This window comes from Bacillus sp. AK031 (assembly GCF_053903065.1).
Genome location: NZ_CP096424.1, coordinates 1719959 through 1777629 on the forward strand (window position 1 = coordinate 1719959; position 57671 = coordinate 1777629).

Annotated in this window: 57 protein-coding genes and 2 other annotated features (2 of these 59 running past the window's edge); of the genes, 39 read left to right on the top strand and 18 right to left on the bottom strand. The window is 41.4% G+C overall.

Annotated features, from left to right (window positions below; all coding sequences use genetic code 11):
* The 3 genes from M1E09_RS08680 to M1E09_RS08690 all read right to left on the bottom strand — a co-directional run.
* Position 1, bottom strand: a 1-nt sliver of a protein-coding gene (locus M1E09_RS08680; protein ID WP_456274438.1) for a 5-oxoprolinase subunit C family protein. 956 nt of this gene lie to the left of the window's left edge; only 1 of the gene's 957 nt is visible here; its start codon straddles the left edge of the window (only 1 of its three bases is visible, at position 1); its stop codon lies off the left edge, out of view.
* A gap of 1 nt (position 2) precedes the next feature.
* Entirely contained in the window at positions 3-698 is a 696-nt protein-coding gene (gene pxpB, locus M1E09_RS08685) for a 5-oxoprolinase subunit PxpB (protein ID WP_456274439.1), read from the bottom strand.
* A gap of 178 nt (positions 699-876) precedes the next feature.
* Positions 877-1941: a hypothetical protein gene (locus M1E09_RS08690; protein WP_456274440.1), complete on the bottom strand. Its 1065-nt coding sequence runs from the start codon at positions 1939-1941 to the stop codon at positions 877-879.
* Between the two features lie 183 nt (positions 1942-2124).
* Between M1E09_RS08690 and M1E09_RS08695 the strand changes: the two genes are divergently transcribed.
* From M1E09_RS08695 to trpA, 9 genes are all read left to right on the top strand, one after another.
* Positions 2125-2955: a hypothetical protein gene (locus tag M1E09_RS08695; protein WP_456274441.1), complete on the top strand. Its 831-nt coding sequence runs from the start codon at positions 2125-2127 to the stop codon at positions 2953-2955.
* Positions 2956-2972: 17 nt separating this feature from the next.
* A complete protein-coding gene (locus M1E09_RS08700) occupies positions 2973-4010 on the top strand; it encodes a prenyltransferase/squalene oxidase repeat-containing protein (RefSeq protein WP_456274442.1) in 1038 nt (345 codons plus the stop codon).
* A 56-nt stretch (positions 4011-4066) separates the two neighbouring features.
* Positions 4067-4322 (top strand) — a binding site (T-box leader).
* Positions 4323-4564: 242 nt separating this feature from the next.
* Positions 4565-4813 (top strand) — a binding site (T-box leader).
* A gap of 98 nt (positions 4814-4911) precedes the next feature.
* Complete coding sequence (trpE, locus tag M1E09_RS08705) at positions 4912-6309, top strand: anthranilate synthase component I (protein ID WP_456274443.1); 1398 nt, start codon at positions 4912-4914, stop codon at positions 6307-6309.
* Positions 6306-6914, top strand: a complete 609-nt coding sequence (locus tag M1E09_RS08710) for an anthranilate synthase component II (protein WP_456274444.1) — start codon at positions 6306-6308, stop codon at positions 6912-6914. Before trpE ends, M1E09_RS08710 begins: the two co-directional genes overlap by 4 nt.
* Positions 6886-7911, top strand: coding sequence for an anthranilate phosphoribosyltransferase (gene trpD / locus M1E09_RS08715; protein WP_456274445.1), 1026 nt, complete (start codon positions 6886-6888; stop codon positions 7909-7911). The genes M1E09_RS08710 and trpD overlap by 29 nt, the downstream gene beginning before the upstream one ends.
* A gap of 2 nt (positions 7912-7913) precedes the next feature.
* Positions 7914-8708 carry an indole-3-glycerol phosphate synthase TrpC gene (gene trpC / locus M1E09_RS08720; protein WP_456274446.1) on the top strand — a complete coding sequence of 265 codons (795 nt, stop codon included), beginning with the start codon at positions 7914-7916 and terminating at the stop codon, positions 8706-8708.
* The gene (locus tag M1E09_RS08725; RefSeq protein WP_456274447.1) at positions 8701-9330 is read left to right on the top strand and encodes a phosphoribosylanthranilate isomerase; all 630 of its coding nucleotides are present in this window, start codon (positions 8701-8703) and stop codon (positions 9328-9330) included. The genes trpC and M1E09_RS08725 overlap by 8 nt, the downstream gene beginning before the upstream one ends.
* Entirely contained in the window at positions 9327-10529 is a 1203-nt protein-coding gene (gene trpB / locus M1E09_RS08730) for a tryptophan synthase subunit beta (protein WP_456274448.1), read from the top strand. Before M1E09_RS08725 ends, trpB begins: the two co-directional genes overlap by 4 nt.
* Positions 10522-11313, top strand: coding sequence for a tryptophan synthase subunit alpha (gene trpA / locus M1E09_RS08735; protein WP_456274449.1), 792 nt, complete (start codon positions 10522-10524; stop codon positions 11311-11313). The genes trpB and trpA overlap by 8 nt, the downstream gene beginning before the upstream one ends.
* Positions 11314-11922: 609 nt before the next feature.
* Here the strand turns inward: trpA and M1E09_RS08740 are convergent.
* The 3 genes from M1E09_RS08740 to M1E09_RS08750 form a co-directional block, all read right to left on the bottom strand.
* On the bottom strand, positions 11923-13146 hold the full coding sequence (locus tag M1E09_RS08740) for an MFS transporter (RefSeq protein ID WP_456274450.1): 1224 nt from the start codon (positions 13144-13146) through the stop codon (positions 11923-11925).
* A 223-nt stretch (positions 13147-13369) separates the two neighbouring features.
* Positions 13370-13888 carry a GNAT family N-acetyltransferase gene (locus M1E09_RS08745; RefSeq protein WP_456274451.1) on the bottom strand — a complete coding sequence of 173 codons (519 nt, stop codon included), beginning with the start codon at positions 13886-13888 and terminating at the stop codon, positions 13370-13372.
* A gap of 70 nt (positions 13889-13958) precedes the next feature.
* Positions 13959-14468 carry an Hsp20/alpha crystallin family protein gene (locus M1E09_RS08750; protein ID WP_456274452.1) on the bottom strand — a complete coding sequence of 170 codons (510 nt, stop codon included), beginning with the start codon at positions 14466-14468 and terminating at the stop codon, positions 13959-13961.
* 687 nt (positions 14469-15155) lie between these two features.
* On the opposite strand from M1E09_RS08750, the gene M1E09_RS08755 reads away from it, so the two are divergent.
* The gene (locus tag M1E09_RS08755) at positions 15156-17921 is read left to right on the top strand and encodes a 2-oxoglutarate dehydrogenase E1 component (protein WP_456274946.1); all 2766 of its coding nucleotides are present in this window, start codon (positions 15156-15158) and stop codon (positions 17919-17921) included.
* Positions 17922-17940: 19 nt separating this feature from the next.
* On the top strand, positions 17941-19176 hold the full coding sequence (gene odhB / locus M1E09_RS08760) for a 2-oxoglutarate dehydrogenase complex dihydrolipoyllysine-residue succinyltransferase (RefSeq protein WP_456274453.1): 1236 nt from the start codon (positions 17941-17943) through the stop codon (positions 19174-19176).
* A gap of 340 nt (positions 19177-19516) precedes the next feature.
* On the opposite strand, the gene sda is transcribed toward odhB, so the two are convergent.
* Positions 19517-19651: a sporulation histidine kinase inhibitor Sda gene (gene sda, locus M1E09_RS08765; protein ID WP_456274454.1), complete on the bottom strand. Its 135-nt coding sequence runs from the start codon at positions 19649-19651 to the stop codon at positions 19517-19519.
* Positions 19652-20023: 372 nt separating this feature from the next.
* Between sda and M1E09_RS08770 the strand changes: the two genes are divergently transcribed.
* The 4 genes from M1E09_RS08770 (at position 20024) to M1E09_RS08785 (ending at position 24350) form a co-directional block, all read left to right on the top strand.
* Positions 20024-21655: an AMP-binding protein gene (locus M1E09_RS08770; RefSeq protein ID WP_456274947.1), complete on the top strand. Its 1632-nt coding sequence runs from the start codon at positions 20024-20026 to the stop codon at positions 21653-21655.
* Between the two features lie 334 nt (positions 21656-21989).
* Entirely contained in the window at positions 21990-22862 is an 873-nt protein-coding gene (locus M1E09_RS08775) for a gamma-glutamylcyclotransferase (protein WP_456274455.1), read from the top strand.
* Between the two features lie 46 nt (positions 22863-22908).
* A complete protein-coding gene (locus M1E09_RS08780; protein ID WP_456274456.1) occupies positions 22909-23703 on the top strand; it encodes a GNAT family N-acetyltransferase in 795 nt (264 codons plus the stop codon).
* Positions 23704-23738: 35 nt separating this feature from the next.
* On the top strand, positions 23739-24350 hold the full coding sequence (locus M1E09_RS08785) for a DedA family protein (RefSeq protein ID WP_456274457.1): 612 nt from the start codon (positions 23739-23741) through the stop codon (positions 24348-24350).
* A gap of 1 nt (position 24351) precedes the next feature.
* Here M1E09_RS08785 and M1E09_RS08790 read toward each other — a convergent pair whose 3' ends face one another.
* A complete protein-coding gene (locus M1E09_RS08790; RefSeq protein ID WP_456274458.1) occupies positions 24352-24696 on the bottom strand; it encodes a hypothetical protein in 345 nt (114 codons plus the stop codon).
* A 292-nt stretch (positions 24697-24988) separates the two neighbouring features.
* Between M1E09_RS08790 and M1E09_RS08795 the strand changes: the two genes are divergently transcribed.
* The 5 genes from M1E09_RS08795 (at position 24989) to M1E09_RS08815 (ending at position 30574) form a co-directional block, all read left to right on the top strand.
* Complete coding sequence (locus M1E09_RS08795; RefSeq protein WP_456274459.1) at positions 24989-25195, top strand: DUF6501 family protein; 207 nt, start codon at positions 24989-24991, stop codon at positions 25193-25195.
* A 206-nt stretch (positions 25196-25401) separates the two neighbouring features.
* On the top strand, positions 25402-26283 hold the full coding sequence (locus M1E09_RS08800) for an AAA family ATPase (protein ID WP_456274460.1): 882 nt from the start codon (positions 25402-25404) through the stop codon (positions 26281-26283).
* Positions 26284-26294: 11 nt separating this feature from the next.
* Positions 26295-28214: a vWA domain-containing protein gene (locus tag M1E09_RS08805; RefSeq protein ID WP_456274461.1), complete on the top strand. Its 1920-nt coding sequence runs from the start codon at positions 26295-26297 to the stop codon at positions 28212-28214.
* A gap of 561 nt (positions 28215-28775) precedes the next feature.
* The gene (locus tag M1E09_RS08810) at positions 28776-30353 is read left to right on the top strand and encodes a cation:proton antiporter (RefSeq protein ID WP_456274462.1); all 1578 of its coding nucleotides are present in this window, start codon (positions 28776-28778) and stop codon (positions 30351-30353) included.
* A 41-nt stretch (positions 30354-30394) separates the two neighbouring features.
* Positions 30395-30574 carry a hypothetical protein gene (locus M1E09_RS08815; RefSeq protein ID WP_456274463.1) on the top strand — a complete coding sequence of 60 codons (180 nt, stop codon included), beginning with the start codon at positions 30395-30397 and terminating at the stop codon, positions 30572-30574.
* A gap of 36 nt (positions 30575-30610) precedes the next feature.
* Here M1E09_RS08815 and M1E09_RS08820 read toward each other — a convergent pair whose 3' ends face one another.
* The 3 genes from M1E09_RS08820 to M1E09_RS08830 form a co-directional block, all read right to left on the bottom strand.
* Entirely contained in the window at positions 30611-31762 is a 1152-nt protein-coding gene (locus tag M1E09_RS08820; RefSeq protein ID WP_456274464.1) for a toxic anion resistance protein, read from the bottom strand.
* Between the two features lie 15 nt (positions 31763-31777).
* The gene (locus M1E09_RS08825; protein WP_456274465.1) at positions 31778-32389 is read right to left on the bottom strand and encodes a 5-bromo-4-chloroindolyl phosphate hydrolysis family protein; all 612 of its coding nucleotides are present in this window, start codon (positions 32387-32389) and stop codon (positions 31778-31780) included.
* Positions 32390-32572: 183 nt separating this feature from the next.
* Positions 32573-32851: an acylphosphatase gene (locus M1E09_RS08830; protein WP_456274466.1), complete on the bottom strand. Its 279-nt coding sequence runs from the start codon at positions 32849-32851 to the stop codon at positions 32573-32575.
* A 230-nt stretch (positions 32852-33081) separates the two neighbouring features.
* Between M1E09_RS08830 and M1E09_RS08835 the strand changes: the two genes are divergently transcribed.
* The 7 genes from M1E09_RS08835 (at position 33082) to crcB (M1E09_RS08865) (ending at position 38825) form a co-directional block, all read left to right on the top strand.
* The gene (locus M1E09_RS08835; RefSeq protein ID WP_456274948.1) at positions 33082-34230 is read left to right on the top strand and encodes a D-alanyl-D-alanine carboxypeptidase family protein; all 1149 of its coding nucleotides are present in this window, start codon (positions 33082-33084) and stop codon (positions 34228-34230) included.
* Positions 34231-34872: 642 nt separating this feature from the next.
* A complete protein-coding gene (locus M1E09_RS08840; RefSeq protein ID WP_456274467.1) occupies positions 34873-34998 on the top strand; it encodes a hypothetical protein in 126 nt (41 codons plus the stop codon).
* Between the two features lie 300 nt (positions 34999-35298).
* Positions 35299-36039: a metal ABC transporter ATP-binding protein gene (locus M1E09_RS08845; protein ID WP_456274468.1), complete on the top strand. Its 741-nt coding sequence runs from the start codon at positions 35299-35301 to the stop codon at positions 36037-36039.
* A 5-nt stretch (positions 36040-36044) separates the two neighbouring features.
* Positions 36045-36902 carry a metal ABC transporter permease gene (locus tag M1E09_RS08850; protein WP_456274469.1) on the top strand — a complete coding sequence of 286 codons (858 nt, stop codon included), beginning with the start codon at positions 36045-36047 and terminating at the stop codon, positions 36900-36902.
* A 55-nt stretch (positions 36903-36957) separates the two neighbouring features.
* Positions 36958-37896, top strand: a complete 939-nt coding sequence (locus tag M1E09_RS08855) for a metal ABC transporter substrate-binding protein (protein WP_456274470.1) — start codon at positions 36958-36960, stop codon at positions 37894-37896.
* Between the two features lie 201 nt (positions 37897-38097).
* Positions 38098-38478 carry a fluoride efflux transporter CrcB gene (crcB, locus tag M1E09_RS08860; protein WP_456274471.1) on the top strand — a complete coding sequence of 127 codons (381 nt, stop codon included), beginning with the start codon at positions 38098-38100 and terminating at the stop codon, positions 38476-38478.
* Positions 38475-38825 (top strand): fluoride efflux transporter CrcB, encoded by a 351-nt coding sequence (gene crcB, locus M1E09_RS08865; RefSeq protein WP_456274473.1) that lies wholly within the window; start codon positions 38475-38477, stop codon positions 38823-38825. Before crcB (M1E09_RS08860) ends, crcB (M1E09_RS08865) begins: the two co-directional genes overlap by 4 nt.
* A gap of 391 nt (positions 38826-39216) precedes the next feature.
* On the opposite strand, the gene M1E09_RS08870 is transcribed toward crcB (M1E09_RS08865), so the two are convergent.
* Entirely contained in the window at positions 39217-39672 is a 456-nt protein-coding gene (locus M1E09_RS08870) for a cupredoxin domain-containing protein (protein ID WP_456274474.1), read from the bottom strand.
* 163 nt (positions 39673-39835) lie between these two features.
* Here M1E09_RS08870 and M1E09_RS08875 point away from each other — a divergent pair, with 163 nt between their 5' ends.
* The gene (locus M1E09_RS08875) at positions 39836-40174 is read left to right on the top strand and encodes a DUF1033 family protein (RefSeq protein WP_456274475.1); all 339 of its coding nucleotides are present in this window, start codon (positions 39836-39838) and stop codon (positions 40172-40174) included.
* A gap of 99 nt (positions 40175-40273) precedes the next feature.
* On the opposite strand, the gene M1E09_RS08880 is transcribed toward M1E09_RS08875, so the two are convergent.
* The 5 genes from M1E09_RS08880 to M1E09_RS08900 form a co-directional block, all read right to left on the bottom strand.
* A complete protein-coding gene (locus tag M1E09_RS08880; RefSeq protein WP_456274476.1) occupies positions 40274-41353 on the bottom strand; it encodes an AI-2E family transporter in 1080 nt (359 codons plus the stop codon).
* Positions 41354-41484: 131 nt separating this feature from the next.
* Complete coding sequence (locus tag M1E09_RS08885; RefSeq protein ID WP_456274477.1) at positions 41485-43002, bottom strand: HD-GYP domain-containing protein; 1518 nt, start codon at positions 43000-43002, stop codon at positions 41485-41487.
* 98 nt (positions 43003-43100) lie between these two features.
* On the bottom strand, positions 43101-44249 hold the full coding sequence (locus tag M1E09_RS08890; RefSeq protein ID WP_456274478.1) for a Ger(x)C family spore germination protein: 1149 nt from the start codon (positions 44247-44249) through the stop codon (positions 43101-43103).
* Entirely contained in the window at positions 44246-45358 is a 1113-nt protein-coding gene (locus M1E09_RS08895) for a GerAB/ArcD/ProY family transporter (RefSeq protein WP_456274479.1), read from the bottom strand. The genes M1E09_RS08890 and M1E09_RS08895 overlap by 4 nt, the downstream gene beginning before the upstream one ends.
* A 15-nt stretch (positions 45359-45373) precedes the next feature.
* Positions 45374-46894 (bottom strand): spore germination protein, encoded by a 1521-nt coding sequence (locus M1E09_RS08900; RefSeq protein ID WP_456274480.1) that lies wholly within the window; start codon positions 46892-46894, stop codon positions 45374-45376.
* Between the two features lie 102 nt (positions 46895-46996).
* On the opposite strand from M1E09_RS08900, the gene M1E09_RS08905 reads away from it, so the two are divergent.
* The 9 genes from M1E09_RS08905 (at position 46997) to M1E09_RS08945 (ending at position 54126) form a co-directional block, all read left to right on the top strand.
* Positions 46997-47764, top strand: coding sequence for a nucleotidyltransferase domain-containing protein (locus M1E09_RS08905; protein ID WP_456274481.1), 768 nt, complete (start codon positions 46997-46999; stop codon positions 47762-47764).
* A gap of 49 nt (positions 47765-47813) precedes the next feature.
* Positions 47814-47945 (top strand): YuzL family protein, encoded by a 132-nt coding sequence (locus M1E09_RS08910; protein ID WP_456274482.1) that lies wholly within the window; start codon positions 47814-47816, stop codon positions 47943-47945.
* A 259-nt stretch (positions 47946-48204) separates the two neighbouring features.
* Positions 48205-48405: a cold-shock protein gene (locus M1E09_RS08915; RefSeq protein WP_006834898.1), complete on the top strand. Its 201-nt coding sequence runs from the start codon at positions 48205-48207 to the stop codon at positions 48403-48405.
* A gap of 150 nt (positions 48406-48555) precedes the next feature.
* Complete coding sequence (locus tag M1E09_RS08920; RefSeq protein WP_456274483.1) at positions 48556-48759, top strand: cold-inducible protein YdjO-related protein; 204 nt, start codon at positions 48556-48558, stop codon at positions 48757-48759.
* A gap of 402 nt (positions 48760-49161) precedes the next feature.
* Positions 49162-50106, top strand: a complete 945-nt coding sequence (locus M1E09_RS08925) for a nucleoside hydrolase (protein ID WP_456274484.1) — start codon at positions 49162-49164, stop codon at positions 50104-50106.
* A 102-nt stretch (positions 50107-50208) separates the two neighbouring features.
* Complete coding sequence (locus tag M1E09_RS08930; protein ID WP_456274485.1) at positions 50209-50379, top strand: hypothetical protein; 171 nt, start codon at positions 50209-50211, stop codon at positions 50377-50379.
* A gap of 338 nt (positions 50380-50717) precedes the next feature.
* Positions 50718-51092, top strand: coding sequence for a hypothetical protein (locus tag M1E09_RS08935; RefSeq protein ID WP_456274486.1), 375 nt, complete (start codon positions 50718-50720; stop codon positions 51090-51092).
* Positions 51093-51105: 13 nt separating this feature from the next.
* Positions 51106-53217 carry a DNA helicase RecQ gene (recQ, locus tag M1E09_RS08940; protein WP_456274487.1) on the top strand — a complete coding sequence of 704 codons (2112 nt, stop codon included), beginning with the start codon at positions 51106-51108 and terminating at the stop codon, positions 53215-53217.
* Positions 53218-53430: 213 nt separating this feature from the next.
* Positions 53431-54126, top strand: coding sequence for a hypothetical protein (locus M1E09_RS08945; RefSeq protein WP_456274488.1), 696 nt, complete (start codon positions 53431-53433; stop codon positions 54124-54126).
* Here the strand turns inward: M1E09_RS08945 and M1E09_RS08950 are convergent.
* On the bottom strand, positions 54116-55714 hold the full coding sequence (locus tag M1E09_RS08950; protein ID WP_456274489.1) for an ABC-F family ATP-binding cassette domain-containing protein: 1599 nt from the start codon (positions 55712-55714) through the stop codon (positions 54116-54118). The genes M1E09_RS08945 and M1E09_RS08950 overlap by 11 nt on opposite strands.
* 650 nt (positions 55715-56364) lie before the next feature.
* On the opposite strand from M1E09_RS08950, the gene M1E09_RS08955 reads away from it, so the two are divergent.
* Positions 56365-56643, top strand: coding sequence for a YkvA family protein (locus M1E09_RS08955; protein ID WP_456274490.1), 279 nt, complete (start codon positions 56365-56367; stop codon positions 56641-56643).
* A 462-nt stretch (positions 56644-57105) separates the two neighbouring features.
* Positions 57106-57671, top strand: partial view of an endonuclease MutS2 gene (locus tag M1E09_RS08960; protein WP_456274491.1) — the beginning only. It continues 1372 nt past the right edge of the window; only the first 566 of its 1938 coding nucleotides appear in the window; it begins with the start codon at positions 57106-57108; the stop codon falls past the right edge of the window.

Genomic DNA, 57671 nt, shown 5'->3' on the forward strand with positions numbered 1-57671 from the left:
TCTCAGCAACCCTCCATTTGATTGAACTCATTTCTTGAAATTGGTTTGAACTGGATTCGATCTCCTTGTTTTAACAATGCAGGTTCAGAATTGTCTGGATCAAATAAGGCTAAGGGTGTCTTTCCTATGATTTGCCAGCCGCCAGGGGAAGAAATCGGATAGACCCCTGTTTGGCTGCCCGCAATTCCGACAGACCCTGCTTCAATTCTTACTCTTGGACTGCTTCGCCTTGGAACTGCGATTGAAGGATCCATCCCTCTTAAAAATGGGAATCCGGGGGAGAAGCCAAGGAATGCCACTGTATATATAGGTCTGCTATGAATCTCAATCACTTTGTTCTCCGTCATTCTTTGAGAGTCTGCAACAAAATTCAGGTCAGGACCGAATTTCCCCCCGTAACAGACTGGGATAGTGATAATCTCATTTTCATTGGAACTTTTGCTTATCTGGATGTTATCAATTTCATTGACTAATATCTGTTCGATTTCGCTGTATGGAAAAAGTGAATGAAGTTTAAGCGGATTATAATGTATGGTGACCGTTTTATAAGCAGGCACAGCTTCAATGAATGCTTCATGGGGCATTTCACTCAGATTTCTGCTGAAGGAGGAAATGGTATTTACAAGCATCTCTTCCTCCTCGATCTGAAAATCGACTATAACGGCACTGTCGCCTAGAGGGGCTATAGTATAGCGCATCTTTTTTCACTTCCATTCTTGATTATTCTGAATTGTCATCCAGAGTTCATTTTAACATATTACAACAACACAATGAAAAAGCTGCTCTTCCTGAAGAAACCGAATGGAAAAGCAGCTTTTATGAGTGTGGTCAATATTTTCCCTGTACAGCATCAGATCCAAAAAACGTGAGTATTCCCTAAAAATCACCCTTCTCATCAGCCAATTCTTCAAGGATAAACTTTTTAAATCCTGCCGGGTCATCCATTCTTAGATGCACTTGTGAAACTTCCTTGGTGATCCCGTATAGGTAATGAGCTTTCTGTGGGGTTACCAGTTTTATTTCGAGATGCGGGGGCTCAGGAACAAAATCAGGTGCTATCGCCTGGAAGGTGATTTTTTCGATATTCCGTGGGAGCTTTTCAGGCCCAACGTACTCAGTGACAGAAGCAATATTTTTCAATGGGATGATGATTCTGCTTGCAAACCCCATTCTTATAGTCAATTCCTCAGCGGTCACTTTAAGAGGGTTCAACCGAAATCCTTGTATTTGAGCTATAAAGAACAAAACGGAATAGACATTCAAGAAAAGCAGTATCCAGGCCACCCATGCATTCCATTGGTGAAGAAAGTAATGCAGCCCAAGAGATTCAATGATGATGGCATGGATCAACATGATATATAAAGCAATCGTGCTCGTTTTCTGGTGCAAGGTGAAAGTCCCTTTTCCGGTACGGCTTTTTTTCTTCCAGGAAAAGAGGCTGTAATAAAACAATGAAAGCTCAGTTAAATAGATTTGAATGGCGAGAGGGGCCTTCATATTTTGTTGAATGGCAGCTTCAAGTCTGTGGGGAAAGAAATCTTGAGTTTCATATTTTAGGTTTTTTGTGTAGGCAAAAACTTTTGGGACCATTTTGACTAACTTAAAGGCGATATACAATTCAAAAAGCAGAAACGCTCCCTCTGCTGTAATGATCAGGTATTTAAAGAATGGCAGAGAAGAGAGGTGTTCGTTCGGTATGATGAGCCACGCAGCTCCATAGCCTGCAGCGATGACAATGGAAAGCATTTTGACGGAGTAATGCCTGCGGATGATGAAAAAGTATGCCATTAAGGGGATGATGATCATGAGATCGATGATCGATCCGTATGCCATATTCATTGGAACATCTTCCAGGCGGTAAACGGAGAAATTTGTGATCAGCACGAGTGCTGTCAACACACAGAAAAGCAGCGATCTTTTTCTTGGTTTTGCATCAACCATATTTCATTCCTCCTCATTAAGTGATCCTTACTTTTATTATACAAAAAAAGGAATTGGTTGAAGTAAGGCAATATGGCTAATTTAGGAACATTTACATGTTCTTTGCGGAGTCCATTTCGACATGAGATGAAAACTCTGGAATATATTTAGTATGACAGTCTTCCAAGGAAGGTGGTGCTTTAAATGCAAAAGTTGATTTCAGGGGAAATGGAGCGTATGAAAAAAATCCTGCTGGGAAAACAGGATTCTGACGGGGCATGGAGATTTTGCTTTGAAAACAGCTTGATGACGGATGCTTATATGATCATTCTAATTAAATCATTGGGGATAAAAAAGGGTAAGCTTCTTAAACAGCTGGCAGAAAGGCTTTTATACCAGCAAGATGAACAGGGGTATTGGAAGCTGTTTCATGACGAAAAGAATGGAAATCTATCGGCGACAGTGGAAGCCTATTTTGCGTTGATCTGGAGTGGTGAGGTGCGGACTGAGGATGTTAATATGGCCAAAGCTAGGGAGTATATTCTATCTGAAGGCGGGCTGGATAAAACTCATTCAATGACAAAATTCATGCTCGCAATCCACGGAGAATATCCCTGGGAAAGATTCTTTCCCATACCGATTGAAATCTTGCTGCTCCCTTCCTATTTTCCAGTCAGTTTTAGGGACTTTAGTGCCTATGCACGAGTTCACCTTGCGCCGCTGCTTCTATTGAAAAATTCAGGGTTTGTACAAAATGCAAAGAATGTTCCTGACCTTTCATCACTTTTACTAGAAAAAGAGTTTTCCCTGCTTCCCCGTGACAATGAAAGGGCCTTTCTTGCTTCCGTTGCCAAAGGGATTAACACGATAGCCGCTTTTCCTAATAATCTTAATCAACTAGCCAGAAAATCTGCACTGAATTATATGCTTGGAAGGATCGAAACGGATGGAAGTCTATACAGTTATGTCAGCTCAAGTTTTTATATGGTATTTGCTCTGCTGGCAGAAGGCTATTCCAAGGGGGATCCATTGTAGTTAAGGCTGTGAAAGCGATGATTTCTTATCAATGCAAAGGAGGGGGGTTCCCTCATATCCAGAATTCAACCTCTACTGTTTGGGATACAGCATTGATCAGTCACGCTCTGCAATCCGCAGGTGCTGATGTCGAATCTCCAAAACTTGCGGAATCAACCCGATACCTTCTTTCCCGGCAGCATATAAGGTTTGGCGATTGGGCTTCGGAATGTCCACAAACGATTCCTGGCGGATGGGGCTTTTCGGACATCAACACGATGAACCCGGATGTGGATGATACGACCGCTGCCTTGCGTGCCATCAAGGCAGCGGCATTGAAAAATCCGTATACCAGGCAATCGTGGGACAGGGGAATGAATTGGATTCTGGCGATGCAAAACCCGGATGGAGGATGGCCGGCATTTGAAAAAAATAAAGGTAAGGAGATTCTTTCCTGGGTGCCGATGGATGGGGCCGAAGATGCGGCATTGGATAAATCCTGTGCCGACCTGACTGGGAGGACACTGGAATTCCTGGGCAATGATGCAGGGCTCAGAAAAGAAAACCCCAAAATTAATAAAGGAATACATTGGCTGGAGTCCAATCAGGAGAAAAACGGTTCATGGTATGGGAAATGGGGTATTTGCTATATTTATGGTACTTGGGCAGCTGTAACCGGATTGACAGCAGTAAGGGTTCATCCAGAACGCCCCGCACTTGTCAAAGCCCAAAAATGGCTGTTAAGCATTCAAAATAGTGACGGCGGCTGGGGAGAGTCTTGTCTAAGTGACAAAGAGAAAAGATATATTCCATTAGGAGAAAGTACTCCTTCGCAAACTGCCTGGGCCCTGGATGCATTAATCAGTCTCAGTGACCGTCCTTCGAAAGAAATTGACAAGGGGGTAGAGGCTTTGGTGAAGCTTGTAAACAGTTCAGGCTGGTGGATGGAATATCCAACAGGCTCAGGCCTTCCCGGCAGATTTTATATCAACTACCATAGCTATAAATATATTTGGCCGCTGATCACTCTCAGCAACTATTATCATAAATTTATAGAAAAAAGAAATAATTCTTGAAATGCCTATTGACTTCCAGGTTTGGTTCATATTAAGATAATAACCAATTAAAGAACGGATTGGCATTGACGAAGAGGAGTAGCTCCCGATAATCACTGAAGAGAGCTGGTGGGTGGTGTGAACCAGTGTGATTATGGGTGTGAATGGACTTCAGAGCCTTCAAACTGAAATCGGCAATCGCCGAAACTAGGATTTGACGAACGTCTCATCGATACAAGAGACACGTATTCGAGCAAACCGCTCCAATACGGCAGAGAGGATTGCAGTTCCTGCAATCAACGAAGGTGGCACCACGGGTCTCCCGTCCTTTACCAGGACAGGGGACCCTTTTTTATTTGTCAAGGCTCTTTTCGTAAACTTTGTTGCTTTTTAATATAAAATTCAAAAATATCACCATGATTGTCCTGAAATATCTCTTTAAGGATGGAAGAAAAGAGCTGCACTCCCGATTCAGAAAGAAAATCCCTTGTATCCAGGGGGAACAATCCGGTTCCTGGGATTTTTCCGAAAGCAACAATTTATGCGAAAACAGCCTTTGTCAAAAAACCACATATATTAAATCATTGAACAAGAGTAGTAAGCATGTTCAGAATCGTAACAGAAAGCCGGTGTTGATGAGAATCCGGCACGAGGGATAATGCCGAATGGACTTGTGAGAGGCAGCCTGAACCTTAGTAGGGCTGCCCGGGTTTCCGCCGTTAAAAGGATAGGGTATCGGATGAAAAATCCTGTACCTGAATAAGAGGAAGTTCATTGAAAGAACTTCAATGTGAGGTGGCACCGCGGCTATAATCGCCCTCCGTGAAAACAGAAAATTCTGTTTTCTCGGAGGGCTTTTTTGTTTCGACAAATACCGGGGTGTGCCTGTCACGACCATCCAAACAAGCAGGAGGAAAAAAACATGGAGTTGACCAAAAAAATTCGTTATTACACCAGAGAGATGAATGCAGATGAACTGACACCAATCAGTATTTATAAAAAGCTTGAAGGCAGTCGCAAGTATTTACTGGAGAGTTCGTTGAAGCATGAAAAGTCCGGCAGATATTCTTTTCTTGGAAGCAATCCATTTTGTGAATTCAAAGCTGAAGGAAACAGAGTCAGCGAATATCATTTTGATACCAAAAGGATCACAAGGTATACAGGAAACCCTTTTGACAAGTTGAAAGAGATTTTTTCAGCCAGGACCACTGAAGATGGAGGCTTCCCGTTTTCCGGTGGAGCTGTCGGATATATCGGATATGATAATATCCGCCAATTCGAATCTATAGGGGAGCTGCCTGTGAATGAATTGGAAATGCCGGACATTCATTTAATGTTTTATGAAAAGACCTTCATCTTCGATCATATTGAAAACAAAGTGACACTTCTAGTGTTAGATGGATTTCATGAAAGAACGGAAACTGATCCTCAACAATTGTTGAATGAGATGGAGCAAATCATCAAAAAATCTGATGTCTCACAGGATGGTGATGTGATCGGGAATCTATCCTTTGAAACAGAGACAACTAAAGAGGAGTTCCTTCATATGGTGGACTCTGCGAAAAAACAAATTCTTGCAGGGGAGATCTTTCAAGTCGTTTTATCCCAACGGTTTAAATCGCCCTTCGAGGGAGATCCATTTTCTTACTATCGGAAACTCCGGAAAACGAACCCTTCTCCCTATATGTTCTATATCGACTTTGAAGACTATGTTGTGCTGGGGACGTCACCAGAAAGTTTCATTAAAGTGAATGGCCAGAAAGTCACTGCTAATCCAATAGCGGGAACCAGGCCAAGAGGCCGATATGAAGGCGAAGATACCGGGCTGGAGAAAGAGCTGAGGGAGGATGAGAAAGAAGTTGCCGAACACCGGATGCTTGTAGATCTTGCAAGGAACGATTTAGGAAGAGTAAGCGAAGTGGGAAGTATAAAGCTGACAAAATATATGCTCATAGAAAGATACAAATATGTCATGCACCTCGTATCCGAAGTAGAAGGAAAGCTTGCCCATTCCAAGAACAGCATTGATGTCATAACAGCTTGTCTGCCTGCGGGAACTGTCAGCGGTGCGCCGAAGATTGCAGCAATGAAGATTATCAATGACCTCGAGAGGACCAAGCGGGGTGTCTATTCAGGAACTGTCGGTTATATCTCTGTTAACGGAGATACCGACCTTGCCCTTGCCATCAGGACGATGATCATTAAAGATGATCATGCCTATGTGCAGGCTGGTGCAGGCATTGTGTATGATTCACTGCCGGAGATGGAATATGAAGAAACCATCAATAAAGCCAGAGCATTGATCGAGGTGGTGAAATGATCTTATTAATCGATAATTATGATTCTTTTACATTTAATTTATATCAGTATTTGAGTGAATTGGGAGAGAAAACACTTGTCAAAAGAAACGATGAAGTGACGGTAAAGGAGGTCATCGATCTACAGCCATCAGCCATCGTCCTTTCCCCGGGGCCAGGAAGACCTGAGAAAGCCGGCATACTCATCGAACTGATTCAGAAACTCCATGACAAGGTTCCGATTCTTGGGATTTGCCTTGGACACCAGGCAATCGCTTCCGCTTTTGGAGGTGAGGTGATCAGGGCCGCTTCCATTAAACATGGGAAGACATCATTAATTAAGCATGATAAGTCAGGGCTATTCGAGTTTATTCCTCAGCCGATAGAGGTGATGAGGTACCATTCACTGGTCGTAAGGAAGGATACACTGCCGCCTGTCCTGAAAACCTGCGCCCTATCAATGGATGATAATGAGATTATGGCTTTGAGGCACTTGGACTTTCCGGTTTATGGGATGCAATTCCATCCTGAGTCAATTGGTACAAAGCTTGGGAAAAGACTGCTGCAAAATTTCATTGAGTTAAAGGAGGAAGTGGGGAATGAAAGAATTTCTTCAGAAATTGTTTGAAGGTGAATCATTTGAAAAAGGGGAGATGAAAGCTGCAGTGGACCTTCTGCTTGAAGAAGATACAAGTGAAAGTGAAGTGGCATCTTTTCTGACAGCATTAAAAATGAAAGGAGAAACCGTTAAAGAAATTTCAGCACTAGTGGAAATGCTCCGTGATCAAGCGGTCTTTCAGCCGCTGCCTGTAAACAATGTAATGGATATCTGCGGAACAGGAGGTGACGGGTCACAGAGCTTTAATATCAGTACCACCACTGCATTTGTACTGGCAGGTGCTGGAGTCAAAATAGCCAAACATGGCAACCGAAGCGTTTCCAGTAAGACCGGCAGCTCAGATGTCCTTGAGAATCTGGGAATAGCATTGGACTTCACCAGTGAGGAAATTCATGAAATGCTCGAATCTAATGGCCTTGCCTTTCTCTATGCGCCTTACATTCATACAAGGTTGAAAAAAATCATGAAAGTAAGAGGAGAATTGAAAATCCCGACGATCTTCAACATGATCGGCCCTCTGACTAATCCTGTCAATATTGAGACTCAACTGTTGGGGATCTACAGAAGGGATATGCTTGAAACCATGGCTTCCGTGCTGCATGAACTGGGAAGAAAACGAGCCGTTGTCTTGAATGGTGCAGGATTTATGGATGAAGCATCTCTTGCAGGTGAAAACCACTTGTTATTGCTCCAAAACGGAAAGATGAGCAGGCTAACCATTTGTCCTGAAGAAGCGGGATTGCCGGTATATTCCAACGAAAAAATTAGAGGGGGCGATGCTATGGATAACGCCCGCATCCTGCTGAGTGTGCTGAAAGGCGAAGAAGGAGCATACCTCGACACTGTTTTATTCAATGCAGGGATCGCTCTATTTGCAAATGGAAAGACAACCACCATAGCTGAAGGAGTTATGGTCGCAAGAGAATCGATTCGAACGGGCAAAGCATTAGATAAACTTGAAAAAACGGTTGCTTTTTCGCAGCAAAGAAGAAAGAAGGTGATGTAAGTATGACGGATATTTTGAAAAGAATCATCGAGCGAAAGGGACAGGAAGTGGCTGTATTAAAAGAGCAGGGATTTGAAAGAGTCCATCTGCATAAAAAATCTTGTAGTTCCTTATTTCATAGGCTGCATTCCTCTGCCAATATAGGGGTCATAGCGGAAATCAAAAGGGCCTCTCCCTCGAAAGGAGATATCGTATCAACTGTTAATCCTGTAGAGCAGGCTAAGGTATATCAGGATGGAGGAGCAAGTGCGATCTCAGTCCTTACGGATACTGATTTCTTTAAAGGTTCTGTTCAAGACCTTCAGCAGGTGAGGAAGGCGGTAGACATACCTGTTCTGTGCAAGGATTTTTTCATAGATGAGATCCAAATAGACAGAGCGAAGGATGCAGGCGCCAATATTATTCTCCTTATTGCGGCGGTATTACCGCAACAGAGATTGAAAGAGTTATATGAATATTGCCTTTTGCAGGATCTTGAAGTACTGCTTGAGATTCACAATGAAGAAGACGCACAAAGAGCAGTAAGTCTCGATGTTCCAATCATAGGGATTAACAACCGCAATCTTAAAACGTTTAAAACAAGCCTTGGTCACACCGAGAGTCTGGCACCTCTTTTTAATAATAAAAAAAGGGTCATCATCAGTGAGAGCGGAATTAATTCGAGCGAAGACGCGATAAGGGCAGCTAGAGCAGGAGCCGATGGAGTTCTGGTCGGAGAGTCATTAATGAGGAGCGGCAATGCAGGTGCCGCCATCAAATCCCTAAAAGTTAATAAGGAGGGGGCATTGCTTGGTTAAAGTTAAAGTGTGCGGAATAACACAACTGCAACATGCGAAAGCAGCGGAGGAAACTGGTGCCGATGCGATAGGATTTGTTTTCGCTGAAAGCAAGCGAATGATCACAACGGAAACTGCAAGGAAGATCAGTAAGGAACTTTCACCATCCGTGAAGAAAGTGGGTGTGTTTGTTGACGCTGCAAAAGATGAAATCGAAAGGATAGTGGACCTGGCAGGTATTGATTTCGTTCAGCTGCATGGAAATGAAACACCGGAATTTTGCCATTCATTATCTGTACCGTGCTATAAGGCGATATCTATACAAAGGCAATCTGATTTGAACGAAGTTGGCAGGTACACAGGGAATTATATTTTACTGGACAGCGGTCATGGTTCATCTAAAGGAGGAAATGGTACCTCATTCGATTGGAATTATTTAAGGAACTTCACGGCGGACAAAAAAATTATTCTGGCAGGCGGATTGAACGTTGAAAACATCGAGAGGGCAGTCAGGGAAGTCAATCCGTTTATGGTCGATGTATCCAGTGGCGTAGAAACGGATGGAGCCAAAGACCCTGAAAAAATAAAAAAGTTCATTTTTATGGCGAAAAATGCGATCAGGACAAAGGAGGAATTGAGATGAATTATGCACAACCAGATAAACAAGGCCTTTACGGGCGTTTTGGAGGGCAGTTTGTATCCGAGACTCTGATGGGAGCTGTACAAGAACTGGATAAAGCCTATGAAGAGGCTAAGGAGGACAGCGCCTTTCGGAATGAGCTCCAATATTACTTGAAGGAATATATAGGAAGGGAAACGCCTTTATACTTTGCGGAAAATCTCACAAAACGAGCCGGCGGTGCCCAAATCTACTTGAAAAGAGAGGATTTGAACCATACCGGTGCACATAAAATTAACAATACCATCGGCCAGGCGCTGCTTGCCCTAAGAATGGGAAAGCAAAAGATTGTTGCTGAGACAGGTGCCGGCCAGCATGGAGTGGCGACTGCTACAGTCTGTGCACTGCTGAACCTGGAATGTGTGATCTTTATGGGTGAAGAAGATATCCAAAGACAAAAGCTCAATGTTTTTAGAATGGAACTTCTGGGTGCGGAAGTAATAAGTGTCAAGCAGGGAAGCGCTACCCTGAAAGACGCAGTTAATGAAGCGATGCGTTACTGGGTCTCTCATGTAGAGGACACACACTATATCATCGGTTCCGTCCTGGGACCTCACCCTTTTCCGAAAATGGTAAGGGACTTTCAAAGCGTTATCGGAGAAGAAACCAAAAAGCAGTTCATTGAGAAGGGAAATGCTCTTCCGGATGCAGTAGTTGCATGTGTCGGAGGAGGAAGCAATGCGATGGGGATGTTCTACCCCTTTATCAAGGATATTGATGTAAAGCTCTATGGCGTCGAAGCTGCAGGAACAGGGATCCATACCAATAAGCATGCCGCCACAATGACTAAGGGTGCTTGCGGAGTACTGCATGGTGCAATGATGTATGTCCTGCAGGATGAACATGGGCAAATACAGGAAGCCCATTCAATTTCAGCGGGTTTGGATTATCCTGGAGTCGGGCCTGAACATAGCTATTTAAAGGATATTGAGCGTGCATCCTATTCTTCAGTCACCGATGAAGATGCCCTTGAGGCGTTTAAAATGCTTTCAAGAGAGGAAGGGATCATTCCAGCACTTGAATCTTCTCATGCTGTTGCTTTTGGCGTCAGCCTTGCTTCTGCAATGAAGACAAGCGAATCCCTTGTGATTTGTTTATCCGGCAGGGGAGATAAAGATGTGGATACTGTTAAACAAAAAACCGGAGGGCTGCGACATGGGTAAAAGTTTTCTTGAAAATTCGTTAAATGATTTGAAAAACAACGGACAGAGTATTTTTATCCCTTATATTATGGCAGGGGATGGCGGTTTAGAGAATCTCATTACGAGGCTGTCCTTTTTAGAAGAGTCAGGAGCTTCAGCTATTGAAATCGGTATTCCCTTTTCCGATCCAGCAGCTGATGGACCGGTTATACAGGAAGCCGGCAAAAGAGCCCTGAAAGAAGGAGCAAATTTGGCAGAGATATTGGAGGTGGTTAAAGACAGCAGGGATAAAATCGGAATTCCTTTAATATTCATGACCTATTTTAATCCCGTACTTCAATTTGGATTGCCTCAGTTTGCGGCGGCATGTTCAGAAGCTGGAATTGACGGTCTCATAATCCCTGACCTGCCTTTAGAGCATGCTGGATTACTTACGCCGCATATTCAAAAATTTGAGATTGCTCTTATTCAACTTGCCTCATTGACTAGTTCAGCAGACAGGCTTGTGAGATTGGCAGAACAGACAGATGGTTTTCTTTATGCTGTGACTATCAATGGCATCACAGGAGCTGTCAAAGAATTTCAAGCTTCATTGAAGGAACATTTGCAAGAGCTGAAAAAAGTATGTCACGTTCCGGTTCTTGCCGGTTTCGGTATTTCTACACCTGCACACGTAAAGGATTTTTTTGGCGTATCAGATGGGGTTGTAGTGGGAAGCAAAGTCATACAATTATTTCACGATGACAAATTGGATGAGATTAAAGAACTTATCGGTGCGGCTGAAGAAATTTCAGTAGTGAAGTGAATTAACTATGAATTAACTAAAAAGCAAAAGGAGGTTGAAATTGCTAATGATTTCGTCCTCCTTCTTTTGTTAAGGCTTTGTTAAACAGTGATGTTGTTTTAAGAACCCATTTAGTTGGTGTTGCCTGATTTCCGCTCCAGGTGTGCGACTCCGCGGGGCGGGCGGTGAGCCTCCTCAGCTTCGCCTGCGGGGTTACGTTCCAGTGGGTACGTAACCTTGGTCTCACCTGTCCCGCTAATCCCGCAGGAGGTCGCACACCTTCCGCTCCAATCAACCGTGGTTTCAATATCCACTTAAATTCACTTATAACAAAAGTAGCATTAGCAGCAGCAACAATGCATTTTTGGATGAGATGTTCCGTATTTAAACCGGAATAACAACATCATCAACTAACAGGGCCTTTGTTAAAGTGAAAGAAAAGCCTTGTTGATGTTTTTTCAATTAATGTAATGAATGGAACTTCAAACTATTTCTGAGTGGACTCGTACGTCTGAAGCGGAAATCATTTCACCCTATTAAGTCCAACTAACGCCATTGGATTTGTTGAATTTAATGGTAATGAACGTTTTCTCATCCTGAATCTACCCCGTTAGTTACTCTGTCGACTGATCAAGTAACTTTTGGCGTCATTTCTCCAGCTTCTTGTGCTTCAGGCTTAATCAGCCACAAAGCAACAAAGGCTGATACAGCACTGACACCTATAAGGATCATAAAGGTAATGCCTTTAGAAAGTAAGGCGACAACTGGCGGGCCTGCGGCAACTCCGATAAATCGCATACTGCTGTAGATGGAGGTAATGGTACCGCGATGTTCTTTTTCAATCCCTTCAGTGATCAGAGCATCGAGACAAGGCAATGCTGCTCCAACGCCAATGCTTGCCAGGGATAGAAACGTTAACAGCATCCATTTTCCATCAGTAAAGAAGATAGGCACTTGTGCTCCGGCACCTATTAACATCCCCGCAACAATAGCCCACTTCATCATGGTTCTATTCTTACCGATGAATTTCCCTGTTAAATAGGAAGTGGCACACAAAAAAAGAAGAGGCATGGCCAGGTAGAGCCCTTTTAACACGCCTTCTATTTTATATTTGCTTTCCAGAACATTGGATAAAAAGAAGAGAAACCCAAATAGAATGAACATGGATACAATGCCTATAACAAATATCGCAGAAAGCCATTTCCCCTCCTTGCCCAGTATTTCTTTTATTTCTTTTGTGAATTCTTTGATGGTTTGAGATTTCTTGTCGTTTTTCTCTTTTTTAGGTACTTTTACCAAAGCGAAGACAAGCCCTATGGAAATTAAAGAGAATAAAGGTATGGAAAAGAATGGAATAAACCAGATCCAGGCAGCGAGCAAAGATCCTAAGACAGGACTTAGTACCTTGCCGAATGTATTTGAAGTTTCAATAAGGCCCAACCCTTTAGTCACTTCAGTTTCATCTTCGAACATATCACCAACAGTAGGGATGACAACCGGAAATGCTCCAGCTGCGCCAATTCCCTGTACGAATCGGCCTAACAATACAACCAAGTATCCATCACTCATCTGCCAGGAAGCCCATCCGGATATTATTCCGCCGACGCCGGCAATGATAAGGCTCGGAATTATGACTTTTTTTCTTCCAAACCTGTCAGAGAGGTAACCGGCAATCGGTATTAATATGATCGCTACAAGCGAATAAACTGTAATGATCATGCTTGACTGGAAACCACTGATACCCAGTTTCTTTTCCATGGTTGGGAGAACAGGGATCAACATGGAATTCCCCAATGTCATCACTAGCGGGATGGAAGAAAGAGCAAATAAATCCCATTTCTTTTTTTCTTTCATGGTTGTTCCTCCAAAATACATTATCTAACTCACTAGATGTATTTTCTGCAAAAACCAATTTTTCATTCCAACTCCTACGGAAAAGGACAATAACATTATTATGTAAACATGTAAAAGAAAGCTACAGCCCCACACTTTGGACCTGTTAGTGATTTCTGGCTCAATCAAGGGACCAATTCAATTCCTTTGATTGAGCCAGAATGATTACGATAATATAGATTATTTAAGTGACAATATTGAATGAAGGCGGATATCTGACTGTCCCTTTAATTCCAACGAGAGCTTTTTCCTGAAGTTCAATCACCATGAAAACATCATCAGAAACAGGAAAGGGCGGATAGATTCCTTTTGGGGCAGCGGGCTGGAATCCAAACTTAGGATAATAATCGGGGTGTCCTAACACGACAACATGCTTGAATCCGTTTCTCTTTGCGCGAAGAAGGCCTTCTTTAACCAAAAGTGAGCCGATGCCTTTATGTTGCCATCCCGGTAAAACAGACATCGGAGCTAATGCAAGGGTTTGATAGGTCTCATCATCACCATCAATGAAGACAGTGCTTAATAGCAAATGTCCGACAAGGATATTGGTCTCTGTCACAGCGCACAGTGATAATTCCGGGAAGAAGTACTCCGTACCTCTTATCGACTCTACAAGTTTGCCCTCATTGGTTCCTCCAAAAGCAAGGTCATTCACATTTTTAATTGCCTGTCTGTCTCTCTCGGTTTCTTCCCTTATATTCATATCCCTCTACCTCCCGTACTTGATTTATATACCTATATGATAAGGAGGGCGGGATGAATAAGCAATTAAATTATTTCTTTTCAGCGACATCTATCTCTGTATACTGCAGGTCAATGCTTTTGGGAATTTTTATTTCCAGAATTCCATCTTTGTACTGAGCTGAAGAGCCTTTTTTCTTTACCAAGGAAGGAAGTGTGATTACCTGGCGTTCTCCATCAGAAGGGATGTTTTCGACGATAGCCTGATTCGATGTATGAAATACCTTGACCTTTCTGACTAACTCCTCATCAGGGAGCTTAATTTGTATATAGATGCTTTCCAGTGATTCGAATATATTTACAGGAATATTGTCTGTGTGTTGTGTGGGGGGTTCCTCTCTTGATTCCCTGCCGGTGCCGCTTTGCATCATACTGGACATGTTTTTCATTAAATCCCCTGGTTGCTGGACATTCTGCCAGTCATTAGGAAACATTTGTTTCATCATACCTTTTACATATTGATCAACTTCCTGGGGGTTCATATTCTTCATCATATCTTTCATGTTCTTATTGAACGGGAAAAATGAATTCCATGGAAACATGTTGACTTCACCTCTTTAATGGTCTCTGAGGTTTCGTGAAAAACCGTATATATTCCTCATACATTGTATGCAGGCATCAGCCCTGCAGTTCATGCTGAGGCAGATAGGATGTTTGATTGCCTTATGGAAGGGGATAAGAAAAATAGATCGTACAAAAGTTAGCTAAGACTAAAAGGAGGGCCTATATAAATAAGAAGAGAAAATTACAGTTCGCAGCCTGCTGTATCAACGTTATAAAAAAATATACAAAAAAGTAATTAAAATCAAAAAAAATATTTGGTTTTTTTAGGTAACAGTAGTAAGATGGTTTATGAAAAACGGTAAAGAAGGTGGATATGGAAGGACTTCAGACCATTTTTTAACCGTGATTTATTATTTCAGAATAGTCTAAAATTTCAATTGGTTTATTTAAGGTAAATAATTTTCAACAATAAATTACTGTATATACGAGTTGACGAAATTTTAGAGAATTTGTCACAAATGCTTTATCTCTTTACTTTAGAGTGATAAAATATTGCTGTAAGCGTTTTAAATTTCTTGAAAGATACTATTTTCGTATAGTATTTCAATAGTAAAAATTAAAATCTAGAATGGTGAAATGGTTGGAGGTTTTTCAAAGTGAAAAGACAATCAACAAACCAGGCAGGACCATGGGAAAGCTTTTATGGACCAAACCTCGGTTATATAATGGAAGTGTATGAGCTTTACCTGGAAAACCCGGAAGAAGTAGATCCGGAGCTTAAAGAATTGTTTGAACAATGGGGTCCGCCTGCAGCTGTTGAAGGAAATACTGGTCAAACAGCTACTCAGATGCCTGATATGCCTGCTGGATCACAAGACTTAAGCAAAGTCGTAGCAGCAGTCAATCTTGCAGACAATATTCGTACATATGGACATCTGGCAGCTGATATTTATCCGTTGAACGACCGCAAGAAAGATAATAGAAGAATTGATCTGAGCGAGTACAATCTGACAGAGGAAGACTTGAGAAGCATCCCTGTTCAGTTCATTTGCCCGGAAGCACCCTCTCATGTCCGTAATGGGCTTGATGCAATCAATCATTTGAAAAGTGTCTATACAAGTAAGCTTGCATATGAGTTTGCGCATGTACATGAAATGGAAGAGAAGAACTGGCTTAGAGGCAAAATAGAATCAGGTTCCATACTTTCAGATTATAGTAAAGAGCAAAAACTTGCACTCTTAAAACGGCTGTCCGAAGTGGAAGGATTTGAAAAATACATCCACCGTACATTCGTTGGCCAGAAACGCTTTTCGATAGAAGGCCTTGACAACATGGTCCCGTTATTGGATGAGCTTGTCCGTTATTCAGTAGAGAATGGTGCAAGAACAATCAATATCGGAATGGCTCACCGCGGCCGCCTGAACGTCCTTGCTCATGTCATCGGCAAACCTTATGAAATGATTTTTGCTGAATTCCAGCATGCACCAAGCAAGGATTTAATCCCTTCTGAAGGGTCAATCGGCATTACTTACGGCTGGACAGGGGATGTTAAATACCATCTTGGTGCTGACCGTAAAATCGGTGTGAATGATACTGCGCGCGCGCGCGTGACACTTGCGAACAACCCGAGTCACTTGGAAGTTGTCAGCCCGATTGTTGCAGGCTACTCAAGGGCTGCACAGGAGGAAAGGGAGCAAAGTGGTTATCCCGAACAGAACACTGAAACATCTTATGCCATCATGATTCATGGTGACGCAGCATTCCCTGGTGAAGGTGTAGTAGCTGAAACCTTCAACATGAGCGGACTCCGAGGATTCCATACAGGCGGCTCCATTCACCTGATCGCCAATAACATGATCGGTTTCACAACCGAAAGCTATGACTCACGTTCTACAAAATATGCGTCAGATACTGCTAAGGGCTTTGAAGTGCCAATCGTCCATGTGAATGCCGATGATCCTGAAGCTTGCCTGGCAGCTGCAGTCCTTGCATATGAATACCGCCATAAATTCAAAAAGGACTTTGTGATTGACTTGATTGGCTATAGACGATTCGGCCACAACGAAATGGACGAACCAATGGTAACGAATCCATTGATGTATAACAAAATCACCAACCATCCAACTGCACGTAAAATCTATGAAGACCACCTTATCAATGAAGGCGTGGTCTCGAAAGAGGAAGCAGCACAGATGGAAAAAGAAATCGAAGATACCCTGAAAGCTGCATATGAAAAGGTTCCGACGAAGGATGAAAACCCGGACATCGCCATGAATCCTCCTGAAGATGTAACAAATGGGTTCCCTGATATTGACACAAGTGTTGATTATGATCAACTTCGAGCTGTCAATGAGGAACTTCTGCAATGGCCTGAAGGATTCTCGCCTTTCAAAAAGCTTGAGAGAATTTTACAGCGACGCGGCGGCGTTTTCGAAGGCAAAGGCAAAATTGACTGGGCACATGCTGAAACGCTTGCTTTTGCAACAATCCTTAAAGAAGGCACACCGATCAGGCTTACCGGCCAGGATTCGGAGCGTGGCACATTTGCACAGCGCCATCTTGTGCTTCATGACCATGAAACGGGTAAAGAAATGATCCCCCTTCATCAACTGAAGGAATCAAATGCTTCATTTGCCGTATTTAACAGCCCGTTGACTGAAACAGCTGTTGTAGGCTTTGAATATGGATACAATGTCTTTGCTCCTGAAACACTTGTTTTGTGGGAAGCTCAATTCGGTGATTTCGCCAATACAGCACAAGTGATGTTCGATCAATTCATCTCTGCGGGCAGAGCGAAATGGGGCCAAAAGTCGGGACTGGTCATGCTCCTTCCTCACGGTTATGAAGGCCAAGGGCCTGAGCACTCCAGCGCCAGATTGGAACGTTTCCTTCAAATGGCAGGCGAGTACAACTGGACAGTGGCAAACTGCTCGACAGCAGGACAGTATTTCCACATTCTCCGCAGACAGGCAGCAATCCTGCAAAAAGAGGAAGTAAGACCGCTTGTTATCATGACACCAAAAAGCCTGCTCAGAAATCAATTTGCAGCTGTAACGCCGGAAGAGCTTTCAAATGGGCAATTCCAATCAGTCTTGGAACAACCTGGACTGGGTAAAGCCCCTGACAAGGTAGAAAGAGTTGTCTTGGCCAGCGGAAAAATGGCAATTGATCTTGAAGAGAGCCTGAAAGATAAAGAGGATATGGACTGGCTTCACATTCTGCGAGTGGAAGAATTATATCCATTCCCTAAAGGGGATATTACCGATATCATCAAAAATTATCCGAATCTGAAAGAGTTGGTATGGGTACAGGAAGAACCTAAGAATATGGGTGGCTGGACCTTTGCAGAACCGAGGCTTCGTGATGTTGCACCAGATGGCGTAGAGGTGAAATATGCAGGGCGCAGGAGACGTTCAAGCCCGGCTGAAGGTGAACCGACAGTCCATAAGAAAGAACAATCCAGAATTATCAGTGAAGCGCTGACAAGATAAATAGGAGGAGGAAGACGAAGTGGCAGAAATTAAAGTACCAGAATTAGCAGAATCCATTACAGAGGGTACAATTGCCCAATGGCTTAAACAGCCGGGTGACTATGTAGAAAAAGGGGAATACATTGTTGAACTTGAAACAGATAAAGTCAACGTCGAAGTGATCTCTGAAGAAGCAGGAACAATTCAGGAGCTAAAGGCTGAAGAAGGGGACACAGTTGAAGTTGGCCAGGTAATCGCCATCGTTGGGGAAGGCGGCCAGCAGCCTGCATCTGCAGAAGAAAAAACGGAAGCTCCAAGAGAAGAAGCAAAACAAGAAGAGGCACCTTCTCAAACAGCAGGTGAAGACGAGAAGAAAGAGCGTGTCATTGCTTCACCAGCGGCTCGCAAACTTGCTCGTGAGAAAGGAATTGACCTTTCCCAAGTTCCTACAGACCCGCTTGGAAGAGTCCGTAAACAAGATATAGAAGCGTTTGAAAACAAGCCGCAGTCTGCTCCTTCTAAACCGGCAGCGTCTGAAAGCAAACCAGCTGCAGCACCAAAAAAGGATGACGGTAAACCGGTTGTGCGTGAAAAAATGTCCCGCCGCCGCCAGACAATCGCTAAGCGCCTTGTTGAAGTACAGCAAACTGCTGCAATGCTTACAACATTCAATGAAATCGATATGTCAGCCGTAATGGAACTGCGTAAACGCAAAAAAGATAAGTTCCAAGAAACACATGATGTAAAGTTAGGCTTCATGTCATTCTTTACTAAAGCTGTTGTAGCTGCGTTGAAGAAGTATCCTTATGTGAATGCTGAAATCGATGGAAACGAAGTCGTTCTTAAGAAGTACTATGATGTAGGTATGGCCGTTTCGACTGACGATGGTCTTGTTGTTCCTGTGGTAAGAGACTGTGACCGCAAAAACTTTGCTGAAATCGAAGCAGAGATCATGGAGCTTGCCAAAAAAGCAAGAAACAACAAGCTTGCCCTGAGCGATCTTCAAGGCGGATCATTCACAATCACAAACGGCGGTATATTCGGTTCATTACTGTCCACACCAATCCTTAACGGACCACAGGTAGGTATCCTGGGAATGCATACAATCCAATTGCGTCCGGTTGCAACTGGTAAAGATACAATGGAAAACCGTCCAATGATGTATATTGCCCTATCATACGATCACCGTATCATCGACGGTAAAGAAGCAGTAGGATTCTTATCAATGATCAAGAACCTTCTCGAAAACCCAGAAGATTTATTGCTTGAAGGATAATATTGTTTACTGAAAGCCAGCAGAATGTTTCTGCTGGCTTTTTTGTTGGTCAGTGGTCATGGACGATCTGTAAATTATCGAACGATAGTTGATATTGTTTGGTTAATTTTTTTAAAAAAACTACTGCTCAGAAGAGGAAAAACGAGAATGAGCCATAAAAGAAATGTGTATATGCAGCGGAAGGAGATGAAAAGCGGGGATGACATGCAAAAAAATCCAAATCATTTACCCGTCAGGAAGAAAAAAAGGAGGAGAAAGCACATTTACGGCAATCTCCTCAACAAGTATTTCTCGGGGGTGTACAGTAACCAAAAAATTTTTCCACTAAGTATCGTTGTGCTTAAATTTTCCTAACAGGCCTTATTCCTCGACTATGAATTTCCTTCTTCAGCATTTGAATCCAGTCACGATTAGTACCATCTTTCTCCGCGTCTCGATAAGCTGCTACCAACTGTTCGTTACTCATAATCTTCATGGAAAACCTCCCAGGAGAATTTAAAAATATAGAATATTCTATATTTTCTTTTTATTCTACATTTTTTTGTGCCAGAAGAAAAGGGGTAAAGTAAAGTTTTTTAATAGCATTCAATTTATTTCTTTGAGTGGATGTCTTCCTGAGAAACTGGGCAAGAGGGATTTCTGCTTTAGGAGTTGGTATGTTTGTTGTTAGTTTTTAACGTTCGCAGACTCATGTACAGAATAGTCGTGTGATTATTATTTTAAAAATTCAAAAATTTATGATAATATAAAGGCGGGATAGGGTGAAAATACATCAGGCGATACAACAGTTTCCTAATCCAGAAGGTGAAAAATCTTTTGCTTGAATGGGGGAAGTAAGTTGTCAAACTTGTTGAATGTAACGGTAGGCAGATTATTGGAAGAGAAGGCAGAGAATCAGGGAGAAAGAGATGCGGTTATATACAGTGACCGCGGCTTAAGATACTCTTATAAAGAATTCGACCAGCTTTGCCGTAAAGTGGCAAGAGGCCTTATGGGGCTTGGCCTTCAGAAAGGCGAACATATTGCTGCGTGGTCAACGAACACACCTGAATGGCTTACAAGCCAATTTGCAACAGGCAAAATGGGGGCTGTGCTGGTAACAGTTAATACCAATTATCGCACGGCAGAACTGGAATACTTGCTTAAACAATCTGAGGCTACAACAATCCTGCTGATGGATAACTACCGAGATGCTTCATATATAGAAATGCTTTATGAAATTTGCCCGGAGCTGAAAACATCCCAGCCTGGCAACCTTGAAAGCAAAAAACTGCCTTCATTGAAAAATGTGATCGTATTAGGAGAAAATCGATACAGCGGTACATATAGTTGGGGAGATATTTTGCAAATGTCGGAAAACGTTGAAGAATCGGAGCTTGACGAAAGAATGGAGAGCCTGGATCCGGATGATGTGATCAACATGCAATATACGTCAGGTACGACTGGTTTTCCTAAGGGCGTTATGCTTACACACAGCAATATTGTCAATAATGCATATAATATTGCTCAGTGCATGAAGCTGACAGAACAAGATCGATTATGTATCCCGGTACCATTCTTCCATTGTTTCGGCTGTGTTCTAGGAACTATGGCATGTGTATCAGTGGGAGCAGCTATGGTACCGGTGCAGGAATTTAATCCCTTAACGGTTTTGCAGACTATTCAAGATGAAAAATGTACCGGTCTTCATGGGGTCCCGACAATGTTCATAGCAGAACTGAACCATCCTGACTTTGATAAGTACGATTTATCTTCATTAAGAACGGGTATAATGGCTGGAAGCAACTGTCCGATTGAAGTAATGAAAGGTGTAATCGAACGGATGGGAGCTGATGAAATTACCATAGCCTATGGCCAGACAGAATCCTCGCCTGTTATAACCCAGACCAGAACAGATGACCCAATCGAACTCAGGGTGGAATCTGTGGGCAGGGCACTTCCAAATGTAGAAGTGAAAATTGTCCAGCCTGGTACTAATCAAGAACTCCCCCACGGCCAGCAAGGAGAACTCTGCACACGTGGATACCATGTAATGAAAGGGTATTATAACAATCCCGATGCTACTTCTGAAGCTATAGATGCTGATGGATGGCTCCATACAGGGGATTTAGCGGTGATGGATGAAAACGGTTACTGCAAAATCACCGGACGATTAAAGGATATGATTATAAGAGGGGGAGAAAATATCTATCCTCGTGAAATTGAGGAGTTTTTGTACACCCATCCAAAGGTTCTTGATGTCCAGGTTGTTGGAATCCCGGATGAAGTATATGGTGAAGAAGTAATGGCATGGATCATTCCAAAAGAAGACCAAAATGTAACCGCTGAGGAAATGAGGGAATATTGCAAAGGGAAAATATCTCGTCATAAGATTCCCCGATACATTGAATTTACTGACGCATACCCAATGACGGCATCAGGGAAAATTCAAAAATTCCGATTGAGGGAAGAGGCTGAAAAGAAGGCCCTTCATAGCTGAAGTTACAATAGGAGAAGCTGGCTGAAAACTGTCAGCTTCTTTTTTGATTTGGAATCCGAATACAATCTCAGAGGATCCTTCCTATTACAGCAAAAATATTTGCAATAAAGGCATCTGGTTTTCTATGATAATAATATAGTATTTAATAGCCGAAACACAATCAACACAGATGCTTCCACACCTTGGAAAAGGGGAGATATGGAGGAGAATCCACAGGGCATGTAGAATCAAATAAGGAGACATAAATGAAAATAATTCCTTGTTAAAGTGATGCCCGTAATTATTTTTGAATAAAAATAATCATACATACTAATAGGAAGGATGCAGATATCGGATGAAAATCTTTGTATATGGATCTCTGAGGAAAAATCAAAAATACCATTATTATTTGGAAGATTCAGAGCTTGTCTCAGAACAAGCCTGGATTAAAGGTGAATTATATGATACAGGAGAAGGATATCCGGCGTTGAAGGAAGGAAGTGGTCGTGTATATGGAGAAATTTACGAAATCAACCAGGCTGTCTTGGAGAGGATTGATGAGCTGGAGGACTTCAAAGAAAACAGCGATGAAAATCTTTACTTAAGGCAAACTGCTGAGGCGGTTACGGATAGTGGCTCTCTTGATGTAATCTTTTATACTGGTTTTCAGCCCACGCTTTTTAAAGAATGTATTCCATCGGGTGATTGGACTTTGCACACATTCATGGAGAAAAAGCCTGAATCACTGCTTTATTTTGCTTATGGGTCTTGTATGGATTTGGAGAGATTCAAACTTGCGGGGGTACACCATCACTTTCAGGAACCTTTGGGAAAAGGCGAATTAAAAGGATATTCAATGAAGTATACATTTATCGTAAAGGATGGAGGGCGAGGTGATATCATAGAAGATGGGGGCCTGACTGAAGGGGTTGTTTATCGTCTCCCGTTTGAAGCTGTTGACTATCTTTATGAACGAGAAGGTGTTGTCCCTGGCAGATACCGTGCAGCGGTTGTCAATGTGGAGGTCAACGGGGTGGTCATCCCTAATGTGTTAACATTCATTGTAAACCACAGAGGAGAGGAAACTTGTCCCCCTGCACACTATGCCCGTGAAATACTAAGAGGATCAAAGCCGTATGTCAGCGTAGAGTATCATGGTAAATTAAAAAAGCAACTCTTAATGCTGGGAATGTCCGAGGCAGACGTTAACGGTCTTCTTGGAGATTAGTAGCATAATAACTTATCTACGGGAAGGGTTAACCTGGTGAATTAAAATGAATAATTCAGAGATCATTTATGCAATAGAATCCCATCATTGGGATTATGAAAAAGAGTGGATTCCCTCATACATACAAACGTTGGAAGAGGGAGGAATAAGAGCAATCAAAAATCCGAAGGTCCATAATGTTTTCAGTAATAAAGTTGTTGAAGTGAATGTAAAGGGAGATAATTTTTTATCTGAAAGCTGGGAGAAGATTAAAGGATTTTTTAACGGGAGCCCCTTTAGTTTGTGGCTTGAAAATTCACAAAGTACACTTCTATCAAGGTATATGGCAGAAGACGGTTTCCTAAACACTGAAAAATATGACGGACTTGCATTTAAGGTGGAGAACTTTCAAGCTGACTCAGCATCCTGTCTTGTACAACTGAAGGATGTTGAAAGTGATGAGGATATTGAAAAACTTGTGGAAGTATCATCTTTAATTTGGGAATACCCAGTTGAACAGAGAGAAAAACTGTTTAATCAAAGGAAAAGCTATATCACCTCACCTTTTAGAAATGGTGGTTATATAATAGCCTATATGAATTCAAAGCCTGTTGCTTACAGCAATTACAGGTATAGCAACGATGGCCGGACCTTATTTATGAATGGAAGTGGTGTCCTGCCTGAATTTCGAAACCAGGGAATATACTCCGAAATGGTGAAATTCCGGCTCGGACATGCAAAATCAAAAGGTGCAACACTGGCAACATGTCAAGCGAGGCAAGGTCACTCTTCCCCTGTATTGAAGAAATTGGGTTTTGAGCAGTATTCCCTATATGATTTTTGGGAAAAGCCGCCGTTATGAACAGAGGATCAGTTTTTTAGAACAGGGGGAAGAGGATGGACTTTTTAGTGGAACTAGTAAATGACTTGGGCTACTTTGCCATGTTTGTGTTCAGCTGGCTTATATTCATAGGATTTCCACTCCCTAATGAAGCGGCTGCAGCATTCTCCGGTGTTTTGACCGAATGGAGAGCCTATTCCCCGTCTATTGCCTTTACTTCAACGTACTTGGGAGTGATTAGCTCGGGAACCTTTGGTTACGGAGTTGGGAGCTGGGCGAAAGCTCGTTTCCTAAATAAATTTGAACAATCAAAGTCACGCTTGTTAATACAAAAAGGGCAATCGTGGCTCGAAAAATACGGAGCGTTGGGAATTTCGTTCAGCTATTTCATCCCAGGCATACGTTTGTTCATGCCATATGTTGCGGGCGCATCGGGAATAAGCCTTGTAAAATTCATGACTGCTGCATATCCTGCTGCTTTTGTCTGGTGTATGATTTATTTTCAAATAGGCAGAATGTTTCCTTCCACCTTCACCATCATCATTGATCACCTTTCCGCTGCGTTAACCATAGCAGCTGTTTTCCTGATTATCCTGACCTTCATCATTTATTACATGCGAAGGAAACAAGCGGGAATGAAATTGAATAAGGTAAAAGGAAAAGAATAAGCTATCCTTGCTTTTTTGCACTATCAACATCTTCTACGAGAGGATAATATTTTCCGAGAAATCCAATTGCTTTGATGGTTGTCTGCCTGCCTTCTTTGCCTTCAAATGTCTTGGCAACAGTGTTGAATAGCAGATAGCCATCTTTGGTACGCGAGCCTGTTTCAATAAGGGTTCGTACTTCACCGGTTTTGTGATTTATTTTTGTGCAGGATACCGGGCCGCATGTAATTTGATATTCCTTATTAAGCCAGCTCTCAAACTCTTTATCGTCTGGCCTGTGGGTCATCGAGTAAACTAAGAAAATGCAGATTATGATGGCTGATACTGGATTTACTATTTTTTTCATAAAGTCTTTTCAACCTTTCGCACTATTTGGTTCTACTCTAACATTGTAAAACAAAATCAGAATAGGATGTACCTTTATGAGAAAAACGTTGAAAAAAATGATAGTGATGGTCCACTTGCAACACTAGTCTTATGCTGTTGAAGCAGAATGGGGGCTGGTGAAGGCTCACTACAGCTGTGGAAATCGGTTAAGCTATCCTGATAAAAATATCATTGAGACTTCAGGCAAAGTATTGAAGTGAAGTACTTCAAAGAATATACTATAAAGAAGAAATGGAAAGGAGATACTAATCATGATACATAAAGACTGGACAAGCCGCCCTACTATAAAGACCGTAAAGTGCGTACATACCAATGCTGCAAAGTATAAAGTCGAGAATGTTTTGACTGAAGGTAAAACATATGAAGTAAAAAATGAATCAGAAGATTACTTGTTTGTCATTGATGACAGCGGAAAAATGGGCGGGTTCTACAAGGATTACTTCGAGGAAGTAAAGTAGATTCCTGAATTTTAAGAGAGGTGAAGGGCGTAACTGCTTCACCTCTCTTTTTTGTCTTGTCCAAGAGAATGTCTGAATTCGAAACTCGCATAAAAAAACTCGTTAAAAAGAGAAACTAAAGACACAATCACCAATCATTGCAGTGAAAACGTTTTTACATGTAGAATGGTTTCTAGTGCAGAAATGTTTAGGAAGGAATGTTAAGTATGTCTTTGGAAAAACAATTGCCTGAACCAGTATCAGCAATTTTAACAAATAGGAGAGCCCAATTTAGAGAAAGTAATGATAATACGTTAATAGGGGAAGGAGGCTATACAGCGGAAGATGCAGCAATCTTGGAAGATGCCGTCATCGCTCTTTCGATGGGTAAGAATGTGCTCCTAAAAGGGCCGACGGGGTCAGGGAAAACAAAACTTGCAGATACCTTGTCTTCTATCTTCTCGCAGCCTATGCACAGTATTAACTGCTCTGTCGACATGGATGCGGAAGCACTTCTTGGGTACAAGACAATAGCGGAGAAGGGCGGCAAAAATACGATTGAATTTATAGAGGGGCCGGTCATCGAGGCAATGAAAAAGGGCCATCTTCTGTATATTGATGAAATCAATATGGCAAAACCCGAAACACTGCCTATTTTGAATGGTGTTTTGGACTACCGGCGAATGATTACCAATCCGTTCACAGGCGACGTTATTAAGGCATCAGAAACCTTTGGTGTCATTGCAGCTATAAATGAAGGGTATGTTGGGACTGTCCCATTAAACGAAGCATTGAAAAACCGGTTTGTGGTAATAGATGTTCCATACATCAGCGGGAATACGTTAAAAACAGTCATTTTGAATCAGAGTCAATTGAAAAATGAAAAACTAGTAGAGAAGTTCATCTCTCTTTCTTCTGATCTGCTCGTGCAAGTGCAAAATGGCCAGGTATCAGAAGAAGCAGCTTCCATCCGAGCGTTGATTGATGCCTGCGACCTCGCCGTTTACCTCCCTCCTTTAAGAGCGGTCCAACGTGGAATCATTGATAAGCTGGAAGATGAGAGGGAAAAATCGGCAATCCGGAATATAGCGGAAACATTGTTTGAGTAAGGGATGGTATTATGCGCAGATTTATACAGTTTAATGACGAGACCATTGATTCTTTTCTATTTATGGAGCTGTCGGATTTAGCGAAGACCCTTTCAAAAAAAGGTGAGATGGAACTGGAATATGGACCGCATTCTTATATGGATGTCAAAAATGATACAGTCTATGTCACCCATTTTTGGGATCACCGGAGTAAAGAAGAGGAAACAAACGGTTTGAAAAGTGATATATTCCTGAGAACGATTGGAAACCTTGAACATACCGATTTTTCTGAGACCGCTGCTTATATAGACAGAGTCAAGAAAACTAAGCTTCCAAACCTGGGAAAGCAGCTTTTTGTGCTCGGAGAGGATATAAGACTCGAGGAAATCTGCAAACATGAAAGACCGGGAACGAAAAGAGCTTTTGCCATCAGGAGAAGCCTGTATAGGCAGCACTTTACTTCCCAGTTGAAAGTGAACCTTGTTAAGAGCGTCTTTACAGATGCGCTGTTCAACAGCATGTATTTAATCCTGAATGCTCAGTCACCCCTTGAAGAAGTATCTTCTATCAATGATCGAATCGATTTGGCGATGCCGTTTATTAAAGATACTCTCTTGATGTTGTTTGAGACTTCATCTACCAAGGAAGTAAGCAAAATTTGTTTGGAACTTATGGAGGTGTTCGAAGAGATACTTGACAAGGATATGCTCAACGAGTACTTCCATTTGCCTGAAAAGGTTTATTGGGAAGACAGTCAAGGACTGACAATCGAAGACCTGAAGAGAAAAGATCCATTGCAAAATGATGATGTCCTTGAGGAGGAATCCACAGGAGAAGAAGAAGTGTTTGAGGAAGAGATGAGAACCTGGCACCGTGAAACAAGTGATAAAGGGGATTCTTTCCTGCAATTCGACCTGGATAAAGGGTCAAAATCTGACCTTATGGGAAATGGGGTCAGAGAAGGGGATGAGGGAGACCAAGCTCTTGGAATGGTACAGGGCTCTTCACAAGAAACGAAGAATAATGATTACTCTCAAATGGAAGCGGCCCGCCAGGATAGAGAAAAAGAAAGCGGTGGGGGAGAATGGGAGTACGGTAAAGAAAACCGATTCGCCTATCCGATATTTCTCAAACCTGAAACTCCCGACTATCAGGATATGAAAGCTTATGATAGGAATAAGGGACTTATATCCCCTTACCAGAAAAAACTGCAAAAGATGATTGAAAAGACTTTGGAGCACAAAAAAATCCAGCCGCGAAGCGATCTGCATTTCGGCCGCTTAAACAAAAAACTACTCAGGTTCATGACAGATGAGAATCCCCGTTTATTTTATAAGAAGCAGAATCCATCTACTGAGATTGATGCTGTTTTCTCACTGCTAGTGGATTGCTCAGCATCGATGTACGACAAAATGGAACAAACGAAGCTTGGCATTACTTTGTTCCATGAATCGTTAAAATCGCTGAGAGTGCCACATGAAGTAGTAGGTTTCTGGGAAGATACCAATCATGCCACAGAAACAAAACAACCAAATTACATGAAAGCTGCACTTGATTTCAGCAGCAGCCTGAATACAGGGAGTGGTGCGGAAATAATGAGCCTTCAGCCTGAAGAAGATAATCGAGATGGCTTTGCTATCAGGCTGATGTCAGAGAGACTGATACAGCGAAGTGAAAAGCAAAAGTTTCTGCTCGTTTTTTCTGATGGGGAACCGGCTGCATTTGGTTATGAGCAAAATGGGATAGTTGATACACATGAAGCTGTTCTGCATGCAAGGAAACAAGGAATAGAAGTGATCAATGTGTTTCTTTCCAATGAAGAAATCACAGAAGGGCAGCGCAAGATGATCGAGAATATCTATGGTAAATTCAGTATTCTTGTTTCCGATGTAGAGGAACTGCCTGATGTGTTGTTTCCCCTGCTGCGCAGGCTTTTAATAAAAAGTATATAAAGAGAAGAGGCTGTCTGGATGGTCCCCGCACCAATGTGTCAATACTACATTGAGATGAATGCGGTGGAAGACCATTTCAGACGGCCTCTTTTTGGTTTTACGTATTGAGGTAAAGGTTATTATATAAAGAATGGAAAAACACTATCCAATTAGTCCAATATTTTGAAGCATTACATATTTATGTAATGAAGTGTTACAATTGGAATTGCGCCGACTGATAATAAACAGTTACAAAGCTTGTTAGCCTAGGGAACAGGTATGAATCGGGAAATAATAAAGACTGTATGAAGCCGCACATTTAATGATGTTTTTAAACGTATCTGGCTTCAGGGTAATATAATTGGTTGATTGAAGTGAAAGGTGTGCGACCTCCTGCGGGATTAGCGGGACAGGTGAGACCAAGGTTACGTACCCACTGGAACGTAACCCCGCAGGCAAAGCTGAGGAGGCTCACCGCCCGCCCCGCGGAGTCGCACACCTGGAACGGAAATCAGATAACATTTTATTTGAAAAACAGAAAAATTACATAATAAGGTAAATAAGAAGAAAGGGAGTAATTATATGCACGAACTGGACTTGCATCATATTTTTGAACTAGGATTGATTCTTGTAATGATTGCTGCCGGCATTACTGCGGTGGCAAAAAAATTCAAACAGCCTTACCCGATTGCATTAGTGATCGTCGGGGCGCTGATTGGGTTGTTCAATATCCCGGTACTTGAACCCTTAAAGCAATTTATTACAGAAGGGGAGATTTTTAACTTTGTCATCATCACTCTCTTCCTTCCAGCTTTATTAGGGGAAGCAGCATTGAAACTGCCATTTTCCCATTTGAAAGAAAATAAGAAGCCAATTCTTTCTCTTGCCTTTGCAGGAACATTTTTATCTTACTTAGTGATTGGCTTCAGTGCCTATTACTTTTTTGATTTTTCAATACCTGCCGCATTCGTTTTCGCTGCCTTAATGAGTGCAACCGACCCTGTAAGTGTCTTATCCATCTTTAAGAGTGTAGGAGTCCATAAGAGGCTGGCAGTAGTCATTGAAGGGGAAAGCTTGTTCAATGACGGTCTGGCTGTAGTGCTCTTCAATATTTCCGCATTCTATTTACTGTCCTATATTGATGCAGGATGGGCAGGGCTCGGAAGTGGACTTTGGGAATTTATCAGGGTTGTTTCACTCGGACTGATCATTGGCGGATCTCTCGGTTTCGGATTCTCCATCTTGACAAAGTATTTCGATGACTATCCGCTCGAAATCATCTTTAGCGTCATTTTGTTCTATGGTTCATTTCTAATGGCTGAGAGCGTTCATGCTTCAGGTGTTATCGCAGTAGTAGTCGCTGCTTTGATCTTTGGGAACTATGGAGGAAAGATTGGCATGAGCCCGACAACCAAGCTGAATATCAATAATTTCTGGGATGTTGCCGCATTGCTTGCCAACTCTCTCGTCTTCTTGATGGTCGGCTTGGAAATAACGAGGATCGACTTGCTCGACAAGTGGGAATTAATCCTTGCTGCCATTCCGATCGTTCTTATTGCAAGAAGTATTGCCGTTTATACAAGCTTGTCGATCATCAAGAGTTTTCCGGTAAAGTGGAAACACATTCTCAATTGGGGAGGGGTGAAGGGGTCGTTATCTGTCGCGCTTGTCCTTAGTTTGCCAAGAGATTTCCCTTCACGTGAAGATATATTGATTCTTGCATTTAGTGTCGTCCTGTTTTCATTGGTCATACAAGGCCTTACAATCAAGCCTTTAATCGGTTTGCTCGGAGTGAAGCCGAAACAGGAAGGTTCTTTGGAGTTTGAGAAGCTGATAGCGCAATTGCACCGCTATGAAACGGCTATTTCAGAAATCCACAGGGTGAAGCAAAAACTTTATATTACGGACCCTGTTTCAGAAGAACTGATTGATGCGTATGAGAAAAGGATTGATATGCTGAAAGCGCAATTAAATGAATTGTTTGATAAGATTCCTACGTTAAAAGAGGACCAGATGGTCTCCTTGCGCAAACATACACTATATGCGGAATATGAGGCAATTGACAAATTGCTTAAAGAAGAAATCATTTCTAATGAAACTGCAGAGCGGGAACATGAACATATTACTGATGCAATTGTAAACGTGGAGGATAAACATTAATATCCATTTTGTGGTATAATGGTGAAAAGGAGGCAGAGAAAATGTTTTGGGTTTATTTTGCAATTCCTTTCGTTTTAGTCCTTGCTTATGCTGTATATCATGATTATAAGGGTAAATCATACTCTGAAGAACGCCAGAATGATAATGAAGATTATGCTTACGCACAAACCATGGCTGACATTAACCGACACAGTGGTAACGGCGGTGGCGGAGGATATTAATTCAAACAAAAAAGGCTGAGCAATCAGCCTTTTTTGTTATTTCAGATGCATAAGCTTGTTTTTTAAATCATTCTCCATTGAAAGCAATTCTTTCTCCGCCTGCTGGCGTTTAGAACGTCCTTCCTGCTGGATTCTTAACGTTTCTTCAATTGTTGAAATAAGATTTTCCTGTGTTTTCTTCAATGTTTCCATGTCAATGATGGCGCGCTCATTTTCTTTGGCGGCTTCAATGCTGTTTGTTTTAAGCATTTGTGAATTCTTAAGAAGTAATTCATTCGTCGTATCAGATACCTGCTTTTGAGCTTGAACAGCTTTTTTTTGATGAAATAGAGTAAGAGCAATGGCTATCTGATTCTTCCAAAGCGGAATGCTTGTCAGAATAGAGGACTGGATCTTTTCGGCAAGTGCACCATTCGTATTCTGGATCAGGCGGATCTGCGGAGCCGTTTGAATGGTCATTTGTCTGCTGATTTTCAAATCATGTATCCGCTTTTCCAGTCTGTCTAAAAACTGAAGGGCATCATTGACTTCCTGATAAGCCATATCGTCCTGGGTAGTGTCTGCTTTTCTTCTTAAAGCAGGAACCGTTACTGAAGAAAGTTCCTCGTGTTTCAGTTCAGCAGCCGCGATATAGATATTAAGTGATTGGAAGTACGTCTTATTCTTTTCATACAGCTCATCCAGAAATCGATTGTCATCGATAAGTACATTTTTGGAATGCTCCAGCTTAACAGAGATCCTGTCGACCTGGCTGCCGATTTTTTGATACTTTGAGAGAACTTCCTGGATGGAACTTGATAGTTTGCCAAATAGCCTCTTCACAAAGCCTTTCTTTTCATCTGATAGTTCCTCTGGATTCATTTCTTTCAATCTTTTCATCAAATCATTCAAAACGTCTCCAATAGGACCGACATCTTTTTTCTGGACGTGGTCAAGCATCGAATGGGAAAAATTAGACATTTGTGCCTGTGCGGCAGTACCATATTCCAAAATGGCCTGGCTGTTCTTCATATCAATCTGGTTTGCGATTTCCTGTGCTTTTTGCTTATGCTCAGGTGTGAGCCTGTCTGCAAGCATTACCGGTGCCTGTTGAATCTCGCTGTTTTGATGGGTTTTGCCGGAAAAAGGATCGGCCAGCAAGCTTTCTAAATCATCATTTCTATAGTCGGTTGTATTTTTTGAGTCCATGATAATGCTCCTTTGTTATTTTTTATGTTTGCGGGCTACATCCAATTCAAAATCCAGTGTCTCGATATCTTCCGAGAGGACATGCATAAGATCTTCCTGGAGTGAATCTTCCAACGTATTAAGCGTTCGTTTTGCATCTTTGATAGATTGAAATACCTGGTCATTTTTAATCGGCTGCGTCGCAAGATAAGTATATTTTTCGGAAAGTTCCACAACCGAGTCGAGGTGGTAGAAGAAAAACTGTTCACTTTTGTAGAACTTTTTCGGTTCTTTGCGAACAATCGAGTAAATTCTTCGGGACAGCCTGTTTAACTCAAGTATTTGCTTAAAGGCTCCTAATGAGCGGACTTGGAATTGTGCTTTTTGCAGCCGTTTGATCTTGGATTTGGCGTCCTTTAAGTTTTTATCTATATAACGGTAATCTTTTAAAGAAATTCCGTTTTTCTTTAAGAAACGTTTCGTATACAGCCACTTCACCGTCAACGAAAGAAAATATCCGGCAGCCAGCCCGCCTGCGGCACCAAGGAAAAACGATTGATCATAGCCAAAAATCATCACTATCGAGGTAATAAAAAAACCATTGATAGCAGTAAACGCCCTTAAGATTGTCAATGGTATGGATTTCATGTTATCTACTCCTTATTCTTACTTCACTGATGAATAATTTTTCATTACTATTTAATACGATTGAATACTATAAAAGTTTCAGAAATCCTGCATAATATGGTGAATTAGTTTGTAGTTTTACTTTAATATATTAATCATAACAAGAAAGACTGGCCAGTGTAACTACTGCCAGTCTTTCAATATCTAAAGGGTTTTAAATGTTTGTTCGGATTGGCCATCTGATTCGATTTCATTAATATGGCAGGTATCTACACGGGATGCAGGGCTTGCCCCATCTTTCACAAAGGTCACAAATTCTTCGATTTCCTCTGCTCCGCCTTCAGCAATAATTTCAACAGATCCATTATCAAGATTTTTTGCCCAGCCGGCCACGTGTAATTCATCCGCTTTGTTTTTAGTGAAATATCGAAACCCTACTCCTTGAACATGTCCTTCAATGAATAAATGCACTTTTCTTGTCATGCTAATCCTCCCCAAAACTGTCGTTACCTTTATTCCCTAAAACATGAGGAGGTAATCTGCTAATGTTACTATTTTCACACCCTTTTGGCAGAGGCGGCTAAGTAATACAACAATCTAGTCTCAGCACTGTTAAATTTAGATTTCAATGGTTGAGAAGCACTATTTTTTGATAAAATGTTTAGTAGTCTTTTAAAACATATATTTAGGAAGGTGAACCTTCTGTGAGGAAAATGATAATTGTCTTTATTTTATTATTTATAACAATTCAGCCAGCTGCAGCTGAAACTAGAGAAAACCAGCAGCCGTCTATGCTTTTTAGTCAAAGCGGTATCGTGATGGATACTGAAACAGGAACTGTCCTTTATGCGAAAAATGCTCAAAAGCGTATGTCACCTGCGAGTATTACAAAAGCGGCGACGGCCATTTATGCCATTGAAAATGGTGATTTAGACAGTCGCGTGACAATCAGTAAGAACGCAGCAGAGACAGAGGGGTCTTCAGTGTACTTGCTTGAGGGCGAGAAAATGCCACTCAAACAGCTGCTTGAAGGCATGATGATCAACTCAGGAAATGACGCAGCAGTTGCAATTGCTGAACATCTAGCCGGTTCTGTTGACGACTTCAGCAAAAATCTTAATCAGTTTCTTGCAGAAAAAGCAGGGGTCAGAAACACGCATTTCAGCAATCCCCATGGCCTTTATGGAGAGGACCATTACACCACTGCTGAAGATATGGCCTTAATTACATCTTATGCCATGAAGAATGACACATTCACAGAGCTTTTCTCATTGAAAGAAGTTGACTGGAAAGGAGAGGGATGGGAAACTACCCTCTTTAATCATCATAAAATGGTTAAAGGGGAAATCCCTTATCCTGAAGTTACCGGGGGTAAAAACGGGTATGTGGATGAATCAAAACATACCTTGATTACAACTGCTTCGAATGACAATCTTTCATTGACGGTTGTGCTGCTTAAAGCTCAATCAAAAACAGCTATTTACCAGGATACGGAAGCCCTGTTGAATTACGGGCTGAATCAGTTTGAGCACAGAGTGATCCCTAAGGGGGAGCATTTCAGCCTTGCCGGAGATGATTTCTATTCAGCGGAAGAGATCATTTACACCAGCAATATCAATCAAGAAGATGAGCTGTCAGTTGATGAATCGGGAAATCTAATCCTTATGTCTGATGGAGAGCAGCAAGCAATCAGCAGCCTGGTGATGGCTACAGGAAAACCTGAAGTGAATAAGAAGGAAAAAGAAAATAAAGAGAGTTCGGCAATGATGAAAAGCCAGCTTGTTTTCTATCCAATTTATCTTTACCTTGGACTGCTCCTGATAGCGGGAACAGCAGTTGTCAGGAACAGAATAACGGCCTGACAGCCAAGGGAAAAGTCCGGGACAGTGTCCCGGCTTATTTCTGATTGACAAAAGTATAAAAAGAGTGTATAGTGAGTGATTGTGGTTACAAAATCACATAAAAGTCAGGTCTTGCTGACTACTAGTCTCCGTAGTAGTACATCGAAATTTTCTTCTGAAGATCAACATAGCTTGATCGACTTTTCCTTATTGCCGTATGCTTGACGGTGAACATAAGGCTGCCTTTTCAATCCAGCAAAAAGGCTGAACAATTATCCGATGCAAAGCAGAATGAAAGTTGTATGATAAAATGTTATTGCTAGATTTTCCCCTATTTCTCACTGGCGTGGCCTAGGAGCCATAAGGATGATCGAGAGGAAGGGCTTTCATTGTCTTAGGGCAATTTACCAATAGAACAACCCGGTACATCATACAAATAATTTTAGATTATTAAATGTGATGTTTGATAAAATATACAACAAACAATAGTAAATAGAGTAAATCTAAAATAAATTCATTCAAATAAAAAAGCAGCCCTCGGGCTGCTTTTTTGCTATTTATAGGCAGTTACAAGAATTTGATTCGCGAATTTATTTTGCGCGGAGGAAACATTTTAAGGGGAGTGAATATAATTTATTAATACTAAATTAAGGGGTGGTGAAAGTGTACACGTCAAGTAGAATACAACGAAAAATGATCAAGTATGCCCATGTATTTAAAGCCCTTGGAATTATTAATGAAGAAGAACTCAAGAAAATATCTGTAACCAAACGGATAGAAAAACTCTAAAATTTATCTTTAGGGTATGCTAACTATTCTGAAGATTATGGTTGACATATCTTGATGCAGGATATATATTTTGCGTAAGGGAAACTTTTTGTTGCGTGGACAATTTTCATGTTATCATGGCTAATCATATGGTTAAGAGTGTAAATTTTTTTAAGCCAAAAGTTGGTTGAGAGCAAATTAATTAGCTTGTGTAAATTTATGTGATTTCATCAAAGATTGAGTTCGAAGCTTAGAAGCGTGCAATGGGTTAGGAAAGTAAATTATTCAAAAAGGTGTCAGGTTTAAGAAGGAGGAATAAGTGTGGCTAATCTTGCAATATCAATACAAGATCTGCATGTTTCATACTATGGAAACGAGGCTGTAAAAGGAGTCAGCTTATCGATCGATGCCGGTAATCTGGTGGGGATTATCGGACCGAATGGAGCTGGCAAGTCTACGTTTTTGAAATCTATGCTTAACCTTATTCCCAGGGATAAAGGGGATGTGAGAATACTGGGTGAAACGGTTAAGGAAGTAAGAAAAAAGATTGCCTATGTACCTCAGAGGAACGACATTGATTGGGATTTTCCAATCACCGTGCTGGATGCTGTCCTGATGGGAACTTTCCCTGGTTTGAAATGGTTCCGCCGCCCGAAGAAAAAGGAAAAAGATTGGGCATATGAATGCTTGAAGAGAGTAGGCATGGAAGGCTTCAGCAAACGTCAAATCGGGGAGTTATCAGGAGGGCAGCAGCAACGTGTTTTTTTGGCAAGGGCACTGGCCCAGGAAGCAGAAATCTTTTTTCTTGATGAGCCGTTTGTGGGAGTGGATGTATCAAGCGAAGAAACGATCGTTAAGATACTCAAAGAATTATGCAGCCAGGGGAAAACGGTGATGGTGGTTCACCATGATTTAAGCAAAGCAACGGAATACTTTAATCAGGTGATTCTGCTTAATAAAGAATTGATTAGTTATGGAAGTGTGAGTGAAGTTTTTCAATCCAGTGTGATTGAAAAGGCGTATAAAGGGCAGTTTGCATTCTTGAATGAAATGGGGGTTTAGGATCAATGGAATTTGTTGATGCAGTTATGCAGTATGGTTTTTTACAAAAAGCACTTCTTACTTCAATAATGGTGGGAATTATATGCGGGGTAATTGGCTGTTTCATTATCTTGAGGGGGATGGCCTTAATGGGAGATGCAATCTCACATGCAGTATTGCCTGGTGTAGCAATTTCTTACATGCTTGGAATTAATTTTTTCTTCGGAGCGGTATTCACCGGCATCCTTACAGCTGTCGCCATCGGATTTGTAAGCCAGAACAGCAGGATCAAACACGATACATCAATCGGGATTATGTTCACCGCCATGTTCGCTGCTGGGATTATCATTATCACAATGCTAAAAAGCAGTACAGATTTATATCACATCCTATTCGGCAATGTGTTAGCTGTTCGGCCTTCTGATATGTGGATTACACTAGGAATCGGTTTGTTTGTACTCGCAGCAGTTTACCTTTTCTATAAAGAGTTACTTGTTACATCCTTCGATGAAACGATGGGAGCCGCTTACGGCCTGCCTGTCAGGCTGATTCATTACTTCCTGATGGCCCTGCTTACTATGGTGACGGTCGCGTCCCTTCAAACTGTCGGCATCGTGTTGGTTGTAGCAATGTTAATAACTCCTGCAGCTGCGGCTTATCTGCTGACGGACCGGCTGTGGCTGATGATTTTTATCGCAGCAGGAATTGGCATAATCTCTTCTGTTGCAGGGCTTTACTTCAGCTTTACTTACAACCTGGCTTCAGGTGCAACAATTGTTATTTCAGCAACAGCAATCTTCGCCTTGGTTTTCATGTTCTCTCCTAAGCACGGACTGCTCTGGAAGGCGTTAAAAGCGAAGAAGAAGCGTTCGGCATTGGTCTAGAGGCAATTCAATTAAATTCAATTAAATTCAATTTATATTCAGGGGGAATAAGATCATGAAGAAATTATCTCTTTTCGTAATCTCGCTTTTTACACTTATGATATTAGGGGCGTGCAATGGAGAAGGAAAACAAGGAAATGCAGAAGAAGGAGAAGGCAAGATAGAGGTGATTGCCACATATTCCATAGTATATGACATTGTCAAAAATGTTGGCGGTGATTTAGTTGATATTCACAGCTTGGCTCCAATCGGGTCTAATCCGCATGAGTATGACCCGCTTCCTGAAGACGTTAAAAAGACGACAGATGCAGACGCTGTCTTCTATAATGGGTTGAACTTGGAAGCAGGGAATTCTTGGTTTAACAAGCTGATGGAAACGGCAGGGAAAGATGGAGATGACGCACCTGTTTTTCTTATGAGTGAAGGGGTGGATGCGAAGTACCTTACAACAAAAGGAAAAGAAGGTGAAGAAGACCCTCACGCATGGTTAGATATTCAAAATGGAATCAAATATGCTGAAAATGCACGGGACGGGTTAATAAAAGTTGATCCAGAAAACAAAGAAGTTTATGAGAAAAATGCAGAAAGATACATCGCTGAGTTAGAAAAATTACACAATGAAGCCACAAAGAATTTCAATGAAATCCCCGAAGAACAACGAGTTCTTGTAACGAGTGAAGGCGCATTTAAATACTTCAGTGAAGCATATGGGTTCAATGCAGAATATATCTGGGAGATCAACCAGGAAAATCAGGGAACCCCAGACCAAATTACAAGAATCGTAGATATCATCAATGAAAAAGAAATCACAGGACTTTTCCTGGAAACAAGTATCGATGCACGCAGTATGGAAGCAGTGTCGAGGGAAACAAATGTGCCTATCATGGGTAAAGTATTCACAGATTCCCTGGCTGAGCCTGGTGAAGATGGTGATACCTATATTTCTATGATGGAGTGGAATATCAAAACGATCAGGGAAGGGTTAACCAAGTAAGTAAGCTCACATTCAGCTCCCGCATTCAGTGAAAACTGGTTGGCGGGAGTTTTTTGAACGGCGATTGGTTACCAATCTTTGATTCTTTTCCACTACCAGTAATGAACCCGGCCGGCTGGAGGAGCGTTCTTTTTATTTTCTTGAAAAAGCTTTAGAATAGAAAGTGGAACTTATTTATTTTTTAAAGAGAAAGGAACAGTTATGGCTTATTTGCTTGTTGGGCTGGGTGGCGCAGTTGGCAGTGTCTGCAGATATCTGATGGGAAATGCTCTACTGCACTTAAACCCGCCATCTTTTCCTTATGGAACTCTTGTAGCAAATCTCGCAGGGTGTTTCATCCTTGGATTGCTTACAGAATCTTTTGTTAAACACAACATTTCACCCGCATTAAGCTCAGCAGTCGGAACAGGTATCGTTGGATCTTTTACGACTTTTTCTGCTTTTAGTGTAGAAACAATCGGGCTGGTAAAAGATCATCATTATGCCCTTGCATTTCTTTATCTGCTGCTTAGTGGAATTGGCGGTTTGGTCTTTGCCTGGATGGGGATGGCTGTATATGAGAGAAAGGGGGATCACGGATGACGTTGGCTTGGATTGCTGTTGGTGGTTTTATAGGAGCGATCTTCCGGTTTTTAATCGCCAATACCGTAAAGTCCAACTATCATCCCGTTTTTCCGCTTGCAACAATGATTGTAAACCTTACAGGTGCATTTCTCCTCGGTTTACTGATAGGGCTAGGGCTGAATGGAAACGTATATGCGTTTACGGCAATCGGGTTCCTAGGTGCATTTACCACATTTTCAACATTCAAAGTTGAAACGCTTAAACTTTTCAAGACTGGGAAGAAAATAAAGGCGTTGCAATATTTGGCTGGCAGCTATGCAGGAGGCCTGATAGCGGCTTATTGTGGATTGATAATTGGATACTAAACAAAGAGGCTGGGACAAAAGTTGAAAAATTAATTGATACAAGTAGAATTACCGAAAATAAAGCCGCATGAGGTCAAGGTTATATACTCTTGACTTCATGCGGTACATTCATGTTATTACGCTCTTATCTTAAAATTTTTAAAGATGTTACTTATAAGGTTATTTACCGCTGCTCCCTGAACGTAGGGGGATTGGAGCGGAAGGTGCGCGACCTCCTGCGGGACTAGCGGGACAGGTGAGACCAAGGTTACGTACCCACTGGAACGTAACCCCGCAGGCAAAGCCGAGGAGGCTCACCGCCCGCCCGCGGAGTCGTGCACCTGGAGCGGAAATCCATTCTTTTTACTCAGACACATTCATTGCGAAAAGAGGTTTTGTCCCAGCCTCTTTATCATTTAACAACAATATACCCGATCATAGGGCCGTTCTTCTCTATGGTTGGATGTGCTTCACATACAAGTTTATAGGTGCCTTTCTTATCAAAAGTTACATTAAAGACTGATTCTTCCCCTTTTTTGACAGTTCCCCTTACATCGGTTCCTTCAATATAAAATGGATGAGAATTCCCATTCACTCCATAGATGCGGAATTGAATTTCCTTTCCTTTGTCTACCACGATAGTCCCGGGGTCCCACCTATATGCTTCAATTTCTTCACCACTGTCGGTAGTTGAGGAGAATTCCCCTGTAACAAGCTTGATTACTTGTACATCCGGGTTTTCCCCATTCATGGTGACTGTCGGATAAGACTCCCTCGGAAGCAGCATCCAGACAGCCCCAAGTGATAGAGCGACAAAACCGATAATAAATAATATAAGAGACCCTTTTTTCAAAACGACGAACTTCACTATTAAAAAACCTCCTTTATCTAATATGAATATATGCCCCGTCCACCGATAACTTGTCTAAAAATTGAATAAGTACTACAAGACAGGCAATAAATAAGCAGATAAGTTTCTATCCTATTCAGAATTTTGTACAATACACACGTAGCCCTTGGAGGTGTTTACTATGACATCATGGAAAGTGGTAAAAATAAAAGGCGAGTCAGAGCCCTGGTGGTTCTTTCCTGACTGGGAGAAGGATATATCCGAGGAGAAAGAGTTTCCAACTGAAAAGGAAGCATTTCACCAATTTATTAATCTTGTAAAGATAAGCAAACATACATTTAACCATTTCAAAGAAAAAAAGAATACTGTAGCCTTCTGGAATGAAGAAGAAAAAGTATTTTGCGAAGCATGCGATGACGACTTACAGTTATATCATGGACTGATTTTAATGAAGGATGCTGAGCCAAAGGTTTTTTCAAAAGAGGAGAAAGAGATTCTTATAGGCGCCTTAGAAGAATAAATATTGTTCAAAGGTCGTTCATAGGGGAATTGCATTAAATAAAGAAAGACTGCCAGGAAATAAGCATCCTGGCAGTCTTTTTCTATAATCAAATTCAAGTTATAAATCTGTACGTAATTTAATGAAACGGTATAGATGGATGAAAATCACTTTTGCGATTGCATAAGTGGGTACTGCCAGAAGGAGTCCAAGGAATCCAGCGAATTGTCCTGCAGCAACCAGCAGCAAAATGATTGTCAACGGATGGATATCCAGTTTTCTTCCCATTACTTGCGGAGAGATGAGATTTCCTTCAATCTGCTGAACGACAAGAATAACAATGATGACCCATAGTGCCATGATAGGCTCTTGCAAGAAGCCCACTATGACTGCTGGCACTGAACTGATGAAGGGGCCGACGAACGGAATGACATTCGTGAGCATCGTCAGAATGGATATAACCAATGAATAGTCGAGTCCAATGATAAGATATCCGATATAGACCAGTACACCGACACAAAAACTGACAATGACTTGTCCCTGTATATAGGAACTTAACGCGTCATCCATATCGCTTAAGACTTTTTTTCCTTCTTTTTCATGTTTTTTAGGTACCAGCTTTAATACCTTATCCGATAGTTTGTTTCCGTCTTTCAGCATATAGTAAAGGACAAACGGAATGAGAATAATTAATATCACGATACTGGTAACCGTGCTAATGATATTCATAAAGTTTGAACCAATGGTGGAAACTACTGTATCTAAATAAGCTGTGAGGCGGTTGGTTAAATCTTCGAGTGAAAAACGTTCGCCCTGCTGAAAGCGTGAGACCCATTCATTTTGCTGAAGGTTCAACAACGCCTCCCGTAAATTTTGAATGATGTCCGGTGTGTTATTAATCAAGCTGTTGACTTGTCTTTGGAGAATCGGTCCGATGTAGAATATCACTCCGGCAACTAACCCGGCTGCGGCCAGATAGATGAGCAGGATGGAAAGGGGTCTCGGTATTTTCCTGGATAAAAAATTGACCAGCGGCCGAAGAAGATAATAAAGTATTCCGCCGAGTACTATCGGTCCAAATAAAGCTGTTACAAGAACGGTAATGGGCCTGAAAATAAAATCTACCAGGGTTCCCAAGTAGATGATTAACAAAATAAGTGCAACCGCATATCCCCTGCGGAACCATTTTCCCTGTGGCATAAAGATTCACTCCCAGTTAAAGTATAAAATATTTCCTTCCTATATATATTCTCTATTATTATCTTTTCAAAACTTTAATCTCAAGGATAAGTCATACTGTGAGAGCCTCGAACAGCGTAATAAAAAAGCCTCTACCTTAGGGCAGAAGCTTTCTCAACATTCAATCTGGCACTTTTTTCTTGAACTTCTATAAAATAATCCACAAATAAAGGATCCCACTGAGTGCCTTTACCTTCCTGGAGGATGGAAAGGGCCTTCAAGCTGCTCATGCCATTTCGATAAGGTCTGTCGGACGTCATTGCATCATAAGCATCTGCAACAGCTATCAGTCTGCCGAATTCAGGGATGTTATCTCCTTGCAGGCCATCAGGATAGCCTTTGCCGTCATATCTTTCATGATGATATTTAACCCCCGGCAGAATAGGCAGAAGTTCCTCAGTTAAATCGACCCCTTCGAGAATTGCTGCACCAATGACAGGATGGAGCTTTATTTGCGCGAATTGCTCCTCAGTAAGCCGTCCATCTTTAAGCAATACCTCATCTCTAACGCCGATTTTCCCAATATCATGGAGGAGAGCTGATTTTTTCAGTAAATCTATCTTGTTTCTTGCCCATCCTGCACGCTCTGCAATTATGACTGCGTAGTCGGCAACTCGTTTGGAATGTCCTGCTGTATAGGGGTCCCTTGCATCCAGAGTACCTGCTATAACATTAAAAAAGCTCGCGATTAATTGGTCGTTTTTCTGGTCCTTTAACTGTATTGAAGTGACCATGTTATTAAACCCATTGATCAGTTGTGAGAATTCATCTGAATATGGATTTGTCAGATGGTGAAGGTGTCCTTCTTCAATATCTTTAAAGCCCTTTTGTAATTCTGTAACAGGTTGTTCGATATTTTTGAACAGCAATACGGTACCTAGAAAAGCCAGTACCAGGATGATGAAAATCAGCAGCCCGGCCCAAGTCCAATAATCCGCTAATGGTTCTGTGGTCAGTGAAAGGCGTACCTGTGAGGCAAGGCTGAAAAGCAGGACCGGGAATAGGGCCAGAAACAAAGATCCGATCAGCAATTTTCTTTTTATGCTTATGTAAAAATTATTCTCCTTGAATAAGTTGACGCCATGCAGCTTTTGAGCCTTATCGGCCAGGTCGGTAAGCAAAGGGGCAGCAGTGTGAAAGGTTAAATAAAACTCAATCAGCGCATGCATGACCGCTACAAGAAACGCACCAGCCCACGCATAGCCAATGTATGACAGTGGAAAAGTCAGTTTTTGTGTACTGATAAAATAAAACGCCAACAACGATGCAGGCACTGCCAGTCCAAGAAAATGAGGCAGCATGATTCGTTTGACCGTCAGCAGCGGAAAATGTAAGCCTTGTTGAAAGGCTTTCTCGATTTCAGCAGAAGAAAATTTTTGGTTCTTATAAATTGCTTTCAATGGTTTTAGGTGTTTAGTGAAGACAAAGAATTCAGCAGAAAACATGATTAGAAGCGAAAGCAAAAGAATCAGGAACATATAATGGCTTTGGCTGCGGGGCAAATCGAGAGTTTGAAAGATAAACACCGATCCTACACCGAATACTGCAATAAGGGAGCCAAAAAGGTAATTATATAACATTCTTTTTTGAAAAGACTTATATATGAGCATTTGTACCTCCGTGAATCTACTTATTCTGCTATTATAATGCATAATAACCAGCTTTGAAATAAAAAGTCCCGCCAATTATATTGGCAGGAGGGGCAATGTCAGTCAATGACACCAGTACGGACGATTTTAACATCAATATCATAAGTGAATTCAGCTTCAGGATACGTTTCTTTCCAATTTTCCTTGGTTACTTCCTTCCCTCTGCTTACTGCCCTGTAATAGGTGCCAAAACCGACGGGATCCGAGCCGGTTTCCTGGATTTCATATAAAATTTCAGTTCCCTTCGTTGTCATGGCTTTTGTCAATTCATCTTCTAACTTTCTCAACACTGGTTCTTCTGATAGGTTGAGTGGAGCAGACATTTCCAAAACTCGCAATTCTAATTTTAGCCGAATATCAAAAGCTGGTTTATTTTTGTTTGATACTTCGATTTTGTGGCTGCTATTGATATTGTCCAACATGACATGAAGCATGTCTCCATCCTTTGGTTCTTCTTCAGGTTGTGCTGCTTTGATTTCCTTCATGAGGTTTTCTTTTGGGATGCTGACTTCAACACTTCCGGTGCTAATCCGGTTGAGCAAGGAGCGTATATAGAATACTTTTTCTCTTTCCAAGACTGAAACCTGTTTATCATCTGAAAATAAGGCGAAGCCGGTAATCCCGACTTTTCCCTCGATGATGGATAAATAGGGGAGAATGGCATCTTTACCAATCGAGCCATAGCTCGTAAGGAACTCCTGGAGAGTCGGATTCGGAATGGTTTCACTTTTTACGTTGAGCTGCATCAGGTTATATAGATAGGTTCCCATATTGGAAGGCTGGCTCTTTGGCTGGAAGGATAAAATTTCTTTCGCACTAGGATCAGCGACCGCCAGGAAAACCATGTTGCCTATGGAAGCATCCCTTGTAAGTGAATCTACAAGGGAACTGATTCCTTTTTTGGCGATTTCTTCTCCATAAAGAGCTACCCGCAATTGTCCGGAAACGAGGTTATGGTCAGTCTCCATATTGGCGGACTTCCTTATCCCTTTACTTGTATCTGCCTCGCCGGATATGACTGTGGAAAGATTTTGCATGGAAGGATTGAATTGATAAAACACAAGCGTACCGGTTATTCTATCCTCTTCTGATTGATCATAGCCCACAGCCGTAATGAGACCCTGTTTTTCCAGATAACGGGTTTCTACACAACTTGATAGAAGTAAGCATCCAGATATGAGGATCAGGACAAAAGGGATTCTATTCATGCTGATTCCCCCTTAAGTTTTTTTGCGAATTTCTTCAACATGACGAGTGCCAGAAGAAGGAGCGGGTAAAGGAATGTTAAAAAAAAGCTCGCTGTAGCGGTTTTATCCGTGAACATATTCATCTCAATTCTCTGATCAATGAAAAATGTACAGATCCACAAAGCAATGGCAAACAGAAAAATCGATTTTCGCTGCTTAAATCCCGTTACCCTTTTTATGCCTCTGGTGGCTGCCCAGAAATAGAGGCATATATTTGGAAGGATGACGAGCATCCAATAGGAAACGGCAATGAACTCAAACCGTTCAAGGTTCGGGATCCGCACGATTTTAAACATGGAAAGGACCGGCCAGATCGTTTTTTCCAGTGTCATTTCAGAGAAAAAGCCAATGGATACAAAGGTAACAAGGGTATAGAGGAATGTGGTGTATCCAATACCATACAATGAAAATTTGAGGATTTTCTTCTTGTCTTTTACATACGGGTAAAGAAGCAGCAAGAGTTCAAATCCAATGACAGAAAAAGCCGTTTTGTATACTCCCGTGCCGATCTCCTTAAGGCTGTGGTTCCAAATCGGAAAGAAGTGGGTATAGTCAATATACCTTAAGGGTGCATACAACATAAGGGCCAGCCATGCCGTTAGAATAAAGGTCAAAAAGCTGAGGCCGACTATGACTCTTACACCGCCAAGAACAGCATAGACCGTCAAAAATATAAGCAGTCCAGTCAGCAGCCAGGTTGGCAGCTGAGGGAAAATCCACGCCTGGACCATTTCGGTATAGTGCATGATAACAAGGTACGCAATAAGAAATAAATACCCTATATAAGCAAGGCTGAATAAACAGCCTACCCATTTTCCGAAGATGTCTTTATGAATTCCATAGAGATCTGCACTCTCATAATTTTTTAATAAAAGCACGATGACTGTGATGGCAAACGCTAAAAGGACCCCTGATAATAATACCGATATCCAGGCATCATTTCCGCTTTCAAGGAAAATAATTCGCGGAAGCCCTGCAATACCTACACCGGTTTGCGCTACATGGACTACAAACATAATGAAGAATGAATTAAACATCAGGCCTTTAGGTGGATCGACATTAATTTTCATAGACACAACCCTTTATTATTCGTCTACGTCTTTTTTCTCCGTTTTCTTTCTTTCTTTCATTTTTTCATTATCGATTGTCGAGTTGGATTCAGGACGTTTCCCCATGAATTGATGGGGAAGTCTGAACAAGCTGTACTTCAAGTCGGAAACCACGAGGGGATATACAGGCGACAAATACGGTGTGCCTATGGTTGACAGCTTTAACAGGTGAATCAGCAGGAATGAAAAGGCGAACATGATTCCGACTCCTCCAAAGAGTCCTGCGCAAATGATGATCGGGAAGCGGATGATCCTTACTGCAGTCCCAATAGCATAACTTGGGGCTGTGAAAGAACCTAGTGCACTTATCGCAATGATGATAATTAAAATATTGCTTGTAAATCCTGCCTCTACTGCGGCCTGCCCGATGACGATACCGCCTACGATACCCATTGTCTGGCCGACTTTCGTTGGAAGCCGTGCCCCCGCCTCCCTCAGAAGCTCGATAATGAATTCAAGAAGCAGCGCCTCGAAAACAGGCGGAAATGGTACCTTTGAACGCGATTCCCCGAGTGAAACCAGTAAAGAGGAGGGGATGACCTCGTAGTGGTAAGTCAGAACGGCGACATATGCTGGAGTCAGGAGCACTGACAGGAATATAGCTAAGAAGCGGAGAACTCTTAAGAAAGACCCCATATTCCATCTCATGTAAATATCTTCAGTGGATTCGAAGAAATTCAAAAAAGTGGAAGGCCCTACGATTGCCTGCGGGCTATGGTCCACCAATATACCGACCTTTCCGTGTAATAAGGAAATACTGAACCGGTCAGGAAGCTCTGTCGTGATCAACTGAGGAAAAACCGTGTAAGAATTATCTTCTATCATTTGTGCCAATACAGAACTGTCAATAATACTATCAACTTCAAGGTCCTTCATCCGCTGCTTAAATGTATTAACATTTTCCTCATCAGCAATATCTTTGATATAGATCAGATAGGTCTTCGTTTTGACCCTGGAACCAAGGTGGAATTGCTCAACGCACAAATTTGGATCATTCACATTGGTTCTGATCAAGTTCAGGTTGGTCGATATTGACTCGGTAAAAGCAACTTTAGGCCCGAATACAAGGGATTCGGTTTCAGCCTTTTCAAGGCCTCTGCTTGCTTTTTGAGCAATATCTGCCAACACGCCGCTGCTTTGGCCTTCTGCATAAATGTAAGCATGGCCATTTATGATTGCTTCTATAATATCAATCAGGCGGTTCGTGATGGATATTTTACCGATATTGATTGAATTAGCAATACATTTAGGGTCAGTCCATTCGGCCGTTTTCTCAAGAGGCTTTATGATGTGCTGCTGAAGTTGATCGGGATTTATGATATCTTCTAAATAAATGATCAGAATGGTGTTCCCATCTTTTTCAATCTCATGAAAAATGATATCGCAGCTTTGTTTTAAAGAATCTTGAATTTCTTCTTTTAAGCCTTCTAAGTTGAGGCTGTGGGCTATTGACTTTTCTTCTTCTCTTCTTTGTTTTTCACGCCATTTGAATACCATGCCCAAACATCCTTAACCATTATTTTTTTGTATTTTGTCCTTGATTACCTGAAATTATTACCGATATTACCAACAGAATATATACAGAAAGAGTGATATTGATTGAATGATTGGAGAAAAGCGCTTGATGTGTTCTTGAAAGAGTGGAAAAATGTCAAAGAACTTTCAGGAGTCCTTGTATGCGGAAGCTATGTAACAGGTAATCCTTCAAAACGATCTGACATTGATGTTCATCTTGTATTGAAGAATGGAACCAAATGGAGGGAAAGAGGCAACAGGGTCGTCAATGGGTTCCTCGTAGAATATTTTTGCAATCCCCCTGAACAAATTCGAAAGTATTTTAAAGAAGACTACAACGATAGAGGAACTCATGCAGCAGTGCAATTTGTTACGGGAGAAATCTTAAGGGATGGAGAAGGGACAATTGCTGATTTGAAAAAAGAAGCTGAGAATTGGCTGGCAAAGCCGTTTGAAGAAATCTCGGAAACATCTGTGGAATTTATCAAATACAGCATATGGGATTCTCTTGATAACCTGAAAGACCTTCATGAAAACAACCGGGAGGATTTCTGTTTTGTTTATCACAATTCATTAAAGGCCCTGTTTGATCAATACTGTCAATTCTTAGGTATAGAAGCCATTCCTTATTATCAAATCGGATCTTATCTGAAAGAACCGGTGTATCTGCAGAAATACCTGAAGCCGCCATTCCCGGATGAAGAATTTGCATTGGCATTCATCCAGTCTGTCGATGCGTCGGAAAAAGATGATATGGTTCAGAACTTTGCAAAGCTCTGCCATCATGTACTTAACAGGATGGGAGGTTTCTCAATCGACGGTTGGAAAATGAGAAGTCCGATTGAAAAATAGCTGTCATAACTCACCCTTGTTTATCCAATAATATTGCTGAGGTGATATTATGGCTAAGAAAAAACAAGACCCGTCCAAGGCGGGACTGGGTTCTGCGCAGGTGGAGGGCCAGGGGACTACCATGAGTGAGCTGCCTGGCGGTGTACCTGCTGAATCCTCCCGTAAAAAGAACAAAAAGTAAAAACAGGAGGGCCTTTTGGCTCTCCAAAAAAATTCATTAAAACGGAAAGCATTACCATTTACTTATTTGACAAAATCGTTTAATGTACTATAATAGGAGTATCAGAATTAATATTTGAAACACCGCAAAACCGAAAGCCATTCACATATTATAAAAAGTGATCGCCTTTCTCCGCCGGTACTTTTTATAATATGTGAATTTTTATTTTTTAAAAAAGTAACATATTAAAATTTTTCTTATTTTTTGGAGGTTTCTACTCATGAAACAAGGTACAGTAAAATGGTTTAACGCAGAAAAAGGTTTCGGATTCATCGAAGTTGAAGGCGAAAACGACGTATTCGTACATTTCAGTGCGATCACTGGTGAAGGTTTCAAATCTCTTGACGAAGGTCAGCGTGTGGAATTTGAAGTGGTTGAAGGCAACCGCGGACCACAAGCAGCTAACGTTGTAAAATTATAATTTTAGCGAGCTTCAGCTAAAAAATAGCTACCCACCAGAAACAGGGTAGCTATTTTTGTAAGGCCCTTTCAAGGATACCTGCAGCCGGACATGCTTCTGTAAGCAGTTAAACTGAAATGGCTTTGTAATGAAAAAGGAGGTAATGACACGATGGCATTTGGAAGAAGAAATGAAGAAGAAATCAAAACAGAAGAAACAAAAATATGGAAATGTTCAGCTGAAGGCTGCAAAGGCTGGATGAGGGATAACTTCAAAAGCGAAGAAACACCTCACTGTCCGCTTTGCAAAAGCGAAATGGTCCCTTCATCAGAAGTTCTTCAAGTTGTGGATAACCCGCACCCAACAACAAAATAGTACCGTGATCATTCAACTTCCTATTCTTTTAGGAAGTTTTTTGTTATTTATTCGGGAGTGCCGCTGCTGCTGAAAAAGTGATTCTGACAGAAAAGGTCATCAACAGGGGAACCGAGTCCGAATGCATGGTTGATTCAGACAGAAAACATACCAAAAGAGGATTTTGAGTTCAAATCAGGGGAGGATTTGGACAGAAACGAACCCAAAAGGAGATCGTTAGTCCGAAACCAGTGTGCATTCGGACAGAAGAAGACACGCTAAAAGAGTACCAAGAGTCTGAACCAACGGAAAAAGTTTGACCCTTGGATAAATAACGTTTTGAAAATGGGCTAATCATGGTTAAATTTGCTGATTCACGAATATGCTTTGATGTCAGGAAGATTTTTAAAAGGAGGAGCTGCAATGAAAAAAGTCGTCCTATTTGCAGACCCGGGCATCGATGACACATTTGCAATCATTTATGCATTAAGCAACCCGGAGATTGATCTGAAAGCGATTGTAACAGGCTTCGGCAATGTCAGTAAAGAAGATGCGACCAAGAATGCAGCCTATATATTGTCTGTTGCAGGCCGGGAGGATATACCAGTCATCACTGGAGCCTCCAAGCCGCTTACAGGGGAATATGAACCCTATTATCCCGCCATCCATGGTGAAGACGGAATCGGTCCGATTGAAATTCCGGAAAAATTTATCTATAAAGCCCATCCATTCTCGACAATTCTGGATATTACTTCGCAAAATGATGACCTATATTTTGTTGATATTGGCAGAAATACCTCTATGGCACTTGCTTTTAATCTTTATCCTTTTATTAAAGACAGCATCAAAGAGGTATATTTGATGGGAGGAGCTTTTTTGGTTCCCGGGAATATCACGCCGATTGCCGAAGCTAATTTCCATGGCGACGCCACTGCTACCAGATTTGTGCTTGAATCTGGACTCCCCGTTTATGTTGCTCCATTAAATGTTACCCAATATGCCCAGCTTAAGCTGGAGCATATACAGCTTCTATCAGAAAAGAGCAGAAACCAGTTCGGCAGCATCTTCCTGCCGATTTTCAACTTTTACAGAAAAGCATATGAAAAATTGCAGCCTGGGCTTGAAGGAGTGCCGCTTCATGACTTGTATACAATTTACTTACTGACAAACCGCGAGAAGGCGACTCTGGTCCAAAAAGAAATCTCCATCTCTACAGATGATGTGACGAAAGGGTTTACCTATGCTGATTTTCGTGATATGAAAGAAGATCCAAAATCCAACCATTATATTAATATCGATTTCAAGTATGAAGATTATTTAAAAAATGTCTTAACGATATTGATGAGTGAAGTGAAAGGAAATAAGTGAAAATCAGTCAATAGCCTAAACGATATGAGTTTCTTTGAATAGTATGTAATGTCGATTTCCTTACCGGCCATTACCGGGAGCCTATTCAAAGGAGGTATTTGTATGTCTAAGAAAAAAGTTGACATAGAAGCAGAAGTGGAAGCAGCAGAAGAAAAGCCGAAACATAGTGTTTGGGATTCATTTTGGAGAGGAGCGCCAAAAGCCGAACAGGAAGATGTTGAAGCTGAAGAAAAAGAAGAAGATGACAGTAAACCTGGATTCCGCTGGTTCTAATTAAATTGTAAATGCTAGTCAAGACCTTTTGATTCGATCAATGGGTCTTGATTTTTGTGCATGATTAGGCTGTTAGACAGCTAAGCCAATATCAGTAACCATTGATATCCCTGATGAAGGACAATCCGCACATTGGGTCGACATGGAAAAGATTTGCCAAAAGATGTTTTAGTGAAAATGGCTACCGCACTACAAGCATAGGTGATATCATTAGGGATTCAGAGATCAGTAAAGGAACGGTATAAAATTATTTCAAAAATAAAGAAGAGCTGTATCTTACATGATTTAAACAATCAGCTGATTATTCTATTGATAAGTTTAACCAACACCATAATGAAATGGAAAATCCAAAAGAAAAGTTCACTGATTTATTTAAGCAATACTCCGCTATTGATATTAGTGACCCAGAGTGGTTGAAAATGCAAAGGGCTCAGGGGGAGTTCTGGTCAAATGTGCAAAGAGGACGAAGGACATTCCGTAAAATGAGGAAGATGGATCGACGGCAGGTGATCGAAGAGGTTATAATAGAGTTATTATCAGGTTGGAAAACAAAAACCATGAATCAGACTACCGGCACCCATCCGCTTTCTCCGTCGTCCTTCCGCTCCGCAGCTCTGCCCCTCGCAGGGGTTCACTTCCTGAAATCAATCTTTTCGATCAGTCTGAAAACACCATTGGAAATTAATACTGTCACCAAACTGATCTATGAATAAGGGGTTTTTAGTAATGAATATTTACCACGCAAAAAGCTATTTAAAAGAATACTTTGGCTATGAAAATTTCAGGCCAGGCCAGGATGAAATCATACAAAGTGTGTTATTTGGCAATAACACAGCAGGAATCATGCCGACCGGAGGAGGTAAGTCCATTTGTTACCAGATCCCCGCCCTTCTATTTGAGGGGATCACTCTGGTCATTTCTCCGTTAATCTCTTTGATGAAAGATCAGGTAGATGCTCTTAATCAGACTGGTATTTCCGCAACTTACATCAACAGCTCACTGACTCAATCAGAAATAGAGCGCAGATTGAGTGAAGCAGAACTAGGTATATATAAACTCGTATATATTGCCCCTGAAAGGCTGGAGTCCCCTTATTTTGTACAGTATTTAAAGAAGCTGCCTATCCCGCTCGTAGCAGTCGATGAAGCACACTGTATATCCCAATGGGGCCACGATTTCCGTCCAAGCTATTTGAAAATCAAAGACTTGCTCAAAGGGTTGCCGAGCAATCCCGTGGTACTGGCATTGACGGCAACAGCTACACCTCAAGTCCAAACGGATATTTGCTCTTCTCTTGATATAATAGATGAAAATACCTATATTACCGGCTTTGCCAGAACCAATTTATCATTCAAAGTGATTAAGGGCCAGGATAGAAGCCAATATGTGAAGAATTATGTGAAAGCCAACCAGGGTGAATCAGGGATCATTTATGCTGCTACTCGTAAAGAAGTAGAATCCCTGTATAACAAGCTGAAAAAGGAAGGGCTTTCTGTCGGGAAGTATCATGGCGGCATGACTGACACTCTGCGGGATGAAATGCAGGAGGAGTTCCTTAAAGATAACTTGCAAATCATTGTCGCTACCAACGCTTTTGGCATGGGTATAAACAAATCGAATGTGCGGTATGTACTCCACCATCAGCTTCCAAAAAATATGGAGAGCTATTATCAGGAAGCTGGAAGGGCAGGAAGGGACGGAGGAGAAAGTGAATGTATCGTTCTATACTCCCCTCAGGATGTACAAATCCAGCGCTTCCTGATCTCGCAAAATTCCAACGACCCTGCAAGACATACACAGGAATTACTGAAGCTTAGGCAGATGGTCGATTACTGCCATACCGAAGGATGCCTTCAGGAATTCATCTTGCATTACTTTGGCGATGAATCAGCTGAGCCATGCGGAAAATGCAGCAACTGTAAAGATGAGCGCCAGGCAATAGATGTAACCAGGGAGGCCCAGATGGTTCTTTCCTGCATGGTTCGTATGGGGGAAAGATTCGGAAATTCATTGGTGAGCCAAGTTCTGGCAGGATCAAGGAGCAAGAAGATAAAAGAGTTCGGTTTCGAAAAATTGACCACATATGGCCTTATGAAAGAGCAGAAGCAAAAGGATGTCAGCTTGTTCATTGACTTCTTGATCTCAGAGGAGTATATCACAGTAGTCAGCGGAACCTTTCCGGTTTTGAAGGTAAGCGAGAAAGGCAAGAATGTCCTGCAGGGAAAAGAAGCAGTGATGCGTAAAGAGACTATGAAAGCGGAAAAGGTGGTTCTTCAAGAAGATGATGAACTGTTCCAGATCCTAAGAGCGTTAAGAAAAGAAATGGCAGATTCAGAAGGGGTACCGCCATTCGTAATATTCTCTGATGAAACACTGAGAGACATGTGCCGTAAGCTGCCTGCTGACAGCAGCGCTTTCCTTGATGTAAAAGGTGTGGGTGCTCACAAAAGTGAGAAATATGGTGCCAGGTTCATGGAGGAGATTGCAGGGTTTGTAAATCAGACCGCCTCCAAATCAGGTGGTTCAAAGAAAACAGAAGAACCATCCTATTTATCCACCTATCAATTATACTCTCAAGGGTTGGCCCTTGACGAAATTTCTAAAGAGAGAAACTTATCGCTAACGACCGTTCAAAATCATCTTCTTCAATGTGTGGAAGAAGAAAAGGATGTTAATATTAATGAGTTTGTCAGTGAAGAAGAAAGAGAACTGATTCATGGTGCAATCGAGAAAACCGGTGGGGAAAAACTAAAGCCGATTAAGGAAGAATTGCCTGATGAAATAGGTTACTTCCAAATAAAGCTAGTCCTTCACGAACGTGTTTTGTCAGTAAAATAGTCTGAATGCCAAAAGCCCGGAGTTTTCCGGGCTTTTGGCGTTCATAATTTGAATTGTGATTTGTAAAGTTGTTTGGGGGAGGAAACTGGAGGACTGAGTGATTGATGGTTAATCATGGATAAACATCGGATAATGATATAAATATTAAAAAAGGAGTCAAAGATTTTAAAGACACTATAAAACGAATTTAAGAGTGTGCTAAGGGCACTTTAAATGGAAGACCTAAAACTAAATGTCTCTAAGAGTGTTCTAACGACAGTTAAAGTTGAAAATGCAGAACTAAATGTCTCTAAGAGTGTTCTAAGGACAGTTAAAGTTGAAAATGCAAAGCTAAATGTCTCTAAGAGTGTTCTAACGACAGTTAAAGTCGAGAATGCAAAGCTAAATGTCTCTAAGAGTGTTCTAACGACAGTTAAAGTCGAAATTGCAAAACTAAATGTCTCTAAGAGTGTTCTAAGGACAGTTAAAGTTGAAAATGCAAAGCTAAATGTCTCTAAGAGTGTTCTAACGACAGTTAAAGTCGAAAATGCAAAACTAAATGTCTCAAAGAGTGTGTTAAGGACAGTTAAAGTCGAAAATGCAAAACTAAATGTCTCAAAGAGTGTGTTAAGGACAGTTAAAGTCGAAAATGCAAAACTAAATGTCTCAAAGAGTGTGTTAAGGACAGTTAAAGTCGAAAATGCAAAACTAAATGTCTCTAAGAGTGTTTTAACGACAGTTAAAGTTGAAAATGTAAAACTAAGTGTCTCAAAGAGTGTTCTAACGACAGTTAAAACTGACAAGCCAAAATCTCTAAGAGTGTTCCAACAAAATTTAAAACCGAAAAGACAAATTCAACAGAAAAGTTCTCAACCAAAAAGGCCTTCCAATGCAGGAAGGCCTTTACACTTAGTAACAATTAACTTTTAACAGCAGTAGCTTCAAGGAACTCATCATAGGTCATTTGTTTGTCGATGATTCCTTCAGAATCGATCTTGATAATGCGGTTTGCAATCGTTTGGATGAACTGATGGTCATGGGATGCAAAAATCATTGATCCTTTAAAGTTTGCCAAACCATTATTCAACGCAGTGATAGATTCAAGGTCCAAGTGGTTTGTAGGTTCATCCAACAGGAGAACATTTGCTTCGCTCAACATCATTTTGGAAAGCATGCAGCGAACTTTTTCCCCACCGGAAAGGACGCTTGGCTTTTTCATGACTTCTTCACCTGAGAATAGCATTCTTCCCAGGAACCCGCGCAAGAAGGATTCACTTTGGTCGTTAGGAGAGTACTGGCGCAGCCATTCAACCAGGTTAGGCTCGTTTCCTTCGAAATACTCCGAGTTGTCTTTAGGGAAGTAGGCTTGAGATGTTGTAACTCCCCATTTGAAAGATCCGCTGTCAGGTTCCATTTCACCGGCAAGAATTTTGAAAAGAGTCGTTTTGGCAAGCTCGTCGCTGCCAACCAAAGCGATCTTATCATCTTTATTCATGATGAAACTTACATTATCAAGAACTTTCACGCCTTCAATCGTCTTGCTGATGCCTTCCACTCTAAGAAGGTCATTCCCAATTTCGCGTTCAGGCTTAAAATGAACATAAGGATATTTACGGGAAGACGGTCTAATGTCATCAAGAGTGATTTTATCCAAAAGTTTCTTACGGGAAGTCGCTTGCTTGGATTTAGAGGCATTTGCACTGAATCGTGCGATAAATGCCTGAAGTTCTTTAATCTTTTCTTCTTTCTTTTTGTTCTGATCTTGAGCCATTTTCGTAGCCAATTGACTGGACTCGTACCAGAAGTCATAGTTACCGACATAGACTTGGATTTTGCCGAAGTCCAGGTCAGCGATATGTGTACATACTTTATTTAAGAAGTGACGGTCATGGGATACAACGATAACTGTGTTTTCAAAGTTGATTAGGAACTCTTCCAGCCATTGAATTGCAGCGATGTCCAAGTGGTTGGTAGGCTCATCAAGAAGCAATACATCCGGTTTTCCGAAAAGAGCTTGTGCAAGAAGGACTTTGACTTTGTCTCCACCATTCAGGTCTTCCATCTTTTTGGTATGGAGATCTTCACCGATTCCAAGGCCTTTCAATAGAATGGCAGCTTCGGATTCAGCTTCCCATCCATTCAACTCAGCAAATTCACCTTCAAGTTCAGCGGCACGCATGCCATCTTCATCAGAAAAATCAGCTTTCATATAAATAGCATCTTTTTCCTGCATCACTTCATAAAGGCGGGCGTGTCCCATAATAACCACTTTCAATACTTCATGTTCTTCATATTCGAAGTGGTTCTGTTTCAAAACAGCCATTCTCTCACCAGGCGTCATTGAAACATTGCCAGTTTGTGATTCGATTTCCCCGGAAAGAATCTTGAGGAATGTGGATTTTCCGGCACCGTTAGCCCCAATCAGGCCGTAGCAGTTACCAGGCGTGAATTTTATATTTACATCTTCAAATAGTTTACGGTCACCAAAACGCAGACTTACATCTGATACTTGAATCATTTAATAATTACCTCCATCATTCATATCTAAAAGATTATAACATGTTCATCCAATAAATTCACTTATAGTCCTAGTATGATTGTTAATAATTCTTCCTTTCCTTAAAGGAATAGTTCGAGTCTGTTAAATGCAAAACAAGAAATCTACCCCTTTGTTAATAAAACCACGTTCGAAGTATTAATTTCAGCACCAAACGACACTTAAATAAGTTTCAACAAGATAATAAAATAGACCCCTAATATTACTGAAAGTCTATTAGCTGAAAATGTGATTTTTTAATTTCTGTTTTTCCTGCTGTAGCTTATTGATTGGAGCAGAAGGCATGTGATCTCCTGCGGGAACAGCGTGACAGGTGAGACCAAGGTTACGTACCCACCGGAACGTAACCCCGCAGGCGAAGCCGAGGAGGCTCACCGCACGCCCCGCGGAGTCGCATGCCTGGAGTGGAAATCATTCCTAACAACTGATTCAATAGCCATAATAGTTATAGAAATAGTCAATTGAAAAACCCCCTTCAAAATCAAGCACAACATGAAAAGCGTACTAATCATAAATTTTAAGGTAAAATAAGAAAAACGTATCATCAACCCAAATTAATTTGTTCGAAATCGGGTAAAGAGAAGTAAAGGTATTGTAAGGAGGAAAAGAGTATGGCGAAATTTTTAAAAAGACTCCGTTTTTTATTTAATATCAGAAGATCGATACCATTTTTGGTCGCATTCTTTAAATCAAGTTCTGTAAAAGGAACGAAAAAATTTTTATCAGTTGCATTAATTATAGGCTATATCCTGCTGCCTTTTGATATAATTCCCGATTGGCTGGTTATATTCGGTATAGTCGATGATATCGCTGTCTTCACCCTGATTTTGCAGCAAATCATTAAAATGGCACCAGATGAGTTGAAAGATAAGTATGATGTAAAGGTTTAGTTATTATAAAAACAGTTGACAAGAGTCATGTACCAGCATAATATGGAATTGTATTCAATAAATAAATCTCTATCGAAGGAGTAGTGTTGTATGTTAGGTGTCGTTCTTAACTAATCCGTAACTTTATACGGTCATTCATGAAGGCTGAGCAAACTGGGCGAAAATCCAGTAGTTCCATAAGCTTATTTAAGTATGCCTTTTTGACTGATAGTTAAGAACAATGATCATAGCATGCAAACAACTGCCTGCACTACTGTGTCGACGCACACAGTTTTTTTGTGTCACCATTTGGCGCAGCGGCACTTTCCTTTTGTATGATATCGAAACCGTAATGGACATTGTTCATTGCGGTTTTTTTGTATTATTCAAAAACCGGTATGCATGATTGTTGTTTTCGGATTAGTTAATTAAAAAATAAAGCTATTAAAAAACTACAAAAAAACTAATCAGGAGGAACTACCGTTGAACGAAAAAACGTTTAAACAATTAGAATTCAATAAAATCAAACAAGAAATCTCAAATTATGCACTTACCGATTCAGGTAAGAAAATGGTGAACTCACTCAGCCCCTCTTTCAACAAAAAACAAATCCGGTCCTGGCTGGATGAAGTTTCAGAAGCTGTTGAAATCCTGAGCAAAAGTGAGAGTGTTCCAATCCATGCACTGGATGGAATCGAAATGATTCTTTCCCAGATGAACAAAGGGACAGCACTGAGGCCCGACCAGTTCCAGAAGCTGATCCTGTTTCTCGATTGCTGTGAAAAACTGAAAAGGTTCATGAAGGATAAGGAATACATTGCTCCAAGGGTTTCATCCTACGTCTATTCGATTGAAGACATTCCCGGACTGCTGGAGGAGATTCAACGATGTATTCGAAACGGGCGAGTGGATGACTATGCCAGCAAGGAGCTTTTGAAAGTCAGGAAGCAAATCAGCATCCAGGAAGAAAGGCTGAAAGAAAAAGTCAACAGCATGATTAAATCAAACAAATATAAATCATATATACAGGAAGCCATTGTCAGCCAAAG

Excerpts from the sequence above, each read along its gene's own strand:
- pxpB (WP_456274439.1), bottom strand. The coding sequence starts at position 698 with ATGCGCTATACTATAGCCCCTCTAGGCGACAGTGCCGTTATAGTCGAT.
- M1E09_RS08690 (WP_456274440.1), bottom strand. The coding sequence starts at position 1,941 with ATGGTTGATGCAAAACCAAGAAAAAGATCGCTGCTTTTCTGTGTGTTG.
- M1E09_RS08695 (WP_456274441.1), top strand. The coding sequence starts at position 2,125 with ATGCAAAAGTTGATTTCAGGGGAAATGGAGCGTATGAAAAAAATCCTG.
- M1E09_RS08700 (WP_456274442.1), top strand. The coding sequence starts at position 2,973 with ATGATTTCTTATCAATGCAAAGGAGGGGGGTTCCCTCATATCCAGAAT.
- trpE (WP_456274443.1), top strand. The coding sequence starts at position 4,912 with ATGGAGTTGACCAAAAAAATTCGTTATTACACCAGAGAGATGAATGCA.
- M1E09_RS08710 (WP_456274444.1), top strand. The coding sequence starts at position 6,306 with ATGATCTTATTAATCGATAATTATGATTCTTTTACATTTAATTTATAT.
- trpD (WP_456274445.1), top strand. The coding sequence starts at position 6,886 with ATGAAAGAATTTCTTCAGAAATTGTTTGAAGGTGAATCATTTGAAAAA.
- trpC (WP_456274446.1), top strand. The coding sequence starts at position 7,914 with ATGACGGATATTTTGAAAAGAATCATCGAGCGAAAGGGACAGGAAGTG.
- trpB (WP_456274448.1), top strand. The coding sequence starts at position 9,327 with ATGAATTATGCACAACCAGATAAACAAGGCCTTTACGGGCGTTTTGGA.
- trpA (WP_456274449.1), top strand. The coding sequence starts at position 10,522 with ATGGGTAAAAGTTTTCTTGAAAATTCGTTAAATGATTTGAAAAACAAC.
- M1E09_RS08740 (WP_456274450.1), bottom strand. The coding sequence starts at position 13,146 with ATGAAAGAAAAAAAGAAATGGGATTTATTTGCTCTTTCTTCCATCCCG.
- M1E09_RS08745 (WP_456274451.1), bottom strand. The coding sequence starts at position 13,888 with ATGAATATAAGGGAAGAAACCGAGAGAGACAGACAGGCAATTAAAAAT.
- M1E09_RS08750 (WP_456274452.1), bottom strand. The coding sequence starts at position 14,468 with ATGTTTCCATGGAATTCATTTTTCCCGTTCAATAAGAACATGAAAGAT.
- M1E09_RS08755 (WP_456274946.1), top strand. The coding sequence starts at position 15,156 with ATGGAAGTGTATGAGCTTTACCTGGAAAACCCGGAAGAAGTAGATCCG.
- sda (WP_456274454.1), bottom strand. The coding sequence starts at position 19,651 with ATGAAGATTATGAGTAACGAACAGTTGGTAGCAGCTTATCGAGACGCG.
- M1E09_RS08775 (WP_456274455.1), top strand. The coding sequence starts at position 21,990 with ATGAAAATCTTTGTATATGGATCTCTGAGGAAAAATCAAAAATACCAT.
- M1E09_RS08780 (WP_456274456.1), top strand. The coding sequence starts at position 22,909 with ATGAATAATTCAGAGATCATTTATGCAATAGAATCCCATCATTGGGAT.
- M1E09_RS08785 (WP_456274457.1), top strand. The coding sequence starts at position 23,739 with ATGGACTTTTTAGTGGAACTAGTAAATGACTTGGGCTACTTTGCCATG.
- M1E09_RS08790 (WP_456274458.1), bottom strand. The coding sequence starts at position 24,696 with ATGAAAAAAATAGTAAATCCAGTATCAGCCATCATAATCTGCATTTTC.
- M1E09_RS08795 (WP_456274459.1), top strand. The coding sequence starts at position 24,989 with ATGATACATAAAGACTGGACAAGCCGCCCTACTATAAAGACCGTAAAG.
- M1E09_RS08800 (WP_456274460.1), top strand. The coding sequence starts at position 25,402 with ATGTCTTTGGAAAAACAATTGCCTGAACCAGTATCAGCAATTTTAACA.
- M1E09_RS08805 (WP_456274461.1), top strand. The coding sequence starts at position 26,295 with ATGCGCAGATTTATACAGTTTAATGACGAGACCATTGATTCTTTTCTA.
- M1E09_RS08810 (WP_456274462.1), top strand. The coding sequence starts at position 28,776 with ATGCACGAACTGGACTTGCATCATATTTTTGAACTAGGATTGATTCTT.
- M1E09_RS08815 (WP_456274463.1), top strand. The coding sequence starts at position 30,395 with ATGTTTTGGGTTTATTTTGCAATTCCTTTCGTTTTAGTCCTTGCTTAT.
- M1E09_RS08820 (WP_456274464.1), bottom strand. The coding sequence starts at position 31,762 with ATGGACTCAAAAAATACAACCGACTATAGAAATGATGATTTAGAAAGC.
- M1E09_RS08825 (WP_456274465.1), bottom strand. The coding sequence starts at position 32,389 with ATGAAATCCATACCATTGACAATCTTAAGGGCGTTTACTGCTATCAAT.
- M1E09_RS08830 (WP_456274466.1), bottom strand. The coding sequence starts at position 32,851 with ATGACAAGAAAAGTGCATTTATTCATTGAAGGACATGTTCAAGGAGTA.
- M1E09_RS08835 (WP_456274948.1), top strand. The coding sequence starts at position 33,082 with ATGATAATTGTCTTTATTTTATTATTTATAACAATTCAGCCAGCTGCA.
- M1E09_RS08850 (WP_456274469.1), top strand. The coding sequence starts at position 36,045 with ATGGAATTTGTTGATGCAGTTATGCAGTATGGTTTTTTACAAAAAGCA.
- M1E09_RS08855 (WP_456274470.1), top strand. The coding sequence starts at position 36,958 with ATGAAGAAATTATCTCTTTTCGTAATCTCGCTTTTTACACTTATGATA.
- crcB (WP_456274471.1), top strand. The coding sequence starts at position 38,098 with ATGGCTTATTTGCTTGTTGGGCTGGGTGGCGCAGTTGGCAGTGTCTGC.
- crcB (WP_456274473.1), top strand. The coding sequence starts at position 38,475 with ATGACGTTGGCTTGGATTGCTGTTGGTGGTTTTATAGGAGCGATCTTC.
- M1E09_RS08875 (WP_456274475.1), top strand. The coding sequence starts at position 39,836 with ATGACATCATGGAAAGTGGTAAAAATAAAAGGCGAGTCAGAGCCCTGG.
- M1E09_RS08880 (WP_456274476.1), bottom strand. The coding sequence starts at position 41,353 with ATGCCACAGGGAAAATGGTTCCGCAGGGGATATGCGGTTGCACTTATT.
- M1E09_RS08885 (WP_456274477.1), bottom strand. The coding sequence starts at position 43,002 with ATGCTCATATATAAGTCTTTTCAAAAAAGAATGTTATATAATTACCTT.
- M1E09_RS08890 (WP_456274478.1), bottom strand. The coding sequence starts at position 44,249 with ATGAATAGAATCCCTTTTGTCCTGATCCTCATATCTGGATGCTTACTT.
- M1E09_RS08895 (WP_456274479.1), bottom strand. The coding sequence starts at position 45,358 with ATGAAAATTAATGTCGATCCACCTAAAGGCCTGATGTTTAATTCATTC.
- M1E09_RS08900 (WP_456274480.1), bottom strand. The coding sequence starts at position 46,894 with ATGGTATTCAAATGGCGTGAAAAACAAAGAAGAGAAGAAGAAAAGTCA.
- M1E09_RS08910 (WP_456274482.1), top strand. The coding sequence starts at position 47,814 with ATGGCTAAGAAAAAACAAGACCCGTCCAAGGCGGGACTGGGTTCTGCG.
- M1E09_RS08915 (WP_006834898.1), top strand. The coding sequence starts at position 48,205 with ATGAAACAAGGTACAGTAAAATGGTTTAACGCAGAAAAAGGTTTCGGA.
- M1E09_RS08920 (WP_456274483.1), top strand. The coding sequence starts at position 48,556 with ATGGCATTTGGAAGAAGAAATGAAGAAGAAATCAAAACAGAAGAAACA.
- M1E09_RS08925 (WP_456274484.1), top strand. The coding sequence starts at position 49,162 with ATGAAAAAAGTCGTCCTATTTGCAGACCCGGGCATCGATGACACATTT.
- M1E09_RS08930 (WP_456274485.1), top strand. The coding sequence starts at position 50,209 with ATGTCTAAGAAAAAAGTTGACATAGAAGCAGAAGTGGAAGCAGCAGAA.
- M1E09_RS08935 (WP_456274486.1), top strand. The coding sequence starts at position 50,718 with ATGGAAAATCCAAAAGAAAAGTTCACTGATTTATTTAAGCAATACTCC.
- recQ (WP_456274487.1), top strand. The coding sequence starts at position 51,106 with ATGAATATTTACCACGCAAAAAGCTATTTAAAAGAATACTTTGGCTAT.
- M1E09_RS08945 (WP_456274488.1), top strand. The coding sequence starts at position 53,431 with ATGGAAGACCTAAAACTAAATGTCTCTAAGAGTGTTCTAACGACAGTT.
- M1E09_RS08950 (WP_456274489.1), bottom strand. The coding sequence starts at position 55,714 with ATGATTCAAGTATCAGATGTAAGTCTGCGTTTTGGTGACCGTAAACTA.
- M1E09_RS08955 (WP_456274490.1), top strand. The coding sequence starts at position 56,365 with ATGGCGAAATTTTTAAAAAGACTCCGTTTTTTATTTAATATCAGAAGA.